The organism is [Anoxybacillus] calidus (genome assembly GCF_013760845.1).
Lineage (GTDB): Bacteria > Bacillota > Bacilli > Bacillales > Anoxybacillaceae > Paranoxybacillus > Paranoxybacillus calidus.
This window is the reverse complement of record NZ_JACDUU010000005.1, coordinates 57672-115342: the sequence shown is the minus strand read 5'-3', so window position 1 is coordinate 115342 and position 57671 is coordinate 57672. Positions and strand designations below refer to the sequence as shown.

Below are 57671 nucleotides of genomic sequence, written 5' to 3'. Positions count from 1 at the left end.
GCGAGCTCTTTCATATGAATGACATATTGAAAGAGCTTTATGAACCAAATACGAGCACATTGCAAAAAAAATTTTTAAAAGAATTGTCCCTTGAAATCGCCGCTGCCCTTTCCACTTCCACTACTGGCTTATACGGCGAATTCGGCATCGACCTTGCGCTTGATACATGCGGTAAATCGTGGGTGATTGAAGTGAATACAAAACCTTCAAAAAATTTAGATATCCCCTTCTCCGCAAAACGAATTCGCCCTTCCGCTAAAGCTATTATTGATTATTGTGCTTATTTAATCAACCAAAAAGAGGAGGGATTTTCTTGATTTCATTCGGTTTTTTAACCATCCGTAAACATCAGGAACACGAATACGCAACTGAAATGGCTAAACGAGCTTCCCTTTATGGAATTGAGATGTATCGTTTTACTCCGCTTTCAATTGACCCGTTAACAGAAAAAGTAAATGGTGAGAAGTTTAGCCATGAATTGCAATCATGGGTTTCTTGCATGTTTGATATTCCAACTTTTATCTATGACCGCTGCTTTTATCATTCCGACTCCCGTTCCAAACGAAGCAAACCAATCGTTCAGTGGATGAAAAAGCGTCCTGATCTTATATTTTTAGGGAATGGTTTCTCGAGTAAATGGGAGTTATATGAGAATCTGCGCGTGCATCCTATTCTTTCTCCTTATACGGTAAAAACTTGGCGCATCACTTCTGTTCATGATGTCATAGAAGCGTTGAAGTCGAACAAAAATATCATCTTAAAACCAGAAACAGGTTCTCAAGGTAAAGGAATGTACTGCTTAAAGCAAACGAAACATTCGCTGGAAATCGAAAGCACGTCTAAAGATATACAAATGATTAAAAGCAAAGCAGAATTAAAAGCTTGGGCAGAAAAACATCTTTGTTCACAGTCTTATATATGCCAGCCACTTCTACCTTTAAAAAATAAATACGGTCAACCGTTTGACCTTCGGCTATTTTTGCAAAAAGATGAACACGGCCAATGGAAAGAACGAGGAAGAGGCATTCGCATTGGGGAAAAAGAGACATTTATTGCTAATGTAAGCTCAGGAGCAACCATCATCTCGTTTAAAGAATGGATGAACCAAATTCCAGAGCCAAAGCAAGTGCTTATTAATGATGGAATTGATACGATCGTTACTTTATTGCCTTCATACCTTGACGAAACACTCAGTCCGCTTTTTGAAATCGGTTTGGACATTGGCATTACAGATGAAGGAGCAGTATGGATTTTAGATATCAATTCAAAGCCCGGACGAAAAATCGTGTTAGAAACATCCCCTCATGAAGCAGAAAACTTATACCACGCCCCTCTCCGTTATTGCCGCTTTCTTTCAGAAGGAGTGGAAGTGCGATGATTTATACATTAAAAATCAGCGAAAAAGGACAGAAAACAGTATGGCTGCCTTCCAACGTCCCTATTACCGGACAAACGCAAGCTATGTTTGGAAGCTATAGTGAACCCTGTTTGCTGATTTCTAGTTTAGACACCCAAAACGAAATCACCATCACGAAAGATTTGGCAAAAAAATTGAAGATTCCTTTTTCGAGCTATATTTGTGTATTTCTTGATGAACAATCCGTCCACCTCGGACCGCTTATTGGCATCTTTACAGCGGGATTTAGAAGGTCAAACATTCGTCCAATCGGCAAACGGACATTTTTCTTTGCGAAATTGCTGTCGAAAGAAAAACAAGTCGGTGGCTTTGCCTTTGTATTCGGTGCCCATCATATCAATTGGGAAACGGGAACGATCAATGGCTATTTTTATACAGAAAACGGCTGGGAACAATTTGAAGTCCCTTTTCCAAATGTGATTTATAATCGTCTTCCAAATCGACGGACAGAAAATGAAACGACATTCCAGCAAATTAAACACAAGTTAAAAAACGAATATTTGATTCCATGGTTTAACGAAAGTTTTTTTAATAAATGGGAAATTTACCGTCTGCTACAAAAACACCCGTCCGCTTTACCTTATCTTCCGGAAACGTATGCCCATCCAACGGAAGAAATCGTACAGATGCTGCTGGAAAAATATGAACATGTTTATGTGAAGCCATCGAACGGAAGCCTTGGTTTAAGCGTGTACCAAATCATTCAAGCAAAAGACAAAAAAATCTATTATTGCCGCTATCGCGATGAATATGAGCAAAACCGCCTGCGAAAATTCACTTCTCTTTCTTCATTATGGAGCGAGATATTTGCACAAAAAGAGATGGAACACTATATTGTTCAGCAAGGAATTCCTCTTATACGTTATAAAGGCAGACAAGTCGATTTTCGAATTCATACAAACAAAAACAAAAACGGAAAATGGCAAGTGAGCGCCATAGCGGCAAAAGCAGCAGGGAAAGGAAGCGTGACAACACATATAAATAACGGGGGGATTGTAAAAACGCTAGACGAAATATTCGAACATGAACAGGAACGTTGCATCATGACAGAAAAACTAAAAGAGGCAGCTCTCACCCTTAGCCAATGCTTAGAAGAAAAAATGGGAATAGCAATCGGAGAAATTGGGTTTGATATTGGGATTGATCAAAAAGGGGAAATTTGGTTATTTGAAGCAAACTCAAAACCCGGCCGCTCTATTTTTACTCATCCAGATTTAAAAAAATATGAAGAATTGACTACCATCCTTTCATTAGAGTATGGCGTCTATTTAAGTGAACAAATCATTACAAAACCCGAGGCTATCATCACATGAAAATGACAATTTATTACGATCTCGAGCAAGAAAAATGGTTTCATAAAGATCGTGACTTCTCTTATACATTTGGAAAAAATGCGATTTCGCTTCCCTATTCCGAAGCGAAACGATCTTGTTTATCTTTTTCCGTTGTCAAAAAAGATAGCCAGCTTGGGCCTCTCATTGGCATTGTCATCAGCGATTCCACCGTTAAACAACTGTTAAAAGGACATAAACGCAGTTTTGAACAGATTCATCAAGGGCTAAAGTCGCTCGGGGGAATATGTATAGTTTTCACAGCAGAAAACGTACAAACAAACGAAATACACGGTTATGTATTTTCTGATGAAAAAAAGCAGTGGATTCGTGTAAAAACTCCATTGCCTAATATCGTTTATAACCGCATAAAAACTCGAAAAGATGAACAGACGACAGCTATTCAACATTTTTTTCAATTCTTGCACAAAGGCAACATTCCTTACTTTAATCCTTCATTTTTTACAAAATGGCAGTTATATGAAATTTTAAATACAAATAAAATGCTTCGTCCCTATTTGCCAGCGACTTTGCGCATTTCATCTCCCGATGATGTTATTACGATGCTAAACACATATAGACACATTTATATGAAGCCGAACAAAGGCCATAAAGGAAAAGGAATTTTTACACTTCAACTCAATCACGAACAACATACAGTTATTTTTTCTAATATGAAGTACAAACGAACTTTTAAAAATATAACTACACTTTTCAAGTTATACGATTTGGATGAATATATAGCCCAACAAGCGATTCATTCCGACACAATGAATGGAAAACGATATGACCTGCGCATACTCGCCCATTACCAAAACCATAGTTTTGTCATTAGCGGCATCGGCATTAGACAATCGGTGATCCAGGAGATTACAACACATATTCCAAACGGTGGCAGGCTCATTCCATACGAATTAGTAAAAGAAAAAATCGACGAGTCTCTTTTGCAACATATCGTTGTGCAATGCGGTAAAACACTTTCTGCCCATTTAGGACTCATCGGTGAATTTTCGCTTGATCTCGGACGGACGCCGGACGGACATTTTTATATTTATGAACTCAACTCAAAACCAATGATTTTCGATGAGCCGGAAATCCAACAGCAAGGAACAAAAAATCTTATTCGTGCGTTTCACGAACTGAGCGGATTTATTCAAGATTAACTTCTTCAACCATTTCAAGCAATGTTTCCGCACACTGTAATGAATGTTGCAAAGCCTGCATCGTTACCTGTTTCTTTGTTCCTGTAAGACTTGTAAATAGTTCATAATACCCGTTTATTTTTTTCATTTCATTAAATAGTGCCGCATCAATCAAGTCATGTAGTGAATCATGAACGATGTGGCACGGCTTATGTTCATAAGATGCTCCATTCATTAAAAAATGGAGATACTGAAACAATTGATACTGTTTTTGTCCATGTTTCAAAAAGAGTTGCAGCTGTTGTTTCCGCTTTTCATTATCATTTATTTTGTCAAAAAGTGATTGATATAAGTCGATTGAAAAACAAGTTGCGTCAATTGTTTTTTGCAGTACAGCTAGCAAGCTTTTCCCCCCTCATGCTTGTCCATCTGCTTCATCTATATGAGAAAAACATGCAATACATGACAAATTTTCCGCTATTAGCCCATCTTTTTTACACACAAACTACACATAAGTGCAACTTCATCAGTGGGGGTTTTCTTCATCCCCCACTGATGTTAGTTGAACTTATCGGGTTCTAATCGTCCGTTATCTCCCACCTGTAGAGGTGGGAGTATTACAAACGATTAGAACGGGATAAAAAAAGGGGGGATTTATATGGATGATAAACGCAACAATCATTGCAACGATTCGTGCCATGAAGGCCGCGACAAATATTTTATGGACATTGATCGAATGATGAACGAAGGCATGTCCGGTGGTTCGGTGCATATGCGCCACAATGCAACGAACATCGAAGAAGCGCATGATTTCGTAGAAGAAGAACCGCCCCATGAAATAAGCTAAAAGAAATGAGAATGTTCCCTAAGGGTCTGCCCATACATCTACCGTATATCATGTAATGACCAAACATGATATAGGATCTAAGGTTGTAGAGGCTGACCCTTTGCTTTTGAGGCAGCTCCACTGCTGGTATAATAAAGGTAAAATTTTTGAGAAAGGAAATGTGCGATGCTCGAACAATTAAAAGCCCATTATAAAGAAGCGATGACAACGGATAAGTCTATCTCCAATCCGAATGACTACGAGTGGTTTTATACAAACAGTGGAGAACAACTGGGAATTTTAAAACGCCATCTTACAGAGCAGGAAAAACAGTTATTATCCATCTTTCTTACTCCTATACCGCAAAACCAACCATTCGCAAACAAGCAAGAATTCATTTGGTATAATTTTTTAATACACGGCAATATGAAACAAATCGATTTGCAGCACAGTCACGCTCCCTTCTATCGCTTTATTCAATTCCATCTCAAACAAACAACCGTTCATAGAGAAGATTTTTGTGAAGGTGTCAAAGAATTGCTTCCGTCTAATCCCATCATTATTTGGGAAAACGCTCATCAAGGAGTCATCATTGAGGAAAAGAAAGAAGGAGAGCGTGAAATCGTCTCTTTTGCGGAATTTATTGATACGTTATCAAGTGATTTATATATTAATCTTCGGATCTTTGTCGGACAAGTATATCCTTTCTCAGAAACACTGCGTCAATATTACATGATCGAAAAGCAATATTTTCAGCTTGCGATGGCTCATATATCCAAACAAAACATATTGACGATTGAAGATGTTTTTCCCCTTTTGCTAATAAAAAGTGGTATAAACAACAAAGAACTGCAACATGCCATTCACTTCATCGATTCAATCAAAGAAGATGCTGAGCTTTTCCATACGATTAAAACGTTTTTCGAATGTAACTTAAACGTCTCATTGGCAGCGAAAAAGCTTTATATACACCGCAATAGCCTGCAATATCGAATCGAAAAATTTAGCGAACGGACTGGGATTGATATTAAACATTTTAAAGGAGCTGTTACAACGTATTTAGCCATGTTGGCCTACCACCATCTTAATAACGAAAACCGGCAGGATGCCTAAAAATCCTCCTCTCTTTTTTGTGCAGGTTGCACATTTACGGAAGATGGTATTTTTAGTACTCTAAAAGCAAATGAAATCGTTATCATAGGGGGAGGAATAAAAATGGCTGAACTCCGTCTCGAGCACATTTATAAAATTTATGATAATAACGTAACAGCAGTAAAGGATTTTAACTTACATATTAAAGATAAAGAGTTTATCGTCTTGGTAGGTCCATCCGGCTGTGGTAAATCAACAACACTGCGCATGATTGCTGGATTAGAGGAAATTTCAAAAGGAGATTTATACATCGATGGAAAACGCATGAACGATGTCGCTCCTAAAGATCGCGACATTGCGATGGTGTTTCAAAACTATGCACTCTATCCGCACATGAGTGTATATGATAATATGGCGTTCGGTTTAAAGCTGCGCAAATTTCCAAAAGACGAAATCGATCGACGCGTTCGCGAAGCAGCCCGCATTCTCGGTCTTGAACAATATTTAGACCGCAAACCGAAAGCATTATCTGGTGGTCAGCGTCAACGCGTTGCACTAGGACGTGCGATTGTTCGCGACGCAAAAGTATTCTTAATGGACGAACCGCTCTCTAACCTTGATGCAAAACTTCGCGTGCAAATGCGCTCAGAAATCGCCAAATTGCATCAACGTTTAGGAACAACAACCATTTACGTAACACACGATCAAACAGAAGCGATGACAATGGCGACCCGCCTTGTTGTCATGAAAGACGGTGTCATTCAACAAGTCGGAACACCGAAAGAAGTATATGAAAAACCGGAAAACGTCTTTGTTGGCGGCTTTATCGGTTCCCCAGCGATGAACTTCCTAAAAGGTACATTAAAAGACGGAGCGTTTGTCGTTGGCAATGTAACAATTGCTGTACCGGAAGGAAAAATGAAAGTGCTTCGTGAGCAAGGTTATGTCGGCAAAGAAGTCATTTTAGGTATTCGACCTGAAGATTTCCGTGACGAACCAGTATTTATCGAAGCATCGAAAAATACGAAAATTACCGCAAACGTTGAAGTCGCCGAATTAATGGGCGCTGAAACAATGATTTATTCACAAATTGATGGTCAAGAATTCGTTGCTCGTGTTAATGCCCGTACAGAAGTTAAACCTGGACAAACGATTGAACTTGCTTTAGATATGAATAAAGCTCACTTCTTCGATGCAGATACGGAAGTGCGCATTCGTTCAAACGCTGAAAAAGCATAATTCTCGTTGTTATGCTCCCTTTTTAAATAGATATTCAATAAGGGACTGACCCATAAGTCTCTGACCTCACGTATAGTGTTTTTATCCATTGTTATGTCCTAATATATTATGGTTATGAGGTCTGACACTTACTTTTGGGTCAGCCTCTTATTCTTTAATAAATTGTGTTTGCTCGTTACCGCAATGCAGACAGTAAAAAAGGTGAGCGCATTCATGCCGACTTAATGTAGAAGGATAACCGTCTATGCGCTTCATGAGGTCAATTTCCATATATGGACTATAAGCACCGAAATAGTCCATCATTTTCCCCTTATCTTCTAATTTTCCGCCGCAATTCTCACAATATAATAGAAGCTCTCGGAAGCCATTACAAAGCGGGCAAATGTTCATCGTATGCTTATACCTGGTTACTAAGCTAAAATCTATAAACATCTACAAAACGCGATGGAACCAGGAAACATCGCTTGCCGCTCGGATTCTCACCGAGTTCCATCGGGAAGGGAATCCCCTTGTCATTCACCTCCTGTGAAAGACAGCCCGTGGCTCGCTGTTAGCGACGGCATCTGTCGTGCACCATTCCTTCCATCGGTCAGTACACGACAACGATTTTAGTAACCAGGTCTACACCTCCTTCAGTTGAATTTGATACTGGTTCAGCCAACAACATTTATGCAATAGGTTCCATAATGACCATTCATGTTCCTCTTTGAAGTTCTCTATCTTTTTCAACATCATACCTAGATATTGTCGTTGTTTCGTTCCGCTTTTTGATTGCTTATAGGATTCTTCCATTGACCCTAACACGGCAATCAAATGGCGTTTCACTTTTGTTTTGATGGTGTCAATGAGTTCTTTTGGCAACCGTTCATGATATCCTAATCCTCGTCTACCAATCACAAAAGCGGCACTTTCATGGACGGATAAACCGTATTTTTTCATATACTTGAAACGACCAATGACACTGGTATAGGCAGGGTTCACTTTTTTGATGCGAAAACCAAGCCGCATTCCCCGACGAAGGATCGTTTCCGTCAGCTTTTTCTTTTTAAAGTTGTGCGTGAAGCGATTGAATCGTTTGTCCGTATCATGTTGTTGTCTTAGTTGGATGTTTTCGATGACCACGGCGCCCACGTTTTCTTGAAGCAGCCAATCATATACATCGCGTACCGTTTCACCGATGAGGTTGTTTCGTTTATTCGCTCGTACATATTCGAGCTCATGGCAATAAAATACCTTTGATTGGACATAGTTTCCTTGTTTAGAAACGATGCTCACGGCGATACGGTCGATATTGATGTCTATCCCAGCGATTCGTTCCCCTTGAATCGGTTCATCATAGGCGATTTCCCTTCCATATACCTCCTCTTCATAGCTAAGATGGATGTAATATTCGCCGTTCTTTCGTTTGATTTCAACGGTGTACGGTCGATATTCGATGATGGGCTTCCCTTTTGGATTCACTCCCACCTGCTCACTCATGATCACATCGATGATTTCCGGTTCATATTTTTCGGGAACATAGACCGAAAACCTCAAGCGAGGAGCGTGTTTCCCATTTGGTTGTTCCAGCGGGTTGGCGATTTCTACATACCATTGATTCGTGTGGTCGTCATACCCTAGGCGAATATTTAAATTTCCTTTTTTGCTTTTATCGCCCCTCGCGTACAACTGATTCGAACGTACGTCTTTCCATTCTTCGTTCGTGATGCTTCCTTTTAGACGCTTATAAAAGTTTTGTTTTCCGCCAAAAATCACACTCGGAATCGTTCCATGTTCCAGATGGTGCTTTAGCTCTGCTTCTTTTGCTTTGAGCTTTTCTAACCGTTGGTGCAATCCGTTGAGACAAGTTCTTACATCGACGTTCTTCGGTGTTTTTCGTCCATGTTGGTATTCATCCATTTTCTTCGCTGTTTTTTCGATTTTCGCTTGCACATCCTCCAACCGCATTGGAAGTAACTCGCGTTGAGAAGAAATCAGCGATTGTGCCAACAACACCGCATCTTCGGCATACCGTTTGTTGAGCGGGAATTGGTGCGGAAGGTGCTTGATGATGTCTTCGGCGTTCCTTCCCTCCAGCAAACGGTTAAACGCATATCGCTTGGCTGAACAAAAGACACGCATCAACTCGTCTAATGAGTGAAGTTGTGTTTCATGCTCGGAAACGATTTTCATGACCCGAACCGTTTTCATCCCCTTGCCGTCCCCCTATGTTTGGATTCTTCAGAACATATATTCGCCAAATCTTCTTCATTTCCTTTTTACATGAGGAAAGGGAGTTATCATTTTCTCAGCATGACCTAGGGGGAAGGTTCAGAAGATAGTCGAAATCCATAAATTCAGGCAAAAAACAAGAGATATTTATATAATTTCACACATTTTTGTAGATTTGAAATGAACTGGTTATACCTCCTGCACGAAAATTCTCCACACTTCTACATATTCCCTAATGTATGAAAAAACATGTAGCCACCAAAAAGATGAAAAAATTACCACAACATCATAAAGAATAATAATTTAAAAACTCCTCAAAATAGTAGTAACATCAGCAAACAACATCGATGGGTTAAGCCAAGCTTGGCAGCGTGATACTCTCACGCGTTGCTGGTGCAAATCCAGCTAACCCAGCCATTAAAACTTCAATGAGGAGATGATTCAACATGGCTCAAAACAACAACAGTAACCAATTATTAGTTGCTGGCGCGCAACAAGCAATTGATCAAATGAAATACGAAATCGCTCAAGAATTTGGTGTAAACCTTGGTGCTGACACAACTTCACGCGCTAACGGTTCTGTAGGTGGAGAAATTACAAAACGCCTAGTTGCTATGGCTCAACAACAACTTGGCGGCGGCCGATTTTAATTTAAAGCTTGACAACTTCATATAAATGGCTAAAGCCCCAAGCGTTACGCTTGGGGCTTTATTTTTACTGAATAAGCTGAAGGAACTGCTTTGTCCGTTCATGTATTGGAGCTGTAAAGATTTTTTCAGGACTGCCTCGCTCGACAATGACGCCTTGATCCATAAAAATCACTTCATCCGCCACTTCTTTGGCAAAACGCATTTCATGGGTAACAACGACCATGGTCATTCCCTCATTGGCGAGATCTTTCATTACTTTTAATACTTCACCAACTAATTCAGGGTCTAATGCGGATGTTGGTTCATCAAACAACATGACTTCAGGCTCCATGGCCAGCGCTCTTGCAATGCCAACGCGTTGCTGCTGACCGCCTGAGAGCTGGAATGGGTAAAGGTTGACCTTGTCAGCCAAGCCCACTTTTGCTAATAACTCTTCCGCTTTTTTTCTCGCTTTTTCCTTTGTTTCACCTTTAACCGTTACCGGCCCTTCCATGACATTTTCTAATGCCGTCATATGCGGGAATAAATTATAGCTTTGAAAAACCATTCCCGTTAAACGGCGAAATGCACTGATTTCTTGTTTTGTAATCTTTTTTGAAAAATCCAATGTCTTATCGCCAATCGTTATGATTCCTTTTGTCGGTGTCTCTAATACATTTAAACAACGAAGCAACGTCGTTTTTCCGGAACCGGATGGGCCGATGATCACGACTACCTTGCCTTTATCGATTTGTAAATCAATGCCTTTTAAAACCTCTAAGTCACCGAACGATTTATATAATCCTTGAACAGAAATCATTTTCCTTATCTCCTTATGATTTAGCGCACAATATAGCGGTTTAAACGACGTTCAATTCCATCCTGAAGAATCGAGAGTAGAAAACAAATCACCCAATAGATAAGGGCCGCCTCAGTATAAATCAATAAAACCTCATAGTTCATCGAAGCAATTTCCTGGGCTTTACGAAACATTTCGGAAACGAGAATAACTGAAGCTAAAGACGTATCCTTTACTAAGCTAATAAACGTGTTGGATAGCGGCGGTACAGATACACGAGCAGCCTGAGGAAAAATAATGCGCTTTAACGCTTGCGTATAACTCATACCCAAGGAATACGCCGCTTCCCATTGTCCTTTCGGAATCGATAAAATCGCCGAACGAATAATTTCTGATGCATAGGCGCCGACATTTAGTGAAAAGCCAATCACCGCGGCTGGAAATGGGTCAATCGTAATTCCAACACTCGGCAGCCCGTAAAAAATAATAAATAATTGCACTAACAGCGGTGTACCACGAATCGCTGATACATATACTCTCGCGATTATTTGTAACAGTTTGACGTTCGATAGACGCGCCAATGCTGTCAAAATCGCCAATACTAAACCAATGGAAAATGTGATAAGAGTAAGTGGAATGGTGTAAAACAAAGCCCCCTTCACCAAAGGGAGAAGGGAACTTTGCGCAATTGTGATTAACCTTTCTAAACGTTCAGAATCCATCCATACATTATTTAGATACATCTTGACCAAACCATTTCTCAGAGATTTTTTGATATGTGCCGTCTTTCATCATTTCTTTCAGCACTTTGTTGACTTCAGCAACTAACGTATCGCTGCCTTTGCGGAACATCAAACCGCTTTGGGAAGCATCTTTATGAGTGGCAACAATTTTAATTGGTGCATTCGGTTTTTGTTTTAAGAAATCAAGTACAGATAGTTTGTCGTTAATGGTTGCATCTACGCGCTTAGAGCGTAACAACTCAATTGCCTGGTTAAACCCATCTACACCAACGATTTCTGCTCCGTATGAACGTGCTAAATCCGCATAGTTGCTTGTCATCGATTGCGCAGATTTCAATCCTTTAATATGTTCAAACTTAGAAACTTTCTTATTATCTTTATGCACCACTAAAACAGCAGCTGATGTCGTATACGGAATGGAAAAATCATATTTTTCTTGACGGTCAGGACGAATACCGACTTGGTTCGCAATCATATCAAAGCGTTTCGCATCTAAACCAGCAAACATCGCATCCCATTGTGTTTCCATAAATACCGGCTTCACGCCAAGACGCTTTGCCACTTCCTTCGCGATTTCCACATCAAATCCTGTTAACTCGCCGTTTTTATCATGGAACGTAAACGGAGGATATGTGCCTTCCGTACCGATACGCAATTCTCCCTCTTTTTTCACTTTCGCCAGTAAATCGGTTGTTTCTTCTTTCGCTGTTGTATTTTCTTTCTTCGCTTCTTCTTGAGTTGCGTTATTTCCACATGCAGTTAACAATAACGAGAAGCTCAAGAAAATAGCTGTTATTAACAAAGGAAACTTTTTCATCTTATTAACCCCCATTATTCCGATTGGTTTTACAACAACATATGTCATAGTCATAGTAAAAAAGATTATAATATATGTCAAACATTTTTATTTCCTGTCGAAAATAATAAATCAGACCCCTCCACTTATTCAAGAGGTCTGACTTACATGAGAACGCTTTAGATGCTTTCACTGACTGGCTCATTAATCCGAACAAGCACTTTACGAATTCGTCTGTTCTCCACTTGTCTTACTGTTAACGTTAACGATTCATAATTAAATTTTTCGCCAACGTTTGGAATGCGGGCAAATGTTTCGAATACCCATCCGCCTAATGTATGTGAAGAGCTTTCCGGCTCGGTAATTTTCATGATTTGGCAAAATTCATCGAGCGGCAGTTCTGCGTTAAATTCATATTGAAAATCATCGATCTTATGAATGGTTTTTACCGCTTCATCATGTTCGTCCCATATCTCACCAACGATTTGTTCAAGAATATCTTCTAATGTAATTAAGCCTGATGTGCCGCCAAATTCATCGACGACAATCGCCATATGCACTTTGCTCTTTTGTAGCTCTGGGAGCAATGCCGAAATCTTCATCGATTCGACAACGAATAACGGTTGTCTTAACAATTCACGAATATTGACTTCTTTTTGTTGAATAAGCTGGCTGAAAAAGTCGCTCTCTGATAATATCCCAATGACATTATCAATGTCATCTTCATAAACCGGAATACGTGAATATTTTTCTCGAAGAAAAAGGTCGCGAATTTCCTCAATTGGCCGATTTACTTCCACCGCCACCATATCAATGCGCGGTGTAAAAATCTCGCCAACTAAAATATCATTAAAATCAAGCGAACGATGTACAAGCTCTTTTTCTTTATTATCAATGACTCCCTCTTCCTCGCTTAAATCAATCATCACTTTAATTTCCTCTTCCGTAACAGCAGGAACGGAAATGCCATGGGTAAGCCATGTTGTAAATTTCGTTTTTAACATCGCAAAGAAAATGGTAATTGGCGCTAAAAGCTTTACTAACACATAGACAATCCCCGAGTATTTTAGAGAAAGGGATTCTGCATTTTCTTTCGCGAACGACTTCGGCAAAATTTCACTAAATATTAAAATAAGAGTTGTCATTCCAACCATGCTGAGGAATAACCCCATATTCCCACCAAATATATCCATTGCAACTTTAGCAGCAATGGAGACGGCTACGATATTTACAATGTTATTGGCAACAAGGACAGTTAATAAAGCTGTATCCAAATTTTCCGTAATGTATAACGCTTTTTTGCTGCCGTGTCGATTTTCCTCAACATAGTTTTTTAACCTAATTTTATTCACACAGGAAAAAGCGGTTTCCGCGGAGGAAAAGAAAGCAGATAAAATAATAAGAAAAAGAATCAGCCCAAACAGGCTCAGAGGCAATTCTCCCAAGGAATATTCACACTCCCAAATTGTTACTTTATTATTAATATCCAATATATTTATATGTATTATGATAGCAAATTTTTCAGAAAATGAAAATGTCCCTACATTTGAATGCCTCCTACATAACTCTCTTACCAGCCGTTTGAAGTGAAAGATTATTTTAAGAATATCTCTGGTGCTCGTTGAAATGATGTTTTAATAAAGAAAAAACTGCGGATCAAATTCCGCAGTATCTCTTTATGTTTCCCATAAACACACGCCGATAAAATAAGATAAGATCATCAAGGAAGCGATATTGAACGTAACAGACCATTCTTCCATCTTGCCGTCCCCTCCGTTATGAATAGAATCCCCTTAATAGGGTAACACACCGCTTCATCGTACAATCGCAACAAATCGTACATTTTTTTGACTATGGAGTGAATATTTTATGAACACGCCGATCTAAAAAAGAAGCTGACCCGTAAGTGTCTGACCTCACGTGTATGGCACAATATATCGCTTATTTATCTAAATTATGTCCTATACATTGTGTTGTGGGCCTGGCACTTTACTTTTGAGTCAGCCTATTATTATCCCGCCATCGTTCTGTCCATACTGAAGTTGATACATGGATCATATTTCACTTTCTTTTTTCATCCACTCATCATGCGTGCCGTGTTCAACAATCGTTCCGCGGTCGAGGACGACATTATCCTAAATAACGGTTATATAACGTCTTCGCTTCGATCATATCCTTTGTTCCATGGACTAAAACACGTCCGTCTTTAAAAACAACAAGACGGTGCCCGTCGGCCGTAAACGAGAGAAGATATGGATTTTTCTCGACTTGTATCCCTTGTTTCGCAAGCAATTCGGCAAGTTCTCCTAAATCGCGGTCTTGTCGGACAGCAGGGCGGATTTGTACCGAATCTCTGCCGCAAAGCACCGCTGTTTTTGTTTGCAGATCATAAGAAAGATACGGATATGTAGGTTTTTCGCCACAAGACGGACAAGTCACTTTTTTTACTTTATCAACACGAATCGCGGTATGCTGATTTTTCCATAAATCAAAAGAAACCAGCTTATTTCGCAGCGACTTCCAATCTTCCACAAGAATTTTCAATGCTTCCGTTACTTGATAGGCAACGACCATCTGCACGGCCGGGCTAATAATTCCCGCCGTGTCACACGTTAAACCGCCCAGTGGCACCGTTTCAAGCAAACAATTTAAACAAGGTGTTTTTCCTGGAAGAATGACGTAACTAATGCCATAACTTCCAACGCAAGCGCCATAAATCCACGGAATCCGATATTTTTGTGAAATATCGTTAATGACCATTCTCGTCTCAAAGTTATCGGTAGCGTCAATGATTAAATGCGGCTTATTTTCTTCCATGATTAACTGTAATTCTCTTGCGGTCGCATCACCGACAATCGCTTCAATGACCACATTTGAGTTTATCCGTTCAAGACGTTGTTTGGCGGCAATCGCCTTAGGTAGACGTTCCTTCGCATCTTCTTCGCTGTACAATTGCTGCCTTTGCAAGTTACTCCACTCAACGTAATCGCGGTCAATAATAGTAATTTTGCCAATTCCTGCTCGTACGAACGCTTCTGCATTTCCCGTCCCTAACGCTCCTGCACCAATAATAAGCACGTGTTTGGCTGCAATTTTTTTCTGTCCCTCTTTGCCAATCGGTGCAAACAATTCCTGCCGTGAATAACGGTCTGTCAAACAACACTCATTCCTTCCATTGGACTACTTGCAGTCGCGTAACGCTTTTTCGGAATTCGCCCTGCTTCATAGCCAAGGCGGCCTGCTTCAATGGCTAATTTCATTGCTTTTGCCATTTTCACCGGGTTTTTTGCGCCAGCTACTGCTGTATTTAATAATACACCATCTGCACCTAACTCCATTGCCAAAGCAGCATCAGCTGGACTGCCGATTCCCGCATCAACAATGACAGGAACGGTTGCCTGCTCAATAATTAAACTAATATTTAGCGGATTAATAATTCCTTGTCCTGAACCGATTGGAGATGCTCCAGGCATAATAGCGTGGCATCCCAGCTCCTGCAGACGTTTGGCTAAAATGACATCATCTGAAGTATAAGGCAAAACGATAAACCCTTCTTCTAATAGTATTGCGGCTGCCTTTAATGTTTCTACCGGATCAGGGAGCAAGGTTTTCGGACAACCAATCACTTCGACTTTAATCATATCACATAAACCCGACGCTTTTGCCAGCCTTGCAATGCGCACCGCTTCTTCCGCCGTTGTCGCTCCTGCTGTATTAGGGAGCAGTTTATATTTTTTTAAATCCAGCTTCTCTAAAAAATTCGGCTGATTCGGCTCAAAAATGTTCATACGGCGGACAGCGAACGTCAAAATCTCTGTCCCTGACACTTCTACCGCTTCTTTTTGAATATCAAAATTCGGATACTTTCCTGTTCCTAATAACAGCCTTGATTGAAATTCATAAGGACCAATTTTCAACATATCAACCACCTCCTACAAAATGAACAATTTCTACTTTATCGCCATTTGATAATGTTGTTATTTCATAATCCTGTTTATTGATAATGTTTAAGTTCACTTCGACAATCGCAATTTTGTTGTTTAATTGAAAATGAGACAGTAAGTCTGAAACTGTTTTTACGCTTTCAGGCAGCAGAATCTTGTCTCCATTAATAATAATCTCCACCGCGCTTCCTCCTAAGTGGTAAATGTCATTTTTTTAACCAATGAGAAACTAGAAATATCAATATCTACTTTTTCCTCGGTGATTAACTCGGCTAACAATACTCCTGTAATGGGACTAAGCAAAATTCCGTTTCGATAGTGGCCAGTTGCAGCCCATAGTCCTCTATAGCATGGATGTTCTCCGATATATGGCAAACCATCACCGGTTTGCGGACGAATACCAGCCCATGCTTTTTCCCATTTTGCTTCCGCAAGCTTTGGCATGATTTGCTGCGCTCGTTCAAGCAAACGATAAATGCCTTGGACAGATGCCTGTTTGTCGAACATATTCGGGGTAGACGTAGCCCCAATCCAAAGGCGATTTTCTTTTTTTGGAACGATGTAGCAACCGTTTTTGGCGAACACCGTGGCTTCAAGCAGCGGTTGTTCCGTAATGACAGAGAAGCATTCTCCTTTGACAGGATACATATGAAGTTCCAGCCCTGTTTGCTTTAACAACCGAGCAGACCATGCGCCAGCTGCCACTATTACTATATTCGCATCAATTGTTCCTCTGTTCGTTATAACTCCGCATACTCTATCATTTTCTGTAACAAGCGAGATCACTTCTGTATATTCTCTTAGCTCCGCCCCATAAGCGGAAGCCGCTTTAGCAAATGCCAGCGATAAATCATCAGCCCGCACTTGTCCATCATTCGGGATATACATCGCACCAGCTACTTCTTCAGTGACATTCTGCTCTAATTCTCGAAGTTCGTTTATCGTTAGCCAACGCACATTTGAATCAAACCGTTTCCAAAACTCATACTGTTGTTGCAATTCGTTCTCTTCGCTCTCAGTAAAAGCGAGTTTGAGTAACCCTTTTTGCACTAAACCGATATCAATACCTGTAAGTTCTTTCAACTCATCAGCTAACTGCGGGAACATTTCACGACTTTTCAAAGCTAACGGAATGAGCGGATGATCGCTTGCAAATTCCGATTGTGCCCCAAGCATCCCAGCTGCGGCACTTGAAGCTTGACTGACCATTCTCTCTTTTTCTACTACAACTACACTTAAGTGACGTTTCGCTAATTGAAATGCGATCGAGCATCCAATAATTCCGCCGCCGACAATCGCAACATCATAGCCTTTGCGATTCATGCTTTCCCCTCCAATTTCTTAGGATGCTTGCATAGGTTCGAGCCGCAGCAACCGGATTATCGGCGAGAAATACCCCCGACATGACCGCAATTCCCTTTGCTCCTGCCTGCAGCACATACTCAACGTTATCCGGCTTGATTCCGCCAATCGCAACAACAGGAATTCTTGTTTGTTTTATAATTTTCTCCAACTCAGAAATCCCTCGCGGTGTAAGCCCCGGCTTACAATCAGTCGAAAAAATATGACCGTATAGACAATAATCCGCTCCGTCCCGCTCTGCTTCTTGTGCTTCTTCCAATGAATGAACGGAGCAGCCGACATGCAATGAAGGAAAGTGTTCTTTAACCGTTTTCACATTTAGACTATGGTAAGCAAGCTGAACCCCGGCTGCTCCGCATACAACCGCTACATCCACTCGATCATTGATGATTAATTTTTCTACCGGCACTCCTTTGGTTATTAATACAGAAAGCAGCTCCGTCAACTCTTTTGCTGTTTTCTTTTTTTCTCTTAAATGGATGGCATCGACATAAGAGTGAATGTGTGTAATGATTTCGATTAACTGCTCATTTGACTGCTGCCCCGTCGATATGACATGAAACTCTCCCACAAACATCCCCACTTTCTAGCGTACATCGGTAATCGGAATGTACGGATAAATAGTAGATAGATAGTAGGACAGCAGGCTAATCACAACGATATAGATAGCAAATACTACGTCATATTTACTAAAACCGATTTCATAGTAAAACGTTCTGCTCACTGTCTGGGAAAAACGTTTGGCTTCCATGGCGATCGCGATTCGCTGCGCGCGGCGAATGCTTTGGGAAAGAAGCGGAATGGCGTACCGTTTTATTTTTTGAAAAACGTTGCTTTTTTCCGCCGCTCCTCTCACTTTCAAAGCGTTTTGCACCGTTTGAAATTCCTCAAGCATAATCGGAATGAGACGAATGCCTGCTAAAAAGCTGTAGGCATATTTCGGCTTTAATTTTAGCTGCTGCATGAGTGAGTAAAATAAGTAGACCGGCCTTGTTGTTAACGAAAAGATAAGGCCAAGTAGCGCAAAAATAAATGCGCGGAATCCAAGATGCAATCCGCGAAAAAAGCTTTCTTCGGTAATATGAATAAGCCCCCATTGAAACCATGTTGTTTGACCGTTACCGAAAAGAATCATTGATACGGCTGTCGAAACAAAAATAAACAAAAACGGTAAAAGAAATAATAAGAGATATTTCAATGGATAACCTGCAAACGCAAACAGTAGCAGCAAAAAGCCAAGCGTTAAATTCATCAATACATTCGGGTTATGAATAAACAGAACACCGATGAACAAGATAGTCATTACTATGAGTTTTAAACTTGGATTAATTCGGTGAAGCCATGTTTCACGATAATTTATATCTAATCTCACCGCTCCTCCCCCCTTTCAAACACTCAATACAGTGCTATCAGAACGGTAAGATATGAGTGACTCATCGCGGATTAAACAACCATTTTCAATTTCCCATCTTCTTGTCGCAAAATATTCAACGATATGTTCATCATGGGTAACCATGATAATGGTTGAACCTTGTCTGCGGTACTCTTCTAAAAGTTCTAACAAAGCAAATGTGTTTTTCGCATCTTGTCCAAATGTCGGCTCATCTAACAACAGTAATTTTTGTCCATTTACAATCGAAGCTGCTACACTTAATCGACGCTTTTGCCCCATTGATAGCTGATACGGGTGTTGCTGCTTTTGGTCTTCTAAATGAAACATTTTTAGCATCGAAGTAACAGTGTCTTCTATTTCAAGTTCTGCTCCTTTTTGCAGACGAAGCGTATAGGCAATTTCTTCATACACCGAGTTCGTGACAAATTGAAACTCCGGATTTTGAAACACAAAGGCGATATGATTTGCTATATTTTTTATTTTCTGAATAGCCTTACCATATAGTGTGCAAATTCCATCTGTACGAATTAACCCCATAATGGCATGCAGTAACGTGCTTTTTCCAGCTCCATTTTCTCCTGTAACAGCAATCCACTCTCCCGCATAAATAACCGCTTCATCGATACGGATTTTCACTTCTTTATTTCGGTAGCCTTTAAAATCTTGCAGGCGAAGAATCTCCGTTTGTGGATGGAACGCAGGACGTTGTAAACGGTTCTTTATATAATCGTTCCAAACATCGGGATACCAAATTCCTTGCTGTTGAATCACATTCTTATATTCTCGAAAAATCGTTTCTGCCTCGCCATCTGCAACAATTTCTCCAGCGTGATTAAACAAAATTATGCGTTCGACAAAATCGAGAACATGTTCAATTTTATGTTCAACAATAATAATCGTTTTATCGTCAGCAATTTGTTTAATCGTTTCCCAAACGGTTTTCGTTCCTTCTTCATCAAGCATGGCCGTCGGTTCATCTAAAAATAAAACGTCGGGATTCAATGCAAATGTAGAAGCAATGGCAAGCCGCTGCTTCATTCCTCCTGATAATGTTTGAATATTCACATGAGGATTTGGAAGTCGTAAATCAACGAGCTCTAACAGTTCATTGATTCGTTCCTTCATCTTCTCTCGGGGCACTCCTAGATTTTCAAGGACAAACGCAATTTCTTCATCGACAAACGGCATACAAAACTGCGTATCAGGATCTTGGAACACATATCCCCATTTTTTAGGGATTAAAATGTTTTCCACCTTCATCGGTATATCAATTGAATGGGGAATCAACCCTGCCATTACTTGCAGCAAAGTTGATTTCCCACACCCTGAAGGTCCTAGCAGCAATACTCTTTCTCCTTTATGAAAAGAAACGGATAAATCTTTAAATAATAATGTGTCTCTGCCGGGAAATTTTAACCGTAGTTTTTCGACAAAAGCTACTTTTTCCATTCATTCACCTTCTAGCGATTCAATGCATCATAATCTTCTTTCGATGCAGGACGCACCATTTGTGTCACACCTGTTTTTTCTAATGCTTTTACAAGAGAATGAGCAAAGATTCCTGAGATGATGATGGCACCAATGAAACGGGCACCAATAAACAATGTAAGATTCCAAACAGCCAGTTCCTCAATATATCCTTTGTAAAGGTCCATAATGAGCGAGCCAATGGTTGAAGAAGCGGCAGCCAAAGAAACAACGAATACATCAAAACGCTTATAGCGAAATGCAGCAAACACAAGCTCTGCAAATAATCCTTGTATCAATCCATAAATCAATACCTCAAGTCCCCATTCAGAACCCATAATAAATTCGCCCGAAGAAGCTGCGATTTCTGCAAGAAGCGCTACACCCGGTTTACGAATAATGAGATAGGCAACTGTGGCCGCGATAAACCACATTCCATATACAAGTTGATCGATATGCAAACCAAAAGGTTTAACAGAATAATAAAACGGCCCCCATAATTTGTAGACAATGCCAAATACAATCGAAATGACAACGGTTGTTAGAATATCAGCTAATTTCAATCCTTTATTCGTTTGCATGTACTGCTATCTCCTTTCCTTCAACTGGCCATGTTTCTAGGCGATAAGCCATTTCCCAAAAGGCATATTCGTACTGACTGCTGATGATAAAGTGTTGTTCCATTCGCTTTCTGTCTGCTTCTGTAACTAATTCAGCGATGGCGTCCAAGCGAACGATTTGTTCTTCCACTAAACTGCGGAACCATTCAGAACCGTAAGCAGCAATCCACTCTTGATAGATTGGCTCTTCCGGCTTGCAATCTTTCAAGCGTTCACCAATTTCGTAATAAAGCCAGTAGCACGGCAAAATTGCCGCAATAATATCTCCTAAATGTCCTTCATAAGCCGCGCGATACATATGCGACGTGTATGCATATGCGGTCGGAGCAGGAATAAAGGAAGCTTTTTCTTCCTCAGTAATCCCTAACTTTTTCGCGAAGTTTTCATGTAAAGATAATTCTGCCTGATACGTATTTTGCGCATGATGCGCCATACGGTCAGTTGTCTGTAAATCAGCGGCTTTCGCTGCCCCCAACGCCTGAACTCTCGCAAAATGACTTAAATAATACGAATCTTGCAAAACGTAATAACGAAAACATTTTAAATCAAGCGTTCCATTACCTAACTCCGTTACAAACGGGTGTTGAAAACTCGCTTCCCAAATGGAATCTGCCGCTTGGCGCAGCTGTTTTGCAAATGACATAGCGTTCCCTCCAAAGATTAAAAATCGCTTTATGGAAAACACAGAACAGGGCCCTGATTTCTGTGTTTTACCCAAACAAAAAACCACTTTCTTTACAAGCGTAAAGAAAGTGGTTGGAAATACCTGGTAGTATAAATGTACAACTCCGCCACTTCCACTTCCCTACGCTGGTATGATCCAGATCAGGTTCTAAGGGTCTCAAAGGCACACTTTGATCTCAGCCTATCTAAAGGCCCCCCTAGTGGAATTCGTCATTTATTCACTTTTATTTATTTGAGTTTATCATAACTACGCTTTCAAATCGTTGTCAAGAATTTTTATACAATTTCTTTTTATACTTATCACCTAACAACAAATATGGCCAAACATTGCTTGTTTCCCTTTCATTTTGTATCATAGATAAGGCAAACTATGATTAATGGAGTTGAGAACGTGGCGAAAGTTTTTTTGAAACGAAAACGAAAAAAACGGCTCGAACAAGGCCATCCTTGGGTATTCCAAAGTGAAGTTGATTATATTGAAGGAGATTTTGAACCGGGAGACTTCGTTGATGTATATAACCATCAAAACTATTTTTTAGCGAAAGGCTACATCAATCCAAAGTCGCAAATGATTGTGCGCGTCCTTACGCAAAATCCAGAAGACGAATTAAACGAGCAGTTTTTTATTGAACGAATCCGCAAAGCTTGGGCTTACCGCGAGCGAATGATTCCAGGCGTTCGTTCATGTCGTGCGATTTATGGAGAAGCGGACTTTTTGCCAGGATTGATTGTGGATAAATACGAAGACGTCTTAGTTGTACAAATTCTCTCCCTTGGCATGGAAAAACGGAAAGATTGGATTTTAAAAGGATTGCTTGAGGTATTTAATCCGAAAGCGATTTACTTGCGAAATGACGTATATGTTCGCGAACTAGAAGGATTGGAGCAAGAAAAAGGATTTTGGTACGGTGAGTCTGAAACAGAGGTACTTATTGAAGAAAATGGCGTTAAATATATTGTTGATATTGAAAACGGGCAAAAAACAGGCTTTTTCTTTGATCAACGCCAAAACCGCGCTGCTATCAAACCGCTTATTGACAAAAACACAACCGTACTTGACTGCTTTACACATACGGGCTCCTTTATGTTAAATGCTTGCCTATACGGTGCTAAGCATGTTACCGCTGTCGATATTTCTGAACACGCCATCGAGACAGCGAAACGCAATGCGGCATTAAACGGATTTACAAACGTTGATTTCGTCGTCGCTAATGCGTTCGATTACTTGCGTGAAGCGGTACAAGAAGGGAAAAAATGGGACGTTGTCATCATTGACCCGCCAGCATTTGCGAAATCGGCACATGCGGTGCCAAAAGCGCTTGGAGGATATAAAGACATTAATTTAAACGGCTTAAAGCTTGTAAAAGATGGCGGCTTTTTTGTAACGGCAAGCTGTTCGTATCACGTCCATGCCGATATGTTCCAAGCAATGATTGAAGATGCAGCATTTGATGCAAAAAAAATCTTACGGCAAATTCATTGGAGCAGTGCTGGCTATGATCATCCAAAACTGCTTGCTGCCGATGAAGGGGACTACTTAAAATTTGCGATATATGAAGTGCATTCACGGAGATAACGGACATCGAAATTGATGTCCGTTTTTTGTTTACCACCCTTTCTGTGCTCGCAAATTTTTAATATGCGCCACATGATGCTTGCCGTGCCAAGCGTACATCGCCACGCATTTGTACAAATCCATCGTCGTTTTTAGTGCCGGATGATAAAGCTTGCGCTGAAACTGTTCCGGCTCTAACGATTCAAGCAAAGCTCCCCAACGCTCATGAAGCCCTTCTAATAATTTAAGAGACGCTTCAATGGGAAAAGAACGAGCCTCAGCTGTTTCCGCCCAGTCGTTCTCTTCAAAAGGTTTCACAGTAGGAAGATCTTCTGTGATAATAAGCTTCGTGCGAATAAACGCGTTCATATGGGCATCTGCCAGATGATGAACAACTTGAGCAACCGTCCATCCGCATTCACGGTAAGAAGTGTTTAATTGTTCCCCATCAAGACCACTCACAGCTTCACGCAATCTCTTTGGCAATGCTTTAATTTCCTCAATCCAGTTTCTCACATCTTGTTCATTGAAAGATTGTGGTATTTCAAGTTTACCAATAGGGTAACGAACATCCATGATCACAGCCTCCTTCATTTAAATTCCCCTCTAAACATATTCACCAAACATCATAAAATTCCTATCTCAACATTGCGCTCAAGAATGTCGAGCATTTACAGCGATGTAAACTTAGACTATGCCGAATTCAATGAAGTAGAAACATAATTGTTTTTCTAATTTATGGTAAAATATAAATATATCAAATTTTAATCCATTTTGAGTAGGTGAATACGGTGAAAAACAAAAACTTTCAATTACTATGGTACGGGCAAACAAATTCCTTGTTCGGTTCACAAATTTCTATGATCGCGATCCCACTTACGGCGGTCACCATTTTGAATGCAACCTCCTTTCAAATGGGAATTCTTCAAGCGCTTCATTCATTACCATTCTTCTTATTTAGCTTATTTGTCGGCGTATGGATTGACCGCACCAAAAGAAAGCCGTTTTTACTGTATGCAAACGTGATATCTGCCGCTCTCCTGTTAACAATCCCACTTCTGTATTTTTTTGATATATTAAGCATTTATCATTTGTACGTTGTTATTTTTTTAACAGCTACAGCAAGTATGATTTTTGAACTGGCTTATTTATCGTACATACCGTCCGTTATTCCAACCAATCATCTTGCTGCAGCTAATAGCAAACTAGAGGCAAGCCGTTCTATCTCAAGTATTGCCGGTCCTTCCCTTGCTGGTGGACTTATCGCTATATTAACTGCTCCTTTTGCTATCATCATAGACGCTATTAGTTTTTTAATTTCTACTATTCTCATTCATTTTGTTAACAGTGATGAACAAATTCATCCGACTAACAATAAAAACATCTTTAAAGCCATAAAAGAAGGCTTAGCGATCATTTTAAAAGAACCAATTTTCAAATCGATTACCTTTAGCACCGCCATTTTGAATTTTTGCGGCAGTGCGTTTGGAGCTGTGTACATCTTGTATGTAGTCAACTTCTTAGGAATTTCCTCATTTTCTCTCGGCTTAATTTTAGGCTTGGGAAGCGTTGGGGCATTGCTTGGCTCATTTATTACAAATAAGTTCATTCAATCGTTAGGAATTGGGAAAACGTTAATAGTTTCTTGTATTTTTATTTTGTTCGGTTCCATCATCGTCCCTCTCATCCCTGCTCAAGTAAACCCATACACCAAATTGATCTTGCTTTGTTTCGGACAATTACTGTCTAGTATCGGCAGCACGGTTTACTTCATTACTCAAGTCAGCCTTAGACAAACTATCACTCCCAATCATTTATTAGGCAGAGTAAACGCAAGCAACCGGTTTATATCAAGGGGATTTATGCCGATTGGAGCATTTGCCGGCGGCATATTAGGAAGTTGGATAAGCATAAAGCTAACGTTACTCATCTTTGGTTTTGGATTCATATTATCTGCCATCATACTTCTTCTATCTCCAGTGCCAAAACTGAAAGAAATGACTGAAGGATATAAAATAGCTACCAATTGAAATGAAAGAGGCTGCCCCTCAAGTAAAGTGTCAGACCCCACAGCACAATATACAGGACATATCATTGGATCAATGCACTCTATATTGTGAAATACACATGAGGTCAGACACTGACGGGGCAGCCCCTTCTATTTCAACAAATACACCCGCGCCTCGTATGGCTTCAGCTTAAAGCGCGTCGCATTTTTGTGCGGCTTTACATCATAGTTTTGCAGAACTAAATGTTCAGAAGACAATTTAATGCCTTCATAGCGATAAAGAGCCGGTTTATCCGTCATATTGACAATAATCACTGCTTTTTCGTTTCCAAGTGTTCTTGTGTATGCGTAAATCGCTTTATCTTTTTCTAAAATTAAATCATATGTTCCGTAAATAAGAACTTCATTTTCCTTACGAAGGCGAATCATTTTTTTATAGAAGTTCAGAACAGAGTTAGGATCTTTTAATTGTTTTTCTACATTAATTTCCTTATAGTTTTCATTGACGCCCATCCACGGTGTCCCAGTCGTGAAGCCAGCATTTGTTTCCGCAGACCATTGCATCGGTGTGCGTGAATTGTCACGCCCTTTTCTCCAAATAACTTCCATGATCTCTTCATGAGAGCGACCTTTTTCTGTTTCAATGCGGTAAAAATTTTTCATGGCTACATCATCATATTCATCAATGCTCTCAAAACGGACATTTGTCATGCCAATCTCTTGTCCTTGATAAATAAACGGGGTTCCTTGCATAAGAAAATACATAGCACCAAGCACCTTCGCACTTTCCACAAGATATTCTTTGTCATTTCCCCACGTCGAAACAGAGCGAGGCTGGTCGTGGTTTTCAAGGAATAGAGCATTCCAGCCGAGGTTTTCTAATCCTTTTTGCCATTTTGTGAGCGTTCGCTTTAGCTGGCGAACATCGACTCCGCCACCTGTTCCTTTCTCCCAAAGCCCTAAATGCTCAAATTGGAAAATCATATTAAAAATGCCGTCTTTTTCGCCGACCCATTCTTCTGCTTGTTCGATTTTCACCCCGTTCGCTTCACCGACTGTCATAATATCATAATGCGCAAACGTTTGCATTTTAAGCTCTTTTAAATAATCCATAATCCCTTCTTGGTTCATATGTCCATCAAAAGAGGGAACATAATCGAGCCCTTTCGGATTTGGTAAATCTGGTAGTCCTGGTTTTTTCTTAATATGTGAAATGGCATCGACGCGGAACCCATCGATTCCTTTATCTAACCACCAATGAATCATGTCATACAAGGCACGGCGCACTTCTTCATTTTCCCAGTTTAAATCGGGTTGTTTTGTCGCGAAGACATGCAAATAATATTGGCCAGTTTTTTCATCATATTCCCAAGCTGAGCCGTCAAAAATGCTTTCCCAGTTATTCGGCTCCTTGCCGTTTTTGCCGTCACGCCAAATATACCAATCGCGTTTTGGATTATCTTTCGATGAACGCGATTCAATGAACCATGGATGTTCATCGCTTGTATGGTTAATTACAAGGTCAAGAATGACTTTCATGCCGCGTTTATGAATTTCTTCAAGCAGCAAATCAAAGTCTTGCATTGTTCCAAACTCTTCCATAATCGCTTGATAATCGCTAATATCATAGCCATTATCGGCATTTGGCGATTTATAAATCGGGCAAATCCATATGACATCGATTCCAAGGTCTTTTAAATAATCAAGCTTTTGCATAATTCCACGCAAATCGCCAATTCCATCACCGTTGGAATCCATAAAACTCCTCGGATAAATTTGATAAGCAACCGCTTCTTTCCACCATGCTTTATTCAAGGCTGTATCCTCCTCTTCTCATGCACTTGCAATTACATATTAAACCGCTTTCAAAACAACGCATCATAATTTAAAACTATAATACCATGTTAATATACCATTTGTTTTGTTTAAAGAAAAAATATCCATCTCATAAATCAATATATTGCGCAACATATAAGGATATAAAAAAGTCCACCTCTGTTATAGTCACTAAACCATACTTCAAAGGGTGGACATTTCCATGATTTCGGACATGCCAGCTTAGCAGAAACGCCGATTCAATCTACTTTCAACATCTCATGTCCAAAAATGATTGTTTACTTTTTATAGAAAATCCAAAAATACATTTAATAGTGAATTTGATTTTGCTCATAAATTTTTAAATGATGATAAATCACTTTTAACAGCGGTGTATCAATCTGATATTGCTTCGCCAGTTTCAATAAATACCCTTGTAAGTGATCCGCTTCTACCATATATCCTTTTTCCATATCTCGCTGCATCGAAGATTTCATTTCCGGCATCATTTCATTCATTTGCGCCAGTTGCTTCGCTTCAATTTGTTCGTCAATCGGTGCCCCGTGCGCCCGCATAATACTAGCGATTTCTTTTAACAGCGATAAAAGAATTTCTTGACCATACTCCCCGCTACGAATCGGGCCAATAGGAGTGCGGAATAATGTCGTTACTCCGGACATTGTCGCAATAAATAAATATTTATGCCACATATCTGTTACAATGTGTTCACTTAAACGAAAGCACGCATTACAATTAGAAAACAATTGTTCGAGCTCTTTTATCCGTCCCGTTATTTCTCCCGACCATTCACCAAATTTCACGTCATGAGATGCACTTGTTTGAATAATGGTTCCTTGTTCGTCTAACGTTGTTTCGATAAAACATAAGCCGCCTAATACGTTGTCTCTTCCAAATTCTGTCCAAAGTACATCCATATGAGCCATCCCGTTTAACAATGGTAAAATAAGTGTCTTCTCGCCGACATATGGCTTTACATCGCGAATCGCTTCCGACAAATGATATGCCTTATTCGAAAAGATGACAACATCAAAATCGTCCGCTTTTTCACCTGTCTGTAATGTCTTTGGGAATAAAACCACATCTCCATGAATGCTTTTAATGACCAATCCTCGTTCTTGTAGGTGCTTCCTCCGTCTTTCACGGACAAGAAATGTTACGTCAACACCTTTTTCAAGTAACCGTCCTCCGAAATAACCGCCGACAGCACCGGCCCCAACTACTAATACCTTCATCGTTTATCCCCCTTATGTTTTGCTTAATTAATTTCATATAAAATGTACATATTAATCACGAAACCATTATAATAACAGGAGGTTTGCAACATGACAAAGCGTAACAAAAAAACAAAAGCTGGATTGCAAAGTGCCAAAGCCATTACCGATCAAGAAATCGCTAACGAAATGAGTGCAAATAATAACAAAAAAGCTCAAAAATCGCGGCCACATTGATCATTGATATAAAGAGAAAAAGGGGGATTTTAGATGTCCCCCTTTTTCATTCATTTAACAACAACGGGACACTTTCCCGCCTTTTCCGTTATATCTCGCCTCTTGCGCTTCACAGAAAAATTGTTTCCGTGACTTGATTGGCTCTCCTGGATGATGAGTTTTCATATGCTCTACATATTTTTCATAATTGGGCACACCGACAAGCAAATCAACAAATTGTTTGCGGTGCTTTTTAATCGCTGATAAGAGATTACGCATAATGCTGCACTCCATTTCCTTCATCGCGTGGAATATACGGTGCTTCTTTTAATTGTACATTGTTGTTTTTCAATACCTTAATCCACATGTTTATTGAAGAAATAAGCATTGCTACAACAACAAGCATGAAAGCTGCACAAAGTGCCGCATCAATGTAGTCGTTCATAATAATTTGATGCATTTGCGCTTCATTGGCTGCTGGAGGTAAAATCTTTCCTTGATTTAACTCATTTTTAAATTTATTTGCATGTGCTAAGAACCCAATTTTTGGATTGTCGTGGAATAGCTTTTGGAATCCTGCTGTCATCGTTACGACCAAAATCCAAGTTGTTGGAACTAGCGTCACCCATACGTATGCTTTTTTGCCCATTTTAAATAAAACCGTTGTCCCTAATAATAAAGCAATCGCTGCAAGCATTTGGTTCGCGATACCGAAGAGTGGCCATAACGTGTTAATTCCTCCAAGCGGGTCAATAACACCTTGATACAGGAAATATCCCCAACCAAGTACACACAACGTTGTCGCAATAATATTTGCCGGTAATGACTCTGTTTTTGCAAGCGGCTTATAGAAATGCCCTAAAAGATCTTGAATAATGAAACGGCCGACACGTGTACCTGCATCAATCGTTGTTAAAATAAACAATGCTTCGAATAAAATCGCAAAATGATACCAAAATGCCATTAATGTTTTTCCACCAATGACATCCGATAAAATAACGGCCATTCCAATCGCTAACGTCGGTGCTCCACCTGTGCGCGACAAAATCGTTTCCTCTCCGACATGATCCGCCAATTCTCTTAAGGACTCAGGAGTGACCGTAAACCCCCAAGACGAAACGGTTTGTGCTGCTTGCACAACATCTTGCCCAATGGCCGCTGTTGGACTGTTAATCGCAAAGTATGTTCCTGGTGTTAAGACGCAGGCAGCGATTAATGCCATTACCGCTACAAACGACTCCACTAACATCGCACCATAGCCAATTGGACGAGCATGGCTTTCACGCTCAATCATTTTTGGCGTCGTTCCCGAAGAGACAAGAGAATGGAATCCGGAAACAGCTCCGCAGGCAATAGTAATAAATAAGAACGGGAATAAATTACCAGCAAATACCGGACCAGTGCCATCAACGAATTTCGTAATGGCCGGCATTTGTAAATCAGGTGCAACAATAAGAATGCCAAACGCCAATCCAACAATTGTACCAATTTTTAAAAACGTGCTTAAATAATCACGTGGAGCAAGCAACAACCATACTGGCAGCGCTGAAGCAACGAACCCATAGGCAATCATTAAAAGAGCAATCGTCTCTCCCTTAAATGTGAACATGTTCGCCAAAGCTTCATTTTCTGCGACGTACTGGCCGGCCATAATCGATGCAATTAGCAAGACAAAACCGATGAATGAGGCTTCACCAACACGTCCCGGACGAACATAGCGCATGTATATTCCCATAAAGATGGCAATTGGAATGGTCGCTGCGATTGTAAACATTCCCCACGGGCTTCCTACAAGCGCTTTCACAACAACTAGAGCTAATACAGCCAATAAAATAATCATAATTCCTAAAATACCAAGCATTGCAATAAAGCCTGTTACAGGACCAATTTCCTCTTTAATCATTTCACCGAGCGATTTTCCATTTCGGCGCATGGAAGCAAATAAGATAATAAAATCTTGCACAGCTCCTGCTAACACAACTCCAACGACAATCCAAAGCGTGCCCGGCAAGTACCCCATCTGCGAAGCTAAAATTGGACCGACAAGCGGGCCCGCGCCAGCAATTGCAGCAAAGTGATGACCAAACAATACCCATTTGTTGGTTGGAACATAATCTTTCCCATCATTAAAAATTTCAGCCGGTGTTTTTCGATTGTCATCTAGCTGAAATACTTTGTTAGCCATAAATCGGCTGTAAAAACGATAAGCGACAGCATATACACACACCGCTGCAACAATTAACCAAATAGCATTAACGCTCTCGCCTCGATTTAAAGCCAACACCGCAAATCCGACAGCTCCTAGGGCAGAAATCGCTCCCCAAAGCAAAATTGATTTAATCGCTTTCACGTCTTTTGTTCCCCCTTTATCCATCCCTTCCAATTATACATCCCTCACATAGATTATACTAATAATTCTGAATAATTAGATAACAGATAATCTAAGATGACAAAATCGCAAACTAACATGTCAAAATTACGGACTAACATGTCAAATTTTGCTCTTATTGTTCATCTACATACAACCGGTATTTGTAAAATAATTCTTCATATAACTAATTGTTAAAAATGAATAAAACAGCTTCATTTGTAAAAAAATGTAACAAAGAACATTATCGTGAATAGCTGCGATATCATTGACTCCGATCATGTTGTGACGGCGCAGAGAGGATTGCGAGATGAAAACCGAACCTCTGTTTATAACTTTTACCCGAAAGACGTAGTAAATATTGTTCCTAAAATCAACGATGTGAGGAGATATGAGAAAATATATTAGTAAAGGGTTTAAGAGATGTGAAAGCAATTGAACGGTTATTATGGAGCATTGCACTACCTGGTTTGGGACAATTTTTAAATCAAAAGTATGTGAAAGGGATTATTTGTATAATTTTAGAATTTTTAATCAACATACAATCCCATTTCAACGAGGCCATTCACTTAAGCTTTTTAGGAAGAATCGAGGAAGCTGTACAAGTCATTAATTATCAATGGCTCATGTTTTATCCTTGTTTATATTTTTTTGCGATGTGGGATGCCTATAAAGATGCAGGCGGAGGTAAATCACCTTATGCTTTTCTTCCCTTTGTCTTTTGCGCCTACTTCGTAACTGTAGGGCTTATGTACTCTACAGAATTAACAATTTTCGGTATTTTCTTTGGTCCGATTTGGCTTCCGATGTTATCAGTTATTCCTGGGGTGATTGTTGGATTGATCATAAGGGAATTGTTAATAAGGATAACCAAAACGGATTATAAATAACAGTTAAAACGCTTTTTATCTGACTTGATAAAATTCGATAAAAAGCGTTTTTTTATTTCCTTCTTTCCTTTTTTCTACATCACTCAAAAAATATGGTTGAATTTTCTATTAAATTGTTATATGATTATGCCAACTCAACAAAACACAATATGTTGTGGTTTACAAAAACAAAACAACTAAATATAGTATATCAAAACCGCAAGTGAAGGTGTCCGAACGGACTTAATAGGGAATCTGGTGCGAATCCAGAACTGTCCCCGCAACTGTATGTGTGGACGAAATGGAGTTTTCCACTGTATATGATTAGCTTGATCGGCGCATATACGGGAAGGAGCCAGAGTAGGAGGAAACACGAGTCAGGAGACCTGCCTTGCTTGCTAAGTTTCAAATTCTTCGGGGGGTGAGAAGATGAAACGGTGGTTTAAGAAGGTGTTGCTGTCCTTTTTATACTATCGTTTGATCCACTCAACCTGCTGAGTGGATTTTTTATTTTATACAGGGAGGCTAGGGAAATGAGCTTACATACAAAAACAACGATGATTATAACCGAAAAGGGAGACGCTGAACCTTTTTCACATGAGCGGCTCATCTCGTTTGTAAAAAAGATAACGGAAAACTATCCAAATCTAAACAAAGAAAGCTACTTAAAAAGAGTCATACAAGCGATTGAAAGCAGAGACACATTTTCTACTGAAAAAATCACTAACTTATTAATTTTAGAAGGCTTATCTTATATTGATGAAAATGAACCAGATTGGACGTTTGTGTGCGCTCACATTTATTTAAAAAAATTATACAAGGAAGCTGCCAAAAATCGCGGATATCACCCAGAAGAACAATATGGCGATTTCTATCATTTAATCAAAACTCTTGTTGCTAAAGGAGTTTATAGCCCTAAACTTTTAGAAGACTACACAAAAGAAGAAATTGTAGAATTTGGAAAATTGATCAACCCGGAAAAAGATAAGTTATTTACTTACATCGGTCTTCGCACGCTTGCTGATCGTTACCTAGCCCGTGATTACGATCGGAATTTATATGAGCTTCCACAAGAACGATTTTTAATGATCGCGATGACATTAATGGCAAAAGAACAAAAGCAGCTCCGTTTTGCTTTAGTGAAAGAAGCTTACTGGGCGTTAAGCAATTTATACATGACGGTTGCCACTCCTACTCTTGCCAATGCGGGAAAAAGCTACGGTCAATTATCAAGTTGTTTCGTAGATACAGTAGACGATAGTCTGCAAAGCATTTACGACAGCAATACTGACATTGCCAATCTTTCAAAATCAGGCGGCGGAATCGGCGTTTATCTTGGAAAAATCCGCAGCCGAGGCAGCGATATTCTCGGTTTTAAAGGCGTTTCATCAGGTGTCATTCCATGGATGAAACAATTAAACAATACGGCAGTCAGTGTTGATCAGCTAGGACAGCGGAAGGGTGCAATATGCGTTTATTTAGATGTATGGCATAAAGATATCTTTGCCTTTTTAGACGCAAAATTAAATAACGGCGATGAACGAATGAGAACGCATGATTTATTCACAGGTGTCTGCATTCCTGACTTGTTTATGGAACAGATGGAAAAACGCGGCGACTGGTATCTTTTTGATCCTCATGAAGTACGAAAAGTCATGGGATTTAGTTTAGAAGATTTTTATGATGAAGAACGAGGAAAAGGTCATTTTCGCGAAAAGTATTGGCAGTGTGTAGAAAATCCTCATTTGTCCAAAGAAAAAGTACCAGCCATTGAAATTATGAAAAACATAATGCGAAGCCAACTTGAATCGGGCAGCCCTTTTATGTTTTATCGCGATGAAGTAAACCGAAAAAATCCTAATTCTCACCTAGGTATGATTTATTGCAGCAACCTTTGTACAGAAATTGCGCAAAACCAAAGTCCAACAATAACGGAACAGCAATATACAAAAGACGGCAAAATTATTACAGTAAAAACGCCTGGAGATTTTGTTGTCTGCAACTTATCTTCTATTAATCTAGCGCGGGCAGTGACAGACAACGTGCTCAAACGTTTAATCCCCATCCAAGTGCGAATGCTTGATAACGTCATTGACTTAAACAAAATTCCTGTTTTACAGGCACAACTAACAAACCAAAAATACCGCGCTGTTGGACTTGGAACATTTGGATGGCATCATTTGCTTGCCCTTAAAGGGATTCGCTGGGAATCAGAAGAAGCGGTCGAGTATGCGGACAAGCTTTATGAAGAAATCGCTTATTTAACGATTCAAGCAAGCATGGAGCTGGCAAAAGAAAAAGGAAGCTATCCCGCGTTTACAGGTTCAGACTGGCATACAGGCACTTACTTTGAGAAACGGGGATACCGTAATTCTCAAAGCAATCTAGACTGGGACATGTTAAAAGAACAAGTAAAGACGCACGGCGTTCGTAACGGTTATCTTATGGCTGTCGCACCAAATGCATCCACGTCCATTATTGCTGGCAGTACCGCAAGCATTGACCCTATTTTCTTAAAAGTGTACGCCGAAGAAAAGAAAGATTATAAAATTCCTGTTACTGTACCAGATTTAAACGCTGAAACGACATGGTATTACAAATCCGCCTATCATATTGACCAACTATGGAGCGTCAAGCAAAATGCCGCCCGTCAACGTCATATCGACCAGTCTATTTCTTTTAATATCTACGTTATGAACACAATCAAAGCGAAAGACTTGCTGAACATTCATCTCACCGCTTGGAAACTGGGATTCAAAACAACGTATTATCTCCGTTCCACTTCAAGCTCTATTGAAGAATGTGAATCATGCGCGAGTTAATTTTATTCAGATTGAGGTGAATTGGTTATGTCACATACGCTAACGAAAAGAGTCATTATGGATCCGGAAGCCCCAAATCGCTCGACAAGAATTATTAATGGAAAAAGCTCAAATGTGTTAAACTGGGATGATATCGCTTATCCGTGGGCGTTTGCCAAATACAAACGAATGCTTGCCAACTTTTGGACACCGTTTGAAATTAATATGTCTCAAGACATCAAACAATTTCTGTTATTAACGGATGACGAACAAGATGCATTTTTAAAAATTATCGGCCTTCTCGCTTTGCTCGACAGCATTCAAACCGATTATGCAGGTAGAGTCGCCGATTACATTACAGATTCCAGCATTAACGCGTTAATGATTATGTTGGCACAGCAGGAAGTGATTCATAATCATTCATATTCCTATGTCCTATCAAGCCTTGTACCGAAAAGCAAGCAGGATGAAGTGTTTGAATTTTGGAGAAACGAACCGATTTTGCGGAAAAGAAATGACTTTGTCACAAATGGATATAAAGAATTTGCTGAACAGCCAAATGTCGAAAATTTATTAAAGTCCATTGTATATGACGTCATTCTAGAAGGGTTATTTTTCTATTCTGGTTTCGCCTTCTTCTACAATTTAGCGCGCAATCAAAAAATGGTTGCGACAAGTACAATGATTAATTACATTAACCGTGATGAACAAATCCATGTTGATTTGTTTGTTAAAATTTTCAAAGAAATACTGATTGAATATCCAGAATATAACACACCTGAGCTGGCTGCATTTATCCAGCAAACATTCATAAAAGCCGCGGAACTAGAAATCGAGTGGGCCGGTTATATTATTAGCAACAAAATTGAAGGTATTCCACTTCAGGATCTTAGCGACTATATTAAATTTTACGCTAACGTCCGCTGCAATCAGCTGGGCTTTGAACGTCCATTTGCTGGTTACCGCACGAATCCACTTCGCTGGATTAAAGCCTATGAAGAAGTCGACCTCGGAAAATCGGACTTCTTTGAACAAAAATCACGGCAATATACAAAAGTTAATACGATCGATAATGGATTTGATGAGTTATAAATAGAAAAGAGCCGCAAATTCTTCTAGTTTGCGGCTCTTTCCTCTCTACCCACAAAAGCGTTATTATACTTCTTTCAATGTTTCTTTTTTGTGTTCTTTCGCTTTTTTCATCGTTCCAATAATAACCACACCAGCAACAACAAGAAGTTCAAACCCATATTTCACAAACGGATTAGCAAAATATTCTTTCAAAAATGGTTCATCAACAATCATTTTCGATGCAGTCCAAGCAAGAATCCCGGCACCAATCGTCACGATAATTGGAAAACGTTCAATCCACTTCAGGATTAACGTACTTCCCCAAACGACAATTGGGACAGAAATAAGCAAGCCTAAAATAACAAGTAAAAAGCTTCCATGCGCTGCACCGGCAACCGCCAATACGTTATCCAATCCCATTAACGCGTCGGCAATGATAATCGTGCGAATCGCTTCCCACATACTGCCGCCAGCTTCCACATCATGTCCTTTTTCTTCTACAAGAAGTTTATAGGCAATCCACACTAACAAAATACCACCAACAAGCAACAATCCTGGAATTTTTAATAACCAAACAACCGCTAATGTGGCTAGAGCACGAATGATAATCGCTCCGACCGTTCCCCAAATAATTGTCTGCTTTTGCTGATGCTTTGGCAGATTTCTTGCCGCCAATCCAATGACAATCGCATTGTCTCCCGCTAAAACAAGGTCGATAATAATGATCGAGATAAGTGCCGATAAAAATTCAACAGAAAATAGCTCCATTAGAAAAAAACCTCCTCATTCATCAATATTTATTTCACATTCATTTCATACGTGCCTGAAGCCAAAATGGTCTCATAGGAGCATCCTCATTAAACTCCATATTTATTTTTCAAGTTTTCAGGCGCCATCTTAATAATTTGCTGTAAAATAAGCATAAAAATCGTAACATCATCAACAATACCAAAAAACCCTAAGAAATCAGGGATCACATCTAATGGCAATAACATATATAAAGCAACAAATAAAACAGAAAGCAATTTCTTGACATTGGAAACTTTTTTTGAAAGGAAAAACTCGGCAAGGAAAGGGATAAACCGCCGTATTTTAAAAATAAAGCGCACTCTTTTGAACAGTTTTCTCATACAAATTCTCTCCCTCCTCGTCATTTTTATATACAGTCTCAATACACCTAGAACGGTTTAAGAAAATCCATAACCACCGACGTTTTTCCTCTCCCTTCCTTATTTATTCCCTAAATAAAAATGACCTTTACCGTGTAGGTAAAGGTCATTAATAAATATAAAAAACCTTTACCCACACTGGTAAAGGTCTCGCTAACAACGTCATCGTTGCCAACAAAGCCGAGGGTTTTATCCCTGAACTGACGACTTTGCTGTTAAAGCTACTCCCCTTTATGAATATAAAACTATTTACAATTTAATAATATAAAGTTTTCCCCCAAAAGTCAATGATAATTATGGAAAGAAAAACAGAAAACGGTTAACTATTTATCCGACCCGCCCTTCCCGTTTAGGAAATTCGTTTCGCTTCTTCATGGCAGCCTATCGCCAACTTCATAATAAAAGAGCTGACCCATAAGTGTCTGAACTTTGCACTTGGGTCAGCATCTTTTATCTCTCTATTCTAATCCTTTATTCGCCTCTTTCGCATTGCGCGAGATGGTAATTTTGCCGACAAATAGAGAAAGCAACATTCCTAGTCCAACAAATACTAGACCATACAAGAATACACTGCTTAACGCTTCCACTAACGTCGTTTTTAAAACTGGAATGAACGCTTGCTGCATAGCTTGCGGAATGTTTTTCAACGCTTCTGGAGTTAAAATAGCCGAATACAGTCCTTGCGGATTCGTATTAATCATATTTTCAAACTGTTCCGCCATTCCGTGGGCTTGCGGTGGAATTTTTTTCAATAATGGAACAAATTTTTCATTCAATAAATCGGTTGAACGATGGTTCATGACCGCTCCTAAAATTGTCGCACCGAATGTACCCCCAATTTGTCGGAAAAATTGACTGGAGGAAGTGACAACGCCAAGCTGCGATTTCGGGAACACCTCTTGAAGCGCGAGCGTAATAACCGGAGTAACAAGCCCGAGACCGAATCCTAATACAGCCATAAAGCTCATGGCCACTAATTTTTTCGTGTCGACATCCATCGTTGATAACAAGAAGAACCCTGCTCCCTCTAATATCATGCCGATGATAATTTGCAGGCGCACACCAATTTTTTGCACAAGTTTCCCGCCGACAACGCTCGCTATAATCATCGCCAACATCATCGGAAACATCATTGTCCCTGATTCCGTAGGACTCATACCGATAATGCCTTGCATGAACAACGGTACGAACATAATCGCACCAAACATTCCTACTGACATGAGAAAGCCAATACCGTTTAAAAGGACAAACGTTTTATTTTTAAACAAATACATTGGAAGAATCGGCTCACTTGCCTTTTGCTCTATAAATACAAAACTAATTAAAAAGACGGCCGACGCTCCAAGCAAAGAAAAAATTTGCCATGATGTCCAATCATACTTATCGCCGCCAAGCGTTAAAGCAAGCAGCAGCGAGACAACGCCGGCAATCATCGTGAACATTCCACCAATATCAAGCTTTACAGGGCCTTCCGCACGGTGATTTGTAAGTCCAATACTAATTAAAATCACCGCAAGAATTCCGATCGGAAGATTAATATAAAACACCCATCTCCAGTTTAATGAATCGACAATCCATCCGCCGACTTGCGGACCGAGGATAGATGCTAAACCAAATACTCCTCCGAACACACCTTGCCATTTTGCCCGCTGTTCGCCGGTAAAAATATCACCGATAACAATCATCGCCATCGGCATCATCACGCCACCGCCGATACCTTGCAATGCTCGGAAGAAAATCAACTGGTTCATCGAATCAGCCATGCCACACAGAGCAGAGCCAACAATAAATATAATTAGTCCTGTTACATAAACGGATTTTCTTCCAACTAGATCAGCCAATTTTCCGGCAATCGGGACAACCGCCGTGGAACTGAGCATGTAAGCAGTCGTCAGCCACGCCATCACTCCGAGTCCGCCAAGTTCCCCGACGATACGCGGTAGCGCAGTTCCGACGATGGTTCCATCAAGCGCCGCAAAAAGCATCGCCACAAGCAGCCCAGCAATTAAAATACTGCGCTTAGAGTTTTCACTGTCTAGATTAGTAGCGGTTGATACTTGTTGATTACTCATCTACCGATCTCTCCTTTTTCTCTTGAAAATCATGTTGTTCCGTAACAATGCCTGCAATTTTCTCAAAAAGTTGCACAAGCAGTTTCAATTCTTCGGGCTCAAGATGGCTTAAATGCCGCTGAATGGTCCGTTTGCGCTCTAGTCTTACTTTTTCAAACGTTTCAGCGCCCAAGTCCGATAACTGAATATACACCACTCTGCGGTCACTTTCATCTCGCTTGCGCAACACAAGCCCGCTTTTGTACAAGCGGTCAACCATTGTCGTGATGGCACTTGGCTTTACCATCATATCCTCTGCTAATTCCGTAACGGTACATCTTCCCTTCTTGGAAAGGACATTTAGAATAAAAAATTGCGGCCCGGTTAATCCCATCCCTTTTTCAGCCATCTCTGCCGCGAACTTTCTTCCCGTTATTGAAAAAGCATTTTGCAACCGCTCAATATACGCTTCAAAATCTTGTTGGTTCAACCTGAATCCCCCCCAATACCTTCATCACTTTCTACCCAATTATATCCTTTCCTTATTAAAAATTTATTAATATAAATATTTAACGGTATTAAATATATATCATGTTAAATATTTTGTCAATTAAATAATGAAACGAAACACTTCTTACTTTGATAAGTTCTTTACAAAGACCTTATTTCTCAACATATTCAAAAATTACTTTGGACTATTCACCGCTCTACAAAAATGCTTTTTTAACAATAGTACTTGCTTAAAATCGGTATCTATTCTTTCAATGCTCACTTTATAAAGAAAAAGAAATGTTGGTAGATTCTAACCGCCTGATTCTCACCTACAGTCTTGAAGAAGAGAACGGCGAATTGATTGAGTGAACAATTCTTTTCGATACCGAGGAGTGGTTACCGGGTAGTATAGAACAGTGAGTGTTTTATACGATGAAAATTAGAAAGTCCCGCTTCCGTCTCCTTCAGAAAAATAACATAAATATAGAGTTAGGTTCACTTAAACAAAAAGCAGGCTTCTCCCTGCTTTTTGTTTGTTTATTGTCCTGACGTCAGTTTCAAACCAATAAGCCCGACCAAAATAAACAGCAAAAAGATTATCCTCCAAGCGTTCACAGGTTCATTTAGAAATACCATGCCAATAATAACGGCTCCGACAGCGCCAATTCCTGTCCATACGGCATACGCCGTTCCAATTGGCAGCACTTTTGTCGCCAGCGATAAAAAGTAAAAACTAATAATCATGCCCGCAATCGTGATAACAGACGGAACAAGCCGTGTAAACCCCATTGTATATTTTAAAGCGATGGCCCACACGGTCTCAAAAATGCCGGCTATCATTAAATAAAGCCATGCCATATCAACTCGCTCCTTTCACTCAAAATAAAAAAGCCACGAAAGAAATATCCATAAAGACATTCCTCCCGGGCTTTTGTCCCTCCGTGTACACAGTCAATTCTGTGCGTTTTCTCTCGGTCGCAGACTAGCTGTTTAACAACCACGGAACCCTAGAAAACTTGCCGATATAATGAATTCACGTCCATTTTATCACACACCTAATAAGCAATCAACTTTCCTAATCAAATCGACTGATTGATCGGACGTATTCCTTTTCTGCCGATCCTCTGCTTATTTTAACCACTCCTAAGATAATTATAATGTTTGTCCATTAAGAAAATAGCTGTTTGTTACATCCAAGTGCTTAGTCGTTAAAAAGATCGTCGAAATAACTCTTCAAGATGATCCGTCTATTTATGAATGATTCAGTTTAATTTTCTACGAACGGTAAATTCCTGTTTACCAACATTCTGGCAATCCACATAGAGGGGACAGCTCGCACATCTCCTGTCTGGCGAGTTTTTTATATAATTACTAGGCTCTTTCATCACTTCTTTTACTAATAATAAATAATTTAAAGAATCTTTATAATCATTTTCTGTAGGAAAATACTCATACACCTTCCCAGATAATACAGAATAAAACTCCATTTTTTCGGGAAGCTTTTGGAACGCTGTCCTCGACACAACGATTGCCATATGTTTAAAAGCCTCAACCACCTCCATTTTGTCAGAAACTAAAAATTTTCGTAAAATGTATGATTGGTTTGTCCATTCACCAACGTCGAATACCATAGACAAATGAATTCCTATTTCTTCATTGAAGACACGGAACTTTTCATATAAAAACAAAGGATGTTGGAGATTTTTGTGATCCATTAACATTTTAAGTAAATGATCCGTCATTTTAGCCGTCACTTCATAATAATGCCGTTTGGACTCAAAAACATTTACCCCTACCCTTCTCCATTTCCAATCAATAAGATGAAATAATGTAAATAGGGAACGCGTTTTAGGATGGATTTCAAAAAATTGTTTAACGATCTGATTTACAACATACTGAGTGATTTGAAACCAATCGTATTGTTGTTTTACCGCCTTTAATATGTCCTGATAATAAAATTTAAATGAACAATTCATAAACTTTTCTAAATGATCATCCGTAAGTGTCTTAATGGAAATATAGCTCCCTTTAATAGACATATCTTGTCCCCATCCATTAACATTCCTCTGTCTCTAGTACACCTTGAACAAAGCGCTTCCCAAAATTTTTACATTTTTCCCTTTCCTCATTTGTTGGCGCTAATTCGATTTTCAGCCCTTCTAAAATAACATCAGCACCGATCTCTTTTAATTTGTCTATAAGAATATCAACAGCCGCTCCATATTTCTCATAGTTTGAATCGCACGAACCAAATACAGCTGCTTTTTTCCCAGATAAATCTAGTCCATCCATATCATCATAAAAATCAAGGAAATCGTCTGGCAGCTCTCCATCTCCCCATGTATAGGCACCTAGAAGAATCCCCTCATACTCTTCTAATTCCTTAGCATCAGCATCTAAAACTTCCTTTACTTCCAAATCGATTCCCTCTTCTTGAATTCCTTCCGCAATCGCGTTTGCAATTTCTTCTGTATTTCCCGTCATACTCGTATAAACCATAATAAATTTTGCCATCATGCTCCCCCTCTTAAAATAAAAACGATAATCATTATCAATTAAATTTTATTTGATAAAGATTATCATTGTCAATTAAAATATTAAACTTATAAATGTATATTCGTTTGTTAATACGTGAATAATTTAATTGCGGTTATCTCTATAACCAATTAAAAGGAGGAAGATTCCAATATGGCAAAAGATGTTTTATGTGAGGTCAACAACTGCAAATACTGGGAACAAGGAAATAAATGTAGTGCGGAGTCTATTTATATAGTAAGTCATCACGGAAAAGAGGCGTCAAATAGCAAAGAAACCGACTGCAAAACATTCGAGCCTGTCCATTAATGGCTTCATAAAAGCTACAAATGGATTTAGGAACAAAGGACTATGAGAAAAACAGAAATTCGTAGGTGCGCTTAAAGGAAGCATTATCGAGCACTTTTCCTAAACTAAACACTTATTTATGCTGATTGAAACAAACGAAAAAACGTTATTTTATAGAGGGAGCTATCCCATCACCATCCAGTTAAGAAAATCATTTTTGATGGGGCTGACTCAAAAGCAAAGTGTCAGACCCATCAATACAATATAGTTACATAACAATAGTTATAAACTACTCGATTCATACTGCCGAACATCCTTTTTATGAATAAAGTCAAATGGCTGTTTATCGTTCCAATCACTTTGTGTATTGCTGTGAAGTTCATGAAACGTTACATACTTTCTTTCCGATAACACTTGCTCGATTCCCTTCGCAATTAAGTTAAATGCAAAAATCGAAACGCTGAACGCTATACATGGACCGAGCACAATCCACTGATCAAGCATAAGTTCGCGGTATGACAGCCCGATCAGACCAGACCACTCGTTTGACAGTGACAATACGGCTTTTTCCGGCTTAAAGATATCTCCTTTTACTACCTCCTTGATACCGCCAACTAATACACCGAGAACCCCGAGATGAACAAGCAAAAGCAATGTTTGGACCGTTTGCTGGACGACATACAACAATAGGCGCGGGCGCAAATAAGGGATAACATGTTTTCTTAATAAATGGAGATTGCCCGCACCAAGCAAACGGGAGCAATCAATAAATTCGTTTTTCAAGAAAACGCTTATTTCATTTCCGATTAATCCTGTCAATATCGGCAACGCGGCAACAATAAGAATAACCATTTGCAATGGCATACTCGTTTTACCTGATCCCGTTTCCAAAGCGGCTAACTGTAAAGGAACTAAAAACAACAATGTCAAAAAAATGATGGGGATAAAACGATATGCGCGAATAACTGCATCTACCAACGTACGAAAACGGGATAAGTAAAATGCATAAACAATTCCGCTTAAAGTCCCGAGCAGAACACGAAAAATACTGACAACAAGCGCTATGGCAATCGTATATTTTGCGCCGTCCACTACTTTCCAAAACACATCTTCCCCGTAGCGATCCACTCCAAACGGGTGCTGCCAGCTTGGCGGATAAGGTGCTTTATCAATTAAACGATTGTTATCGTCATACAGCATAAATTCAGGAGTTGGAATGATTTCTTTTAGATAATAAGAATATAAGAAACTTATTACAAGCAATCCCCCGATTAACGTTATGCCAAATAAAAAAAGACGATTACAAAACAATCGGATCATCCGCTCACATCCTTTTCACCCGTCATGATAAAAACTACACGCTTGCTGAGCCAATCAATGAGATAAAAAGGCAAAAACAAAAACGTTAAACTAATTGCTACAATGTCGGCTTGATGCAGCTGCATGCGCAAAAACGCCATAAACCCGCGCATGTTAAACAAAAATTCGAGAACAAGCAAATTCGAAAGCATAAACCAAAAATAATATTGCATGTTTGAAACGACATGAACGACAACGTTGCGAAACAAATGGTGAAACCAAATATGATGCTTTGATAATCCTTTAGCGCGAGCCAATTCCACATATGGCTTTTTATATTCTTCAGAAACCGCCAGAATCATTGTTTGAAATAGAAAGATAGATGGTAAAATCGACAATGTTAAAATGGGCAACACATATACTTTGTCCATACCAGCGATCGGATCAATAATGAGCCATCCTGTTTGTTTAAAAATCCAAATGATAGATAGCTGGATAGCAAAAATAAAGACAACATCCGGAATGGATTGAATGAAAAAAAGAAGGGAACTGATCCATTTTTTTATCTTTTTCGGCAAAATAAAATATATATATGACAAAGACGCTGCTATAAAGAAGGAAACGCAAAAAGCCGAGAACAGGATTATTAGCGAATAAGGATAATACTCACTTATAATATAAAGAAAATGCTCTGTTCTTGACTCCCCTATTTGGACAGTCAGCGTATCCATATGGAGAAAACCGTTTGCAATTTGTATTAGTTTTTCTAAAAAAAGATAGAAACCTTGGAGGCTTCTGAAAAACGGAATGCTTGTCGCCAAAGCGACAAGCAAGGAAATGATACATACTGTCATAAAGATTTCCACAAAAGGCTTCACCCATCGCCAAACTTTTTCCATACATTCACCTACTTAATATTACATTTAAGGTTTTGGAAGTTTTGCTGGCATTTCCTTTGAAAGAATCGTTTGTTGTCCGATCGAGATTCCATCATTGGCGAAAATCCGATCATACAACATAATTCCCCGATAACGTTTTCCGTTTCGTTTGTATTCAACAACAATGTCGCTTTTTTTAATATTCTCTCCTTTTTTACCATATACCCTTTCGACATGCTTCGGCTGCAATTCCGGTAAAAACGCCACGGAAAGCTCATATTCTTCGTTGAGAACCGGGCGTTTCAACACAATCGAAAACGTTCCATCTTTTGCTACTTTTTCCGTTACTTCTCTCGCTGTTTGTCCTCCTTCTTCTTTTAGTGATGCTTGAATGACCGCACCTTCAGGCAAATTGCTTTGTCCATTTACAACAACTTTTTCGGCAAATGTTTTCACCGTTCCTGAAAGCTGAATGTCTTTTTCCATACTAGCACGGCTGCAGCCGACTGAAAATAAAACTAACATTCCAACAACGAGACAAAATTTCCAGCTGTTCAATTTTTTCATCTCTCCTCAAAAATTAATTTTTCGGATAATCGCGCAATTGTGATGATAAAAACGTATCCTGTCCTGCAGTAGTACCCTTAATCCCTAAAATCCAGTCATATAGTTTCAGCCCGCGATATGTCATGCCATCTTTTCCGTAAGTAAACGTAGCATCGCCTTGTTCTATTTGTTCCCCACGCTCTCCGTATATCTGTTGAATAGACTGAGGCTGAAGCTCCGGCAAAAAAGCGACAGAAAGTACATAATCACGTTCTATAACAGGACGTTGAAGCACAAAAGTAAAATCCCCCCTTTTATCTACTTTGACCGTTTCCTTTAGCACAACTATTTTGCCTTCAGCATCTTCTGAAAGAACTGCTTGAATAACCGCTCCTTCCGGCAAGTTGCTCTGTCCTCTTATTACAATTTTTGTAGATAAACCTATTACAGAACCTTTCATTATGATTTCTTTTTGTCCAGAGGTAGCCGTATTTATTTGTTCTTTCATAAATAACTGCTGCGGTTGAATGATAAGAATCGCTAACAATACAGCAGTTACAAGCGCGATACGGTAGGAAACAGCTTGAATCGCTTGTTTTCGCTTTGTCTTCTGCCAAATCGATTCAAAAGAGATAGACGGCTGTTGATTCTTTCCCCACTCCTTAAATAACCTCCTTAGTTTTTCCTCTTCACGCTTCATACCGAATCCTCCATGAAATAAAATAAATGTTCTTCCTTTGCTTTTTTTCGCAGTTGCGTCAATGCCGTATGCAGCCGCGATTTGCACGTACCGAGCGGAACGTCTAAAATTTCCGCGATTTCTGGAAGAGTTAACTCTAAATAATAGTGCAAAATGAGAATTTCCCTGCTTTTTTGCGACAGTTTATTGACAAGCTCCCACAGTTCATTTAACTCGGCTTTATGCAAATAAACGGACTCAAGTGAGTCATACGAATGATCATTTGTTAGCTTACCAGCTTTAAATAAGTTATAAATCTTTTGTTTTTTCAAATAGTTGCGCGTCACATTGATGGTAATTTTATAAATCCAAGGCTTAATCGGCTTCGCTTTGTCATATGTATGAAATTTGGTATAAATACGAACAAACGTTTCTTGAACAATATCATCCGCATGCGTGCGCGAACGCGTTAAAAATAATGCGGTACGGTACACATACTCCCCGTATTCGCGAAATAATTGCTCCGCCTCATGTTTGGATAATTGAAACTCCACTTTTTTCACCTCGCTCAGCCACCTATAGGCGATCAACAATAAATCCATTCACTTTATATACAATTGCCAGAAGCAAATAGTTCGGTTAAAAAATAATTTTTTTCATTTCTAACAAATTATAACATCACAAAAAAATAAAAAAGGCGATGTGTATGAAACATCACCACTAAAATAAAACAAACAGCAGTGAAAATATGATTGGCTAAAAAAGGATTCGCTATCCTTTTTGAAGAACATACATGATGGACAATCATAAGTAAGAAGGGATTACAATGAACATGCAAAAAACGATTTCCGATTTAATCGCTAAAGAAATACTTCCTGACAATTTTATCGAGTATAAACAGCTTGCTGGAGGAACATCGAGCAGCTTAGCGGTTATTTGTTACAACGACAACGCGAAATACGTCATTAAGACCAACGAGCCGCAAGTCATTGAGGCAGAATCTTATTTTCTCGATTATTACCGGGACATTTCCCTGCTTCCAGACCTTTTGTACGTCGACCCATCTCACCAATATATCGTTTATACATTCATACAAGGAATAACCGACTACCCAAAGAAAAATAAAACAGAGATGCTGAAAACACTTGTCCAGCAGCTCATTAACCATTATAAACCTGCCCCTAACTCTAAAAAATGGGGTTGGGCGGACGACCTAACAGATTCATGGGAAAGCTTTCTCTTACGTAAGGTACGTGATGCTAAAAAAGTTCTCCATTCCATTTTAAGCGAAGAAGATTTTCATATAGTCTGCCAATTTGTTAATGATACGAAACGGCAGAGTTTTATCGATGAGCCGTTTCTCTTGCATGGAGATTGCGGCGTTCATAATTTTATTTTCGCAAAGAAACAGTTGCGCGGAGTAATTGATCCAACTCCCGTTTACGGACCGCCGCTTTATGATTTGATTTATGCCTTTTGTTCTTCGCCTGACAATTTAACGTTCGACACAATCAAATCAGCAGCAGATCATTTCGTTTTTGGAAAACCAAGCGATGAACTCTTACATAAAGAAGTCATCATTGGACTATATCTTCGTATAGCAACAGGCGTAAGACATCATCCTCACGATTTGAATAAATATTTGCAGGCATGGAGTTATTGGAAAAATCGTATTAGCCATTAGTTTTTTATTCGAAACCTGAAAACTCTTGAATTCGTACATATAAATAAAAGGGAGTGATGTTTATGAAAGTATACATTCGCGAAGTACAAAAGGCACCATGGTATTTTTTTGTACCTATTATTCTTGTCACGGGTTTGATTTGGTATGGATTTATTCAGCAAATTGTATTCGCTATCCCTTTTGGAACGAATCCTGCCAGTGATACAGAAATATGGATTCTTTTAGTCGTATTTGGAATTTTGTTTCCCATCTTCTTTTTGTCGATACAATTGACTACGGAAGTTCGGGAAGATGGTATCTACGTCCGTTTTTCTCCTTTCGTTTCCCGCTTTCTCCCTTATAAAGACATAAAACAGGTGGAAGCCTGCACATACAATCCTCTATCCTACGGTGGCTGGGGAATCCGCTGGAGCCCGAAAAAAGGCTGGGCCTATAATATGAGAGGAAATAAGGGAGTACTAATTGAATTAAAAAACGGAAAACACCTGCTCATTGGATCCGAAAAGCCGGAAGAGCTTGTACGCCATATAAAAATAATAAAAACACGTTAAATCACCTAGATCTAACGTGTTTTTTGTGTGCATTAAGCACTTTTATTTGTATCAACGACCGCTCTATCTTTTATCCATCGGTCCACAGAAAACGGCTGTTGTTCACTAAGCGAAAGATAAATAGCCATCGCCAATAAAGCAAGATCAAACTCCCAGCCTGCCGTCTCGCCATTTCCTAAAAAGCCAGCAGCAAGCTTAACTTTTACAATCGCACCGACCATTAACAAAGCAAATAACACAGAAACGAGTCTTGTTCCTATACCAATGATTAAGGCCATACCGCCAATGACTTCAAGCAAAGCTACTCCGTATGCCATAAATCCCGGTAAACCAATACTGCTGAACCACCCAGCGATATTGTCAATACCACTTTGAAACTTTACAATGCCATGCACCAAAAAGATAATCCCTAACGTTATTCGTAAAACAAACCCTCCAAAATCTTGTTTATTTACCACTAAAAACGACCTCCTTAAAATTATTTTTATTTAATAAATCTCTAAATAGAGATAATTATTTAAAAAAAATAAATGATGTTATTTCACTTTCAGTTGAATTTGATTACCCGACAGATCTTTGACAAGTGCCGTTTTCTCTGCAAACTCAGCTGTTACTCCGATATTTTTTAGCTGTTCAACAATCTTTTTCAGTTCATCCTCATTCGGTAATATAACGGAAAATAAACGCAAGCCAACTGCATTCTCTGGCGGTTGTGGTGCACCAACTCCAGCCCACGTGTTAAGACCAATATGGTGATGGTAGCCGCCTGCCGATACGAATAGTGCATGGTTTCCCATTCTTATCGTTGCTTCAAATCCTAGTCCATTACGGTAAAATTTATCTGCTTCTTGAATATCAGCAACATGCAAATGAATATGACCGATTCGTGTTCCGCTTGGAAGACCTGCCCAAGGAATATCTCCTGCCTCAGCAAGCAATCCGTTCACATCCAGCGGCTCGGTAACTCCTTTATACTCGCCGCTTTCTGTTTTCTCCCACTCTTCTTTTGGTCTGTCGGCATAAATTTCGATTCCGTTACCGTCCGGATCAGCAAGATAAACCGCTTCACTAAATTGATGATCAGATGCGCCTTGCAGTGGATAACCTTTTTGCAGTAAATGAAGAAGAGAACGCGCCAGGCTTGCACGGTCAGGAACTAAAATGGCAAAATGATATAATCCTGTTGTGCTCCGTGGTTTTCTTACCGCATCCTTTCTCTCCTCAAGCACTAATAAAGGTGTCACTCCATCAGCGGTAAGTGTGACGATGTTTTCTTCTGTCGCTAAGACTTGAAACCCAATTATTTCGCGATAAAATTGAGTAGAACGTTCAAGATTAGACACGATTAAATGAACGTGTCCAATCGTGGCATCCGGATGAATGGCTTTACTCATTGTTACTCCCACCTTTTTATAAACTTTGATTTTAATACGCCACCGTAAATCTCATGCGGCTGAAGCGTGAATTTTCTACTTCATCCAGCATCGCAACCGCATAATCTTCTGCGGATATACGGCTTTCTCCTTTTTCGTTCACTACTAATTGATCAATACCTGTTCTGTATGTTCCCGTTCTTTCTCCAGGTTCAATGAAAGCTGCCGGGCTTACATTCGTCCAATTCAATTCTGTTTCTTGGCGGTAGATTTCTAATGCATCACGATGTGCGAGTGCAATTGGTTTAATAAAATCAGGAAATTCCGGTGTATCTACAAGCTGTACTCCCGGTGCCACTTCTAAACTTCCCGCTCCGCCAACAGCTAACAGACGAGGAACTCCTGCGCGTTTAACTGCGCTAATTAGTGAACGAGTGGCCTCCACTAATGTTTCTTCTTTACCAATTTTTGGTCCGAATGCGCTAATAACTACATCATGCCCAGCTATCGCATTAGTAAGACTTTCGACATCAAATATGTTGCCAACTACCGTATTCACTTTACCGCTTCCGTCAACCTTGCGAGATGGATCACGAACAATTGCCGTTACTTCATGACCTCTTGCTAAAGCTTCCTCTAATATGCACTTACCAATCATTCCTGTAGCTCCAATTAATGCAATCTTCATGACACCCCTTCATCCCTTTCTATACTTAATTATTTTGAAAAATGGAGGTTTCCCTTCAGTAGCACCACGTTGTAACTAAAATTGTTACAACAATCTTAAAAAAAATTAAATTATTGTTTTCCTTGTTCAATCTGTTTAGCTAAATTATTGACTAATTCTTCTAAGCTGATTTCTTCTAATATTTTTTCCATTGCTGCTTGTGCGCGAAGCAAAATAATTTCGAGAACAGCTTGAATATTCGCCCCTACCGGACAATTTGGGTTAGGATGCTCGTGAAATTGGAACAACTCTCCCTCTTCCACTACTTCCACTGCCCGATATATATCAAGCAATGTAATTTCCTTTGTCTCTTTCAAAAGATATGCCCCACCTGTTCCAGGTCGCACATCCACTAAACCAGCTTTTTTTAATTTCCCAATAATTCTGCGAACAACTACAGGGTTTGTGTTGACACTCCCTGCAATCCATTCTGAAGTGCAATGTGCACTGGGTTCTAACGCTAACAAAGATAAAATGTGTACGGCTACTGTAAAACGACTACTGATTTTCATATACTGACCTCCATGTAACCATTATAGTTACAACAAAAACGAAATGTCAAGTTGCAGTCATTCCCAATTTCTTATCAAATAATAAATGTTTGTCGCAGTCTTTATTTAAGAAAACTCCGAAACAAATCATTTTACATTTTAACAATAATATTAAATAATAATTAATATAAATTAGTAAAAGGTATAAATAAGGAGAGGAATATATGTCCATCTATCATTTTGAAGTAAAAAAGGCTAATGGTCAAACTATCTCATTATCTGATTATAAAGGAAAAGTGCTTTTAATTGTCAATACCGCTAGCAAATGCCGCTTTACCCCTCAGTTTCAAGACTTGCAGAAGCTTTATGAAAAATATCGTAACGATAATTTTGAAATTCTCGGCTTTCCTTGCAATCAGTTTGGTGAACAAGAACCAGGAAGCAGTCAAGACGCCATTACCTTTTGTCAGCTCAATTACGGTGTAACATTTCCGATATTTGCAAAAATCGAAGTGAATGGCAGCAACACTCATCCATTATTTCAATATTTAAAGAAAGAAGCTCCGTTTAGAGGTTTTGACGAAACAAGCGCAACTGCAAAGATTTTAAAACTAATGATTTTGGAAAAAGCACCGGAATGGTTAATCGGCGATGAAATCAAATGGAATTTTACAAAATTCCTTATTGACCAAAATGGAAACGTGATTCGTCGATATGAACCGAATGAAGAACCTGTAGATTTTGAAAAAGACATTGCCGAACTGCTCGCTTCATCGATGCAAAATCATTAAAAGTACTTTACTCAATAGCATAAATAATGGCCTGCTCCATTTGCTGAAGCAGGTCATTGTTGTTTTGACTTAATCTTCGTGTTCCTCTTCACGTTTTTCTTGTTAATACAACATTCCTTACGAAAGTAGCGGAATTTTACAAAACTTAACAACAAAAAATGATTAAATACCTCTTCTAAAATAAAAATAGACAAAGTCCATCATCATCTTAAATATTAAAACTACGATTGAAAAAACAGCCTATGTATCAAAGGAGGGCTAATAAATTACTTGATTCTAGCTTGACATGCTAAACGCATGTTTACATCTCGGAATTTTTCCAACTCTCTTTTCGTTCTCGGATATAATACATTCTGTCCCTCAATAACTTCAACCGCACACTTCCCACATGTTCCCTTCCTGCATTTATAATCTAGAGGTATCCCTTGCTTTAAGGCACTATCGAGCAGTAACTCATTTGAAATAGGTAATAACTTAAAAGATTGATTATTTTGTTTTATTTTAATAACACTTCGCATCGTCTTACTTTCAATTACACTAGAAAATTCCGCGATCTCTATTCTCTGTTTATTTTTTATTAATGACCCCACGGTTAATCTTCTCTCCATATAACATAAACCCTCCTAAAATTACCACTCAATTTTGAAAATGAATATCATTTACAACTTAGTTGAGAATTGTTATCATATACAAGAAAGGAGGAATCTTTGTGGGTATCCAAATTAATGGTTTACGGGATATACATGCGATTTTATCCAATCAAAGAAAACTTGGCGGAGTCATTGAAACCTCTTTTCTTCGTCTTCGTTCAGGAGAAGAATATCCATACGCTTGTATTACTCATGTAGACCATTTAGGTTCAAATTATTATTCCATTGGCTTTGTAACAAATGAAGGAAAAAAAATAATTGTAAACGTTAACGAAGTGAGTGTCATCTCCTCTCCGGAACATAAGAAAATAGCCGAATTAAAAAATGTAGTATATAAAAATTTGATGATTAAAGAAAAGTTCAAATACTTAAAACGTCTTTTCGATGTCCATCAAGGAAGTTATACCATTCACTTTCTAAAAGAAGTAAGAATGATCCTTGATGATATAGGCTTTGATATTCCTGACCCAGAGTTATCTTCCATGATTTCGAAAATAAAAGATCAATTCAAATCAATTGCATAAATTTCAATATAAACAGCAAGCGCTGTTTATATTGAAATTTATGGTTTTATTCTCCCTCTGGATCTTCTAACGTACAGATAGCGCTTGGACGTTTTATTCTCGGTACAACTGACTCATAAACACGGAAAATATAATTCATGTTCTCGACATCTAAAAACACCGTTTGAAAATCTACGGCAATAGCTAAGTCTATATTTTGTTTTCCAACATCAATCACTACACCTCTTTTGCCCTTAATCACTGGTGTTTGATAAATACCTGCAGGCATTAACTCTCTAATATGTTCAATTTCCAGTACATGGGTCCCCTCATGAACTCTATGAATGAGAGCATACAATTCAGGTGAAAGGACTAAAGCATATGGACCTGTATGTCCTAGTTGCAATAGTTTATTTCGGGCTTCCACCACATCGGCAAAAGCGTTTCCTGATTTCATCCAGTCGCTACGTATGTGAGCAATCTTTCCTTTTACATTCATAATCCCAGGAAGATCAAATGGAGTAGATCCATTAAAAATTAAATCATCCTCTAGTAATGCACACTGCTGAGCAGCATTTGAAGCGGCTGAAAAGTCAATAGGACTAGCAAGCTGTTTCGCCAGTTGAATATCACGCCAATACAAAATAAAGTCTTTATGTATAAGCGGAATCGTCAAATGCACACGACGTGTTGGCTCTGAAAGATTTAGTTCTCCACCATGAAAGCTGATTTCCCCACTTTCAGGGTTTTCATATACGTCATTCGCAACGGATTGAACTCCTTCACCAAGTGGTCCATATATATCAATAAATCTTCTGCCTACTAGTTGCCTCCGAGCACTATCGATGACTGTTTGATCCAACTCTCTCCATTGTTCACTACTTAACGTAGATTCAGAATAGATTATTGCTTTATCCATCGCTTGTTCTCCTCCCTACATATTTTTTAAACTACCCACAGTTAGATACAGAGTTCTTAAAGTAGTTTGTTGAATCATGTTTTGATTGCCTGTTGTATACTCCTGTATTTTTAAATGCTCCGACTGGTTCTCTTTTTCATCTGTAGGCACTGAAGCTGCAAAGTGAACAGGTGCATCAAGCTCTTTGTTCAATGCCTCAAATGTATATTTTATTTTTTGATAATCCTCAGCCGTCATATTTCTTAATGATTCAATAGTCTCCTGATATTCCGTATCCTTATAGTGAAAAAGGGATAAATCAAGGTGCTCTAAAAAATTATGTAGACCAAACTTTTCAAGACTAATGTCTTGCAGTAAACGTAGGAAATCACCATTTCCTTTCGAAACAGCAGACCTGTTTTGAAGTTGCGATTGCAGTTTCGGTAGCAGCGCTTCCAAACGATCAAAACGATGTTCTTCTTCCTCGTAAATATGATGCCAATACAAACGTTCATGGTCATCTTTTGCTTGTTCAATCGCTGGAACTAAAATGTCCTTAAACTTACTCAGTGCATCTTTTGAGCGAACTAAAATATCTTGTATCTCCATGAGATTTTCAATCAACAAAATCCCTCCAAGCTCTAGTCTTTTAAGGTAATTTTTTTAACCATCTTTTCCACATTTAAATGTATATAAACCTTAACTTTAGCAAAATATATGATGTTAACCCACTATTTTAACGTATGACGTAGGTTAGAAAGGTATAAGAATGTAGCTGTCTTGATGAAGTATAACTTGTATCAAAACATGCCCAGAAATGATAAAACGGCAGCTCATTTATCTGCCGTTTACTCCGTACTCAATATTCCATCTGCAACCTTTCTTAGAGCGCATACAAGATCGATTAACGTTTTGTTTTTTTACCGCCTTATTCTCCAGAACTAAATTTGAATGAACCTTTCCTCCCTACAATTCGCTTAGAGGAGGGAGACTTCTCGTAAAAAACGTTAAAGAAAGAAGCTCTGTTTAGAGGATTTGATGAAACAAGCGCAACTGCAAAGACTTTAAAACTAATGATTTTGGACAAAGCACCGGAATGGTTAATCGGCGATGAAATCAAATGGAATTTTACAAAATTCCTCATTGACCAAAACGGAAACGTGATTCGCCGATATGAACCAAATGAAGAACCTATAGATTTTGAAAAGGACATTGCCAAATTGCTCGCTTCGCAGATGCAAAATCATTAAGAGTACTTTACTCAAGGAACAATTCCATATCATAAATAATGACCTGCCTCATTTGCTGAAGCAGGTCATTGTTGTTCTTAATTATTCTTCATGTTCTTCTTGTTGCTCGTCTTCATGTTGTTGCTCTTTTTCTTCTTGTTTTCCATCTTCATGCTCATGCTCTTCATCTTTAGGTTCTTCTTGTTTTGGTTTTTTTGGTTTTGCTGGCTCTTTTACTTCATTTTCTATTTCAATCTTTATTTTTGTACCGTTAAAAAATTTCGCTTTTACTTCAATTTTGACAAAATCATCGATGCCTAATACTTCCTGAATCCGTGCAATCATCTCACTTTGTTTTTCATTTGGCAAAAGCGCTAGCTCTTGGACAAGCTCATGAATATTTTTACCTAGCAGAGTGCCTGTTTCGTCCTTAATTTTTGCTTCGAAAGCACCATCTTTGAACTCATACTGAATTTGAGTTTTCTTCCCCTTCAATGTTTTAATTTCAATCTTTAATTCTCTTAATTGATTTAAATCTTGCACTCCATCCTTATTTTTATCCTCAGAGCCGTCACGCACGCCGTCATTATCACTGTCTTTGTTTAAAGGATTTTGGCCAAGCTCTAACTCCACTTCGTTTGTCAATCCATCGCTGTCTAAGTCTTCGTCTCCATCAACAATGCCATCTTTATCAGAATCGCTTACATTAGGGTTTAGATGTAAGTCAAATTCCTTTTCGTTTGTTATGAAATCTAAATCCTTATCTTCCTGTCCATCTTTTATGCCATCTTTATCGGAATCACTAATAACTGGACTGGATTGCACAATAAATTCCTCGATGGTAGCTAACTTGTCTCCATCGTTATCTTCCATGGAATCGAGAACTTTATCTTTATCAGAATCACTTAAAGCAGGATTTAGCTTCGCTTGCAATTCCTGCAAATTTGTTAACTTATCTTTATCGTAATCTTCATTTCCGTCTTTTACCTTATCTTTATCTGTATCCGCTGATAACGGATTGAAGTTTAATTGATATTCAATTAAGTTATTTAAACCGTCTTTATCATTATCCTTTTTAGCGACATCTTTTCCTGAGCCAAGTTTGTATTTAGCTTCCCAAGAATCCGCGATGCCATTCTTATTTTTGTCAACAATAATTTGTTTTTTCTCATTTTTCGGCTTACTTTCCTTCCCCTTGGCTTCGGCCAAGCCAATGCCTTGTCCAAAGAGCAGGGCAAAAGCTAATCCACCCACAAGCAGTTTTTTCTGTCTTTTCATTTCATTCATCTCCCTTTACTGAATTTTTACTTTCGGCAGCTGGCTGGCATAGCAGGTCTCCCTCGCCTTAGCCCCTATAGCTTTGCGACACTAGTTTTCACTAGCTTTGCCTTTATCGTTGTACTATTCAGTAAAGAATAAATACAACGTCCTACTTTAAATATAAATTTTTTTTAGAATTATTCCATAGTCTAAAAACACTAGATTTTTAGCAATTTAAACCTCCAGTTTGACGATTATCCACTTAATTTGAAGCAAGCTTATTAAAAAAGTGATATCCGATTGGATATCACTTTTTTCGATTCCCCTATTCGCTTAACTGGCTAAATGATGATTAATGGACAGGAGCTGTTGGACTTTTTCTATTTTGAATGAGGCATGTGACCCAGATGATTAAAGCCGCACCAACAAGATAAGAAAGTAAAATCAACGTTTGTTGTTGTAATTGAGACCAATCCCCTAATGAAATGACATCTTGAAATCCTCGAAGCGAGTAAGTCATTGGCAGGCATTGACCGATGCTTCTCATAATTGGAGCATTTAATTCCATCGGGAATGTTCCTCCACATGTTGCAAGCTGAAGAATTAAGAGCGTAATAGCGGCAAATTTTCCAACCAGTCCAAATACCGTCGCTAGCATCAAAATAAAGGTCATAAACGTCAATGACACTAGTAAACTAAAAAGAATAAATAAAGGTATGCTCGTCACGTGTAACTTAAATACGCAAAGAATGAGCGTGTCCACAATAGCTGTTTGGATCAATCCGATTGAGTAAAATAACCCTAATTTGTTGATAAAATGGGCAGTCCCAGAAATTTCTTCCCTGCGAACGAGCGGAAGAATGTTAGCTCCCATGATTCCGCCAACGTAAAGACCTAAAGAAAGAAAATAAGGTGCAATTCCGCTACCGTAATTCGGAACATCGGTCAGTTTCGATTCGACAAGTTTCACTGGTTGTGAAAACATAGTAGTTACTGCATCGCTTGTATGAATCGTGGATGTTTTTTGAGCCGCTTCATTTAATTTGGTCGATAGCTCACTCGTCCCGTCCGTAAGTTGAATAAGTCCATTGGATAGTTTTTCTGCCCCATTATAGAGTTGCTGTTCTTTGGTCGATAACTCACTCATCCCGTCCGTAAGTCGAGTAAGTCCATTGGATAGTTTTTCTGCCCCATTATGGAGTTGCTGTTCTCCATTGGCCAGAGCCGTAATTCCTTTGCTCAAAGAGAAAAAGCCATTTTCCCACTGTGAAAAGCCGTTAGCTAGTTGCGCTGCTCCAACGGACAATTGTTTTGCTCCTTCGGTCGCTTGACTCATCTTAACTCCAAATTGTTTCATACCTTCTTCTATTTTCCCTTGTGCCGCATTTAATTTTTTTGCACCTTCGACGAGTTGAGTCTGTCCATTGTGTAACGTATTGGTCGCAACAGCTATCCCTTCAGAGATTTTAATAATCTTTTGCATATCAGCATCCTGCACAGCATCTGGATGTTTTTGAACATACTGTTCCAGTGCAGCTTTTAAGACGTTTGCTGTTTCTTCTAGTTGAGCTTGTCCTTGTTCAATCTTCACACTTCCATCTGCCCATGCTTTTGTTCCTTGAGTCAATTGATCCATACCATTTTCTAATTTTTGGTGTCCAATAGAAAGTTGACTCATACCGCTTGATAAATCCGTTGTCCCTTGTTTGAGCCTCTGGAGTCCTTGATCTAACTTTTGTGCTCCAAGAGAAAGACGATTACTTCCTTGCTGGAGTTGTGTAGCCCCATTCGTTAAACGATTGATCCCATTCGTCAATTGTACCATCCCATTTTTTACTTCTGAGGTACCCTCATTTAACTTCCTAACACCATCTGCCGCTTTACCTAGCCCTTCTGTCAATCGTGCCATCCCATTTTTTGCTTCTGAGGTACCCTCATTTAACTTCC

At 39.2% G+C, this 57671-nt stretch carries 62 protein-coding genes and 4 riboswitches (2 of these 66 cut by a window edge); of the genes, 20 read left to right on the top strand and 42 right to left on the bottom strand.

Going from position 1 to position 57671, the window contains the following annotated elements:
- The 4 genes in view from HNQ85_RS11130 to HNQ85_RS11115 are tightly spaced (each overlapping or abutting the next) and all read left to right on the top strand, a layout consistent with a single transcriptional unit that may run on beyond the window.
- Positions 1-317, top strand: the 3' end of a protein-coding gene (locus HNQ85_RS11130) for a YheC/YheD family endospore coat-associated protein (RefSeq protein ID WP_181537795.1). It extends 784 nt beyond the left edge of the window; only the last 317 of its 1101 coding nucleotides appear in the window; its start codon lies beyond the left edge, outside the window; its stop codon occupies positions 315-317.
- A complete protein-coding gene (locus tag HNQ85_RS11125; protein WP_181537794.1) occupies positions 314-1378 on the top strand; it encodes a YheC/YheD family endospore coat-associated protein in 1065 nt (354 codons plus the stop codon). Before HNQ85_RS11130 ends, HNQ85_RS11125 begins: the two co-directional genes overlap by 4 nt.
- Positions 1375-2730 (top strand): YheC/YheD family endospore coat-associated protein, encoded by a 1356-nt coding sequence (locus HNQ85_RS11120; RefSeq protein WP_181537793.1) that lies wholly within the window; start codon positions 1375-1377, stop codon positions 2728-2730. Before HNQ85_RS11125 ends, HNQ85_RS11120 begins: the two co-directional genes overlap by 4 nt.
- The gene (locus tag HNQ85_RS11115; RefSeq protein WP_181537792.1) at positions 2727-3911 is read left to right on the top strand and encodes a YheC/YheD family endospore coat-associated protein; all 1185 of its coding nucleotides are present in this window, start codon (positions 2727-2729) and stop codon (positions 3909-3911) included. Before HNQ85_RS11120 ends, HNQ85_RS11115 begins: the two co-directional genes overlap by 4 nt.
- On the opposite strand, the gene HNQ85_RS11110 is transcribed toward HNQ85_RS11115, so the two are convergent.
- Entirely contained in the window at positions 3898-4293 is a 396-nt protein-coding gene (locus HNQ85_RS11110) for a hypothetical protein (protein ID WP_181537791.1), read from the bottom strand. The two genes, HNQ85_RS11115 and HNQ85_RS11110, sit on opposite strands and share 14 nt — an antisense overlap.
- Positions 4294-4548: 255 nt before the next feature.
- On the opposite strand from HNQ85_RS11110, the gene HNQ85_RS11105 reads away from it, so the two are divergent.
- The 3 genes from HNQ85_RS11105 (at position 4549) to HNQ85_RS11095 (ending at position 7047) form a co-directional block, all read left to right on the top strand.
- Entirely contained in the window at positions 4549-4737 is a 189-nt protein-coding gene (locus tag HNQ85_RS11105; RefSeq protein ID WP_181537790.1) for a hypothetical protein, read from the top strand.
- Positions 4738-4902: 165 nt separating this feature from the next.
- Positions 4903-5829, top strand: a complete 927-nt coding sequence (locus HNQ85_RS11100) for a PucR family transcriptional regulator (protein WP_181537789.1) — start codon at positions 4903-4905, stop codon at positions 5827-5829.
- A gap of 102 nt (positions 5830-5931) precedes the next feature.
- Positions 5932-7047 (top strand): ABC transporter ATP-binding protein, encoded by a 1116-nt coding sequence (locus tag HNQ85_RS11095; RefSeq protein ID WP_181537788.1) that lies wholly within the window; start codon positions 5932-5934, stop codon positions 7045-7047.
- A 147-nt stretch (positions 7048-7194) separates the two neighbouring features.
- Here the strand turns inward: HNQ85_RS11095 and HNQ85_RS11090 are convergent, their stop codons facing one another.
- Positions 7195-7437, bottom strand: coding sequence for a hypothetical protein (locus HNQ85_RS11090; protein WP_181537787.1), 243 nt, complete (start codon positions 7435-7437; stop codon positions 7195-7197).
- 231 nt (positions 7438-7668) lie between these two features.
- The gene (locus HNQ85_RS11085; protein WP_181537786.1) at positions 7669-9237 is read right to left on the bottom strand and encodes an IS200/IS605 family accessory protein TnpB-related protein; all 1569 of its coding nucleotides are present in this window, start codon (positions 9235-9237) and stop codon (positions 7669-7671) included.
- Positions 9238-9704: 467 nt separating this feature from the next.
- Between HNQ85_RS11085 and HNQ85_RS11080 the strand changes: the two genes are divergently transcribed.
- On the top strand, positions 9705-9908 hold the full coding sequence (locus HNQ85_RS11080) for an alpha/beta-type small acid-soluble spore protein (RefSeq protein WP_181537785.1): 204 nt from the start codon (positions 9705-9707) through the stop codon (positions 9906-9908).
- A gap of 64 nt (positions 9909-9972) precedes the next feature.
- On the opposite strand, the gene HNQ85_RS11075 is transcribed toward HNQ85_RS11080, so the two are convergent.
- The 13 genes from HNQ85_RS11075 to tenA form a co-directional block, all read right to left on the bottom strand.
- Entirely contained in the window at positions 9973-10707 is a 735-nt protein-coding gene (locus tag HNQ85_RS11075) for an amino acid ABC transporter ATP-binding protein (RefSeq protein WP_181537784.1), read from the bottom strand.
- A gap of 20 nt (positions 10708-10727) precedes the next feature.
- Positions 10728-11429: an amino acid ABC transporter permease gene (locus HNQ85_RS11070; RefSeq protein WP_181537783.1), complete on the bottom strand. Its 702-nt coding sequence runs from the start codon at positions 11427-11429 to the stop codon at positions 10728-10730.
- On the bottom strand, positions 11416-12246 hold the full coding sequence (locus tag HNQ85_RS11065; RefSeq protein WP_181537782.1) for an amino acid ABC transporter substrate-binding protein: 831 nt from the start codon (positions 12244-12246) through the stop codon (positions 11416-11418). The genes HNQ85_RS11070 and HNQ85_RS11065 overlap by 14 nt, the downstream gene beginning before the upstream one ends.
- 158 nt (positions 12247-12404) lie before the next feature.
- The gene (locus HNQ85_RS11060) at positions 12405-13670 is read right to left on the bottom strand and encodes a hemolysin family protein (RefSeq protein WP_181537781.1); all 1266 of its coding nucleotides are present in this window, start codon (positions 13668-13670) and stop codon (positions 12405-12407) included.
- 685 nt (positions 13671-14355) lie between these two features.
- The gene (locus tag HNQ85_RS11055) at positions 14356-15381 is read right to left on the bottom strand and encodes a thiazole biosynthesis adenylyltransferase ThiF (RefSeq protein ID WP_181537780.1); all 1026 of its coding nucleotides are present in this window, start codon (positions 15379-15381) and stop codon (positions 14356-14358) included.
- On the bottom strand, positions 15378-16145 hold the full coding sequence (locus HNQ85_RS11050; RefSeq protein ID WP_181537779.1) for a thiazole synthase: 768 nt from the start codon (positions 16143-16145) through the stop codon (positions 15378-15380). The genes HNQ85_RS11055 and HNQ85_RS11050 overlap by 4 nt, the downstream gene beginning before the upstream one ends.
- A gap of 1 nt (position 16146) precedes the next feature.
- Complete coding sequence (gene thiS / locus HNQ85_RS11045) at positions 16147-16350, bottom strand: sulfur carrier protein ThiS (protein WP_181537778.1); 204 nt, start codon at positions 16348-16350, stop codon at positions 16147-16149.
- Between the two features lie 11 nt (positions 16351-16361).
- Complete coding sequence (gene thiO / locus HNQ85_RS11040) at positions 16362-17492, bottom strand: glycine oxidase ThiO (RefSeq protein WP_181537777.1); 1131 nt, start codon at positions 17490-17492, stop codon at positions 16362-16364.
- Positions 17473-18108, bottom strand: a complete 636-nt coding sequence (gene tenI, locus HNQ85_RS11035) for a thiazole tautomerase TenI (RefSeq protein WP_181537776.1) — start codon at positions 18106-18108, stop codon at positions 17473-17475. The genes thiO and tenI overlap by 20 nt, the downstream gene beginning before the upstream one ends.
- Positions 18109-18117: 9 nt before the next feature.
- A complete protein-coding gene (locus tag HNQ85_RS11030) occupies positions 18118-18903 on the bottom strand; it encodes a CbiQ family ECF transporter T component (protein ID WP_181537775.1) in 786 nt (261 codons plus the stop codon).
- Positions 18904-18918: 15 nt separating this feature from the next.
- Complete coding sequence (locus HNQ85_RS11025; protein ID WP_181537774.1) at positions 18919-20373, bottom strand: ABC transporter ATP-binding protein; 1455 nt, start codon at positions 20371-20373, stop codon at positions 18919-18921.
- 11 nt (positions 20374-20384) lie between these two features.
- Positions 20385-20972 carry an ECF transporter S component gene (locus tag HNQ85_RS11020; RefSeq protein WP_181537773.1) on the bottom strand — a complete coding sequence of 196 codons (588 nt, stop codon included), beginning with the start codon at positions 20970-20972 and terminating at the stop codon, positions 20385-20387.
- Entirely contained in the window at positions 20959-21654 is a 696-nt protein-coding gene (tenA, locus tag HNQ85_RS11015; protein WP_181537772.1) for a thiaminase II, read from the bottom strand. The genes HNQ85_RS11020 and tenA overlap by 14 nt, the downstream gene beginning before the upstream one ends.
- A 142-nt stretch (positions 21655-21796) precedes the next feature.
- A riboswitch (TPP riboswitch) is annotated at positions 21797-21904 on the bottom strand.
- A 182-nt stretch (positions 21905-22086) separates the two neighbouring features.
- On the opposite strand from tenA, the gene HNQ85_RS11010 reads away from it, so the two are divergent.
- Positions 22087-23271, top strand: coding sequence for a class I SAM-dependent methyltransferase (locus HNQ85_RS11010; RefSeq protein ID WP_181537771.1), 1185 nt, complete (start codon positions 22087-22089; stop codon positions 23269-23271).
- 30 nt (positions 23272-23301) lie between these two features.
- Here the strand turns inward: HNQ85_RS11010 and HNQ85_RS11005 are convergent, their stop codons facing one another.
- A complete protein-coding gene (locus tag HNQ85_RS11005) occupies positions 23302-23844 on the bottom strand; it encodes a YfiT family bacillithiol transferase (protein ID WP_181537770.1) in 543 nt (180 codons plus the stop codon).
- Positions 23845-24041: 197 nt separating this feature from the next.
- Here HNQ85_RS11005 and HNQ85_RS11000 point away from each other — a divergent pair, with 197 nt between their 5' ends.
- Complete coding sequence (locus tag HNQ85_RS11000) at positions 24042-25280, top strand: MFS transporter (RefSeq protein WP_181537769.1); 1239 nt, start codon at positions 24042-24044, stop codon at positions 25278-25280.
- A gap of 128 nt (positions 25281-25408) precedes the next feature.
- Here the strand turns inward: HNQ85_RS11000 and HNQ85_RS10995 are convergent, their stop codons facing one another.
- Together HNQ85_RS10995 and HNQ85_RS10990 are read right to left on the bottom strand one after the other, a co-directional pair.
- Positions 25409-27073 (bottom strand): glycoside hydrolase family 13 protein, encoded by a 1665-nt coding sequence (locus tag HNQ85_RS10995; RefSeq protein WP_181537768.1) that lies wholly within the window; start codon positions 27071-27073, stop codon positions 25409-25411.
- A 329-nt stretch (positions 27074-27402) separates the two neighbouring features.
- Positions 27403-28326, bottom strand: coding sequence for a ketopantoate reductase family protein (locus HNQ85_RS10990; protein ID WP_181537767.1), 924 nt, complete (start codon positions 28324-28326; stop codon positions 27403-27405).
- Positions 28327-28416: 90 nt separating this feature from the next.
- Here HNQ85_RS10990 and HNQ85_RS17850 point away from each other — a divergent pair, with 90 nt between their 5' ends.
- Positions 28417-28542, top strand: coding sequence for a hypothetical protein (locus HNQ85_RS17850; protein WP_281363460.1), 126 nt, complete (start codon positions 28417-28419; stop codon positions 28540-28542).
- A gap of 54 nt (positions 28543-28596) precedes the next feature.
- On the opposite strand, the gene HNQ85_RS10985 is transcribed toward HNQ85_RS17850, so the two are convergent.
- Both HNQ85_RS10985 and HNQ85_RS10980 read right to left on the bottom strand, forming a co-directional pair.
- The gene (locus HNQ85_RS10985) at positions 28597-28800 is read right to left on the bottom strand and encodes a YbdD/YjiX family protein (RefSeq protein ID WP_181537766.1); all 204 of its coding nucleotides are present in this window, start codon (positions 28798-28800) and stop codon (positions 28597-28599) included.
- Complete coding sequence (locus tag HNQ85_RS10980) at positions 28793-30871, bottom strand: carbon starvation CstA family protein (protein ID WP_181537765.1); 2079 nt, start codon at positions 30869-30871, stop codon at positions 28793-28795. Before HNQ85_RS10980 ends, HNQ85_RS10985 begins: the two co-directional genes overlap by 8 nt.
- Before the next feature lie 443 nt (positions 30872-31314).
- On the opposite strand from HNQ85_RS10980, the gene HNQ85_RS10975 reads away from it, so the two are divergent.
- From HNQ85_RS10975 to HNQ85_RS10965, 3 genes are all read left to right on the top strand, one after another.
- Positions 31315-31779, top strand: coding sequence for a hypothetical protein (locus HNQ85_RS10975; protein WP_181537764.1), 465 nt, complete (start codon positions 31315-31317; stop codon positions 31777-31779).
- A gap of 188 nt (positions 31780-31967) precedes the next feature.
- Positions 31968-32166: riboswitch (cobalamin riboswitch) on the top strand.
- A 125-nt stretch (positions 32167-32291) separates the two neighbouring features.
- Positions 32292-34580, top strand: a complete 2289-nt coding sequence (locus tag HNQ85_RS10970) for a ribonucleoside-diphosphate reductase subunit alpha (protein WP_181537763.1) — start codon at positions 32292-32294, stop codon at positions 34578-34580.
- A 27-nt stretch (positions 34581-34607) separates the two neighbouring features.
- Entirely contained in the window at positions 34608-35651 is a 1044-nt protein-coding gene (locus HNQ85_RS10965; protein WP_181537762.1) for a ribonucleotide-diphosphate reductase subunit beta, read from the top strand.
- Positions 35652-35714: 63 nt separating this feature from the next.
- Here the strand turns inward: HNQ85_RS10965 and HNQ85_RS10960 are convergent, their stop codons facing one another.
- The 7 genes from HNQ85_RS10960 to HNQ85_RS10930 all read right to left on the bottom strand — a co-directional run bounded on the left by HNQ85_RS10960 (position 35715) and on the right by HNQ85_RS10930 (position 41856).
- On the bottom strand, positions 35715-36398 hold the full coding sequence (locus tag HNQ85_RS10960; protein WP_181537761.1) for a TerC family protein: 684 nt from the start codon (positions 36396-36398) through the stop codon (positions 35715-35717).
- Positions 36399-36487: 89 nt separating this feature from the next.
- Entirely contained in the window at positions 36488-36760 is a 273-nt protein-coding gene (locus HNQ85_RS10955; RefSeq protein WP_181537760.1) for a YkvA family protein, read from the bottom strand.
- A 497-nt stretch (positions 36761-37257) separates the two neighbouring features.
- Entirely contained in the window at positions 37258-38871 is a 1614-nt protein-coding gene (locus HNQ85_RS10950; RefSeq protein ID WP_181537759.1) for an MDR family MFS transporter, read from the bottom strand.
- Entirely contained in the window at positions 38864-39340 is a 477-nt protein-coding gene (locus tag HNQ85_RS10945) for a MarR family winged helix-turn-helix transcriptional regulator (protein WP_246326853.1), read from the bottom strand. The genes HNQ85_RS10950 and HNQ85_RS10945 overlap by 8 nt, the downstream gene beginning before the upstream one ends.
- Positions 39341-39879: 539 nt before the next feature.
- A complete protein-coding gene (gene sugE, locus HNQ85_RS10940; RefSeq protein ID WP_181537758.1) occupies positions 39880-40200 on the bottom strand; it encodes a quaternary ammonium compound efflux SMR transporter SugE in 321 nt (106 codons plus the stop codon).
- Positions 40201-40260: 60 nt separating this feature from the next.
- Positions 40261-40364, bottom strand: a riboswitch (guanidine-I (ykkC/yxkD leader).
- A gap of 240 nt (positions 40365-40604) precedes the next feature.
- Positions 40605-41381 carry a hypothetical protein gene (locus HNQ85_RS10935; RefSeq protein ID WP_181537757.1) on the bottom strand — a complete coding sequence of 259 codons (777 nt, stop codon included), beginning with the start codon at positions 41379-41381 and terminating at the stop codon, positions 40605-40607.
- A 16-nt stretch (positions 41382-41397) separates the two neighbouring features.
- Positions 41398-41856, bottom strand: a complete 459-nt coding sequence (locus HNQ85_RS10930) for a flavodoxin (protein WP_181537756.1) — start codon at positions 41854-41856, stop codon at positions 41398-41400.
- 174 nt (positions 41857-42030) lie between these two features.
- Here HNQ85_RS10930 and HNQ85_RS10925 point away from each other — a divergent pair, with 174 nt between their 5' ends.
- Positions 42031-42186 (top strand): DUF1540 domain-containing protein, encoded by a 156-nt coding sequence (locus HNQ85_RS10925; RefSeq protein WP_181537755.1) that lies wholly within the window; start codon positions 42031-42033, stop codon positions 42184-42186.
- 261 nt (positions 42187-42447) lie between these two features.
- Here the strand turns inward: HNQ85_RS10925 and HNQ85_RS10920 are convergent, their stop codons facing one another.
- The 5 genes from HNQ85_RS10920 to HNQ85_RS10900 are packed head-to-tail and all read right to left on the bottom strand — an operon-like array spanning position 42448 to position 46130.
- A complete protein-coding gene (locus tag HNQ85_RS10920) occupies positions 42448-43485 on the bottom strand; it encodes an ABC transporter permease (RefSeq protein ID WP_181537754.1) in 1038 nt (345 codons plus the stop codon).
- A complete protein-coding gene (locus HNQ85_RS10915; RefSeq protein WP_181537753.1) occupies positions 43482-44363 on the bottom strand; it encodes an ABC transporter permease subunit in 882 nt (293 codons plus the stop codon). The genes HNQ85_RS10920 and HNQ85_RS10915 overlap by 4 nt, the downstream gene beginning before the upstream one ends.
- Before the next feature lie 24 nt (positions 44364-44387).
- Positions 44388-44900, bottom strand: a complete 513-nt coding sequence (locus HNQ85_RS10910; RefSeq protein WP_181537752.1) for a hypothetical protein — start codon at positions 44898-44900, stop codon at positions 44388-44390.
- A gap of 22 nt (positions 44901-44922) precedes the next feature.
- Positions 44923-45588: a hypothetical protein gene (locus HNQ85_RS10905; protein WP_181537751.1), complete on the bottom strand. Its 666-nt coding sequence runs from the start codon at positions 45586-45588 to the stop codon at positions 44923-44925.
- The gene (locus HNQ85_RS10900) at positions 45585-46130 is read right to left on the bottom strand and encodes an RNA polymerase sigma factor (protein WP_343046506.1); all 546 of its coding nucleotides are present in this window, start codon (positions 46128-46130) and stop codon (positions 45585-45587) included. Before HNQ85_RS10900 ends, HNQ85_RS10905 begins: the two co-directional genes overlap by 4 nt.
- A gap of 263 nt (positions 46131-46393) precedes the next feature.
- On the opposite strand from HNQ85_RS10900, the gene HNQ85_RS10895 reads away from it, so the two are divergent.
- Entirely contained in the window at positions 46394-47251 is an 858-nt protein-coding gene (locus HNQ85_RS10895; protein ID WP_181537750.1) for a phosphotransferase, read from the top strand.
- Between the two features lie 62 nt (positions 47252-47313).
- Positions 47314-47802, top strand: coding sequence for a DUF6141 family protein (locus HNQ85_RS10890; RefSeq protein ID WP_220129193.1), 489 nt, complete (start codon positions 47314-47316; stop codon positions 47800-47802).
- A 32-nt stretch (positions 47803-47834) separates the two neighbouring features.
- Here the strand turns inward: HNQ85_RS10890 and HNQ85_RS10885 are convergent, their stop codons facing one another.
- The 4 genes from HNQ85_RS10885 to HNQ85_RS10870 all read right to left on the bottom strand — a co-directional run bounded on the left by HNQ85_RS10885 (position 47835) and on the right by HNQ85_RS10870 (position 50414).
- On the bottom strand, positions 47835-48260 hold the full coding sequence (locus HNQ85_RS10885; protein WP_181537749.1) for a DoxX family membrane protein: 426 nt from the start codon (positions 48258-48260) through the stop codon (positions 47835-47837).
- 78 nt (positions 48261-48338) lie between these two features.
- Complete coding sequence (locus HNQ85_RS10880; protein WP_181537748.1) at positions 48339-49196, bottom strand: VOC family protein; 858 nt, start codon at positions 49194-49196, stop codon at positions 48339-48341.
- A 31-nt stretch (positions 49197-49227) separates the two neighbouring features.
- A complete protein-coding gene (locus HNQ85_RS10875) occupies positions 49228-49863 on the bottom strand; it encodes an NAD(P)-dependent oxidoreductase (RefSeq protein WP_181537747.1) in 636 nt (211 codons plus the stop codon).
- 110 nt (positions 49864-49973) lie between these two features.
- On the bottom strand, positions 49974-50414 hold the full coding sequence (locus HNQ85_RS10870; RefSeq protein WP_181537746.1) for an Rrf2 family transcriptional regulator: 441 nt from the start codon (positions 50412-50414) through the stop codon (positions 49974-49976).
- A 203-nt stretch (positions 50415-50617) separates the two neighbouring features.
- Here HNQ85_RS10870 and HNQ85_RS10865 point away from each other — a divergent pair, with 203 nt between their 5' ends.
- A complete protein-coding gene (locus tag HNQ85_RS10865; protein WP_181537745.1) occupies positions 50618-51184 on the top strand; it encodes a glutathione peroxidase in 567 nt (188 codons plus the stop codon).
- Between the two features lie 266 nt (positions 51185-51450).
- Here the strand turns inward: HNQ85_RS10865 and HNQ85_RS10860 are convergent, their stop codons facing one another.
- Positions 51451-51792, bottom strand: coding sequence for a 2Fe-2S iron-sulfur cluster-binding protein (locus HNQ85_RS10860; protein ID WP_220129192.1), 342 nt, complete (start codon positions 51790-51792; stop codon positions 51451-51453).
- Positions 51793-51893: 101 nt separating this feature from the next.
- Between HNQ85_RS10860 and HNQ85_RS10855 the strand changes: the two genes are divergently transcribed.
- Positions 51894-52358: a hypothetical protein gene (locus HNQ85_RS10855; RefSeq protein WP_181537744.1), complete on the top strand. Its 465-nt coding sequence runs from the start codon at positions 51894-51896 to the stop codon at positions 52356-52358.
- A gap of 46 nt (positions 52359-52404) precedes the next feature.
- Here HNQ85_RS10855 and HNQ85_RS10850 read toward each other — a convergent pair whose 3' ends face one another.
- Positions 52405-53256 (bottom strand): family 1 encapsulin nanocompartment shell protein, encoded by an 852-nt coding sequence (locus HNQ85_RS10850; protein ID WP_181537743.1) that lies wholly within the window; start codon positions 53254-53256, stop codon positions 52405-52407.
- A 15-nt stretch (positions 53257-53271) separates the two neighbouring features.
- Complete coding sequence (locus HNQ85_RS10845; RefSeq protein ID WP_181537742.1) at positions 53272-53859, bottom strand: IMEF encapsulin system ferritin-like cargo protein; 588 nt, start codon at positions 53857-53859, stop codon at positions 53272-53274.
- A 449-nt stretch (positions 53860-54308) separates the two neighbouring features.
- Between HNQ85_RS10845 and HNQ85_RS10840 the strand changes: the two genes are divergently transcribed.
- Positions 54309-54485, top strand: a complete 177-nt coding sequence (locus tag HNQ85_RS10840) for a hypothetical protein (RefSeq protein ID WP_246326852.1) — start codon at positions 54309-54311, stop codon at positions 54483-54485.
- Between the two features lie 81 nt (positions 54486-54566).
- Here HNQ85_RS10840 and HNQ85_RS10835 read toward each other — a convergent pair whose 3' ends face one another.
- Positions 54567-55742, bottom strand: a complete 1176-nt coding sequence (locus tag HNQ85_RS10835; protein WP_181537741.1) for a hypothetical protein — start codon at positions 55740-55742, stop codon at positions 54567-54569.
- 31 nt (positions 55743-55773) lie between these two features.
- Positions 55774-55863: riboswitch (cyclic di-GMP riboswitch) on the bottom strand.
- A gap of 213 nt (positions 55864-56076) precedes the next feature.
- Positions 56077-57671, bottom strand: partial view of a YhgE/Pip domain-containing protein gene (locus tag HNQ85_RS10830; protein ID WP_181537740.1) — the 3' portion only. 568 nt of this gene lie beyond the right edge of the window; 1595 of the gene's 2163 nt are visible here — the last part of the coding sequence; the start codon falls outside the window, past its right edge — the gene reads right to left on this strand; it ends in the stop codon at positions 56077-56079.

Coding starts and splice junctions, on each gene's coding strand:
- HNQ85_RS11120 (WP_181537793.1), top strand. CDS start 1,375: ATGATTTATACATTAAAAATCAGCGAAAAAGGACAGAAAACAGTATGG.
- HNQ85_RS11115 (WP_181537792.1), top strand. CDS start 2,727: ATGAAAATGACAATTTATTACGATCTCGAGCAAGAAAAATGGTTTCAT.
- HNQ85_RS11105 (WP_181537790.1), top strand. CDS start 4,549: ATGGATGATAAACGCAACAATCATTGCAACGATTCGTGCCATGAAGGC.
- HNQ85_RS11100 (WP_181537789.1), top strand. CDS start 4,903: ATGCTCGAACAATTAAAAGCCCATTATAAAGAAGCGATGACAACGGAT.
- HNQ85_RS11095 (WP_181537788.1), top strand. CDS start 5,932: ATGGCTGAACTCCGTCTCGAGCACATTTATAAAATTTATGATAATAAC.
- HNQ85_RS11090 (WP_181537787.1), bottom strand. CDS start 7,437: ATGAACATTTGCCCGCTTTGTAATGGCTTCCGAGAGCTTCTATTATAT.
- HNQ85_RS11085 (WP_181537786.1), bottom strand. CDS start 9,237: ATGAAAACGGTTCGGGTCATGAAAATCGTTTCCGAGCATGAAACACAA.
- HNQ85_RS11080 (WP_181537785.1), top strand. CDS start 9,705: ATGGCTCAAAACAACAACAGTAACCAATTATTAGTTGCTGGCGCGCAA.
- HNQ85_RS11075 (WP_181537784.1), bottom strand. CDS start 10,707: ATGATTTCTGTTCAAGGATTATATAAATCGTTCGGTGACTTAGAGGTT.
- HNQ85_RS11070 (WP_181537783.1), bottom strand. CDS start 11,429: ATGTATCTAAATAATGTATGGATGGATTCTGAACGTTTAGAAAGGTTA.
- HNQ85_RS11065 (WP_181537782.1), bottom strand. CDS start 12,246: ATGAAAAAGTTTCCTTTGTTAATAACAGCTATTTTCTTGAGCTTCTCG.
- HNQ85_RS11050 (WP_181537779.1), bottom strand. CDS start 16,145: ATGTTGAAAATTGGTCCTTATGAATTTCAATCAAGGCTGTTATTAGGA.
- thiO (WP_181537777.1), bottom strand. CDS start 17,492: ATGAATCGCAAAGGCTATGATGTTGCGATTGTCGGCGGCGGAATTATT.
- tenI (WP_181537776.1), bottom strand. CDS start 18,108: ATGTTTGTGGGAGAGTTTCATGTCATATCGACGGGGCAGCAGTCAAAT.
- HNQ85_RS11025 (WP_181537774.1), bottom strand. CDS start 20,373: ATGGAAAAAGTAGCTTTTGTCGAAAAACTACGGTTAAAATTTCCCGGC.
- HNQ85_RS11020 (WP_181537773.1), bottom strand. CDS start 20,972: ATGCAAACGAATAAAGGATTGAAATTAGCTGATATTCTAACAACCGTT.
- tenA (WP_181537772.1), bottom strand. CDS start 21,654: ATGTCATTTGCAAAACAGCTGCGCCAAGCGGCAGATTCCATTTGGGAA.
- HNQ85_RS11005 (WP_181537770.1), bottom strand. CDS start 23,844: ATGAAGGAGGCTGTGATCATGGATGTTCGTTACCCTATTGGTAAACTT.
- HNQ85_RS10990 (WP_181537767.1), bottom strand. CDS start 28,326: ATGAAGGTATTAGTAGTTGGGGCCGGTGCTGTCGGCGGTTATTTCGGA.
- HNQ85_RS17850 (WP_281363460.1), top strand. CDS start 28,417: ATGACAAAGCGTAACAAAAAAACAAAAGCTGGATTGCAAAGTGCCAAA.
- HNQ85_RS10985 (WP_181537766.1), bottom strand. CDS start 28,800: ATGCGTAATCTCTTATCAGCGATTAAAAAGCACCGCAAACAATTTGTT.
- HNQ85_RS10970 (WP_181537763.1), top strand. CDS start 32,292: ATGAGCTTACATACAAAAACAACGATGATTATAACCGAAAAGGGAGAC.
- HNQ85_RS10965 (WP_181537762.1), top strand. CDS start 34,608: ATGTCACATACGCTAACGAAAAGAGTCATTATGGATCCGGAAGCCCCA.
- HNQ85_RS10960 (WP_181537761.1), bottom strand. CDS start 36,398: ATGGAGCTATTTTCTGTTGAATTTTTATCGGCACTTATCTCGATCATT.
- HNQ85_RS10955 (WP_181537760.1), bottom strand. CDS start 36,760: ATGAGAAAACTGTTCAAAAGAGTGCGCTTTATTTTTAAAATACGGCGG.
- HNQ85_RS10950 (WP_181537759.1), bottom strand. CDS start 38,871: ATGAGTAATCAACAAGTATCAACCGCTACTAATCTAGACAGTGAAAAC.
- sugE (WP_181537758.1), bottom strand. CDS start 40,200: ATGGCATGGCTTTATTTAATGATAGCCGGCATTTTTGAGACCGTGTGG.
- HNQ85_RS10935 (WP_181537757.1), bottom strand. CDS start 41,381: ATGTCTATTAAAGGGAGCTATATTTCCATTAAGACACTTACGGATGAT.
- HNQ85_RS10930 (WP_181537756.1), bottom strand. CDS start 41,856: ATGGCAAAATTTATTATGGTTTATACGAGTATGACGGGAAATACAGAA.
- HNQ85_RS10925 (WP_181537755.1), top strand. CDS start 42,031: ATGGCAAAAGATGTTTTATGTGAGGTCAACAACTGCAAATACTGGGAA.
- HNQ85_RS10920 (WP_181537754.1), bottom strand. CDS start 43,485: ATGATCCGATTGTTTTGTAATCGTCTTTTTTTATTTGGCATAACGTTA.
- HNQ85_RS10915 (WP_181537753.1), bottom strand. CDS start 44,363: ATGGAAAAAGTTTGGCGATGGGTGAAGCCTTTTGTGGAAATCTTTATG.
- HNQ85_RS10905 (WP_181537751.1), bottom strand. CDS start 45,588: ATGAAGCGTGAAGAGGAAAAACTAAGGAGGTTATTTAAGGAGTGGGGA.
- HNQ85_RS10895 (WP_181537750.1), top strand. CDS start 46,394: ATGAACATGCAAAAAACGATTTCCGATTTAATCGCTAAAGAAATACTT.
- HNQ85_RS10890 (WP_220129193.1), top strand. CDS start 47,314: ATGAAAGTATACATTCGCGAAGTACAAAAGGCACCATGGTATTTTTTT.
- HNQ85_RS10880 (WP_181537748.1), bottom strand. CDS start 49,196: ATGAGTAAAGCCATTCATCCGGATGCCACGATTGGACACGTTCATTTA.
- HNQ85_RS10875 (WP_181537747.1), bottom strand. CDS start 49,863: ATGAAGATTGCATTAATTGGAGCTACAGGAATGATTGGTAAGTGCATA.
- HNQ85_RS10870 (WP_181537746.1), bottom strand. CDS start 50,414: ATGAAAATCAGTAGTCGTTTTACAGTAGCCGTACACATTTTATCTTTG.
- HNQ85_RS10865 (WP_181537745.1), top strand. CDS start 50,618: ATGTCCATCTATCATTTTGAAGTAAAAAAGGCTAATGGTCAAACTATC.
- HNQ85_RS10860 (WP_220129192.1), bottom strand. CDS start 51,792: ATGGAGAGAAGATTAACCGTGGGGTCATTAATAAAAAATAAACAGAGA.
- HNQ85_RS10850 (WP_181537743.1), bottom strand. CDS start 53,256: ATGGATAAAGCAATAATCTATTCTGAATCTACGTTAAGTAGTGAACAA.
- HNQ85_RS10840 (WP_246326852.1), top strand. CDS start 54,309: ATGATTTTGGACAAAGCACCGGAATGGTTAATCGGCGATGAAATCAAA.
- HNQ85_RS10835 (WP_181537741.1), bottom strand. CDS start 55,742: ATGAAAAGACAGAAAAAACTGCTTGTGGGTGGATTAGCTTTTGCCCTG.